43 protein-coding genes, 2 tRNA genes and 1 pseudogene (1 of these 46 running past the window's edge) are annotated in these 57,671 nt (G+C 70.0%); 14 read left to right on the forward strand and 32 right to left on the reverse strand.

Annotated features, from left to right (window positions below):
• Positions 1–56: 56 nt before the first annotated feature.
• From obgE to JGS39_RS15380, 20 genes and pseudogenes are all read right to left on the reverse strand, one after another.
• Positions 57–1,496, reverse strand: coding sequence for a GTPase ObgE (gene obgE / locus JGS39_RS15285; RefSeq protein ID WP_219569596.1), 1,440 nt, complete (start codon positions 1,494–1,496; stop codon positions 57–59).
• A 140-nt stretch (positions 1,497–1,636) separates the two neighbouring features.
• Entirely contained in the window at positions 1,637–1,894 is a 258-nt protein-coding gene (rpmA, locus tag JGS39_RS15290; protein ID WP_018103204.1) for a 50S ribosomal protein L27, read from the reverse strand.
• 14 nt (positions 1,895–1,908) lie between these two features.
• Entirely contained in the window at positions 1,909–2,229 is a 321-nt protein-coding gene (gene rplU / locus JGS39_RS15295; RefSeq protein ID WP_018551604.1) for a 50S ribosomal protein L21, read from the reverse strand.
• Between the two features lie 209 nt (positions 2,230–2,438).
• Positions 2,439–3,500: an iron-containing alcohol dehydrogenase family protein gene (locus tag JGS39_RS15300; protein ID WP_219569599.1), complete on the reverse strand. Its 1,062-nt coding sequence runs from the start codon at positions 3,498–3,500 to the stop codon at positions 2,439–2,441.
• Entirely contained in the window at positions 3,488–4,240 is a 753-nt protein-coding gene (locus JGS39_RS15305; RefSeq protein WP_219569601.1) for a phosphocholine cytidylyltransferase family protein, read from the reverse strand. Before JGS39_RS15305 ends, JGS39_RS15300 begins: the two co-directional genes overlap by 13 nt.
• A 231-nt stretch (positions 4,241–4,471) precedes the next feature.
• Positions 4,472–5,362 (reverse strand): UTP--glucose-1-phosphate uridylyltransferase GalU, encoded by an 891-nt coding sequence (gene galU / locus JGS39_RS15310; RefSeq protein ID WP_219569603.1) that lies wholly within the window; start codon positions 5,360–5,362, stop codon positions 4,472–4,474.
• Positions 5,363–5,501: 139 nt separating this feature from the next.
• Positions 5,502–9,396: pseudogene (locus JGS39_RS15315) on the reverse strand (Rne/Rng family ribonuclease).
• A gap of 232 nt (positions 9,397–9,628) precedes the next feature.
• On the reverse strand, positions 9,629–10,411 hold the full coding sequence (locus JGS39_RS15320) for a TIGR03936 family radical SAM-associated protein (protein ID WP_219569606.1): 783 nt from the start codon (positions 10,409–10,411) through the stop codon (positions 9,629–9,631).
• Between the two features lie 123 nt (positions 10,412–10,534).
• A complete protein-coding gene (locus JGS39_RS15325; RefSeq protein ID WP_219569609.1) occupies positions 10,535–11,725 on the reverse strand; it encodes a hypothetical protein in 1,191 nt (396 codons plus the stop codon).
• A gap of 105 nt (positions 11,726–11,830) precedes the next feature.
• A complete protein-coding gene (locus JGS39_RS15330; RefSeq protein WP_219569612.1) occupies positions 11,831–13,756 on the reverse strand; it encodes a TIGR03960 family B12-binding radical SAM protein in 1,926 nt (641 codons plus the stop codon).
• A gap of 50 nt (positions 13,757–13,806) precedes the next feature.
• Positions 13,807–15,408 (reverse strand): CYTH and CHAD domain-containing protein, encoded by a 1,602-nt coding sequence (locus JGS39_RS15335; RefSeq protein ID WP_219569615.1) that lies wholly within the window; start codon positions 15,406–15,408, stop codon positions 13,807–13,809.
• 51 nt (positions 15,409–15,459) lie between these two features.
• Entirely contained in the window at positions 15,460–16,650 is a 1,191-nt protein-coding gene (rodA, locus tag JGS39_RS15340; RefSeq protein WP_219569617.1) for a rod shape-determining protein RodA, read from the reverse strand.
• Complete coding sequence (mrdA, locus tag JGS39_RS15345) at positions 16,650–18,815, reverse strand: penicillin-binding protein 2 (protein ID WP_219569622.1); 2,166 nt, start codon at positions 18,813–18,815, stop codon at positions 16,650–16,652. Before mrdA ends, rodA begins: the two co-directional genes overlap by 1 nt.
• A 61-nt stretch (positions 18,816–18,876) precedes the next feature.
• On the reverse strand, positions 18,877–19,542 hold the full coding sequence (mreD, locus tag JGS39_RS15350) for a rod shape-determining protein MreD (RefSeq protein ID WP_219569623.1): 666 nt from the start codon (positions 19,540–19,542) through the stop codon (positions 18,877–18,879).
• Between the two features lie 11 nt (positions 19,543–19,553).
• Positions 19,554–20,606, reverse strand: a complete 1,053-nt coding sequence (gene mreC, locus JGS39_RS15355) for a rod shape-determining protein MreC (protein WP_219569626.1) — start codon at positions 20,604–20,606, stop codon at positions 19,554–19,556.
• A gap of 99 nt (positions 20,607–20,705) precedes the next feature.
• Positions 20,706–21,725 carry a rod shape-determining protein gene (locus tag JGS39_RS15360; RefSeq protein ID WP_219569629.1) on the reverse strand — a complete coding sequence of 340 codons (1,020 nt, stop codon included), beginning with the start codon at positions 21,723–21,725 and terminating at the stop codon, positions 20,706–20,708.
• A gap of 289 nt (positions 21,726–22,014) precedes the next feature.
• Positions 22,015–22,428 carry a nucleoside-diphosphate kinase gene (gene ndk, locus JGS39_RS15365; protein ID WP_018103190.1) on the reverse strand — a complete coding sequence of 138 codons (414 nt, stop codon included), beginning with the start codon at positions 22,426–22,428 and terminating at the stop codon, positions 22,015–22,017.
• A 94-nt stretch (positions 22,429–22,522) separates the two neighbouring features.
• Positions 22,523–22,879, reverse strand: coding sequence for a DUF4233 domain-containing protein (locus tag JGS39_RS15370; protein WP_219569632.1), 357 nt, complete (start codon positions 22,877–22,879; stop codon positions 22,523–22,525).
• A gap of 5 nt (positions 22,880–22,884) precedes the next feature.
• Positions 22,885–24,408, reverse strand: coding sequence for a bifunctional tetrahydrofolate synthase/dihydrofolate synthase (folC, locus tag JGS39_RS15375; RefSeq protein ID WP_219569635.1), 1,524 nt, complete (start codon positions 24,406–24,408; stop codon positions 22,885–22,887).
• Between the two features lie 113 nt (positions 24,409–24,521).
• Positions 24,522–27,143, reverse strand: coding sequence for a valine--tRNA ligase (locus tag JGS39_RS15380; protein ID WP_219569640.1), 2,622 nt, complete (start codon positions 27,141–27,143; stop codon positions 24,522–24,524).
• Positions 27,144–27,282: 139 nt separating this feature from the next.
• Between JGS39_RS15380 and JGS39_RS15385 the strand changes: the two genes are divergently transcribed.
• Positions 27,283–28,218: a hypothetical protein gene (locus tag JGS39_RS15385; RefSeq protein WP_219569642.1), complete on the forward strand. Its 936-nt coding sequence runs from the start codon at positions 27,283–27,285 to the stop codon at positions 28,216–28,218.
• Positions 28,219–28,291: 73 nt separating this feature from the next.
• Here the strand turns inward: JGS39_RS15385 and clpX are convergent, their stop codons facing one another.
• From clpX to JGS39_RS15410, 5 genes are all read right to left on the reverse strand, one after another.
• Positions 28,292–29,590, reverse strand: a complete 1,299-nt coding sequence (gene clpX, locus JGS39_RS15390) for an ATP-dependent Clp protease ATP-binding subunit ClpX (protein WP_148018684.1) — start codon at positions 29,588–29,590, stop codon at positions 28,292–28,294.
• 156 nt (positions 29,591–29,746) lie between these two features.
• Positions 29,747–30,430: an ATP-dependent Clp protease proteolytic subunit gene (locus tag JGS39_RS15395; protein WP_306070064.1), complete on the reverse strand. Its 684-nt coding sequence runs from the start codon at positions 30,428–30,430 to the stop codon at positions 29,747–29,749.
• Between the two features lie 80 nt (positions 30,431–30,510).
• A complete protein-coding gene (locus tag JGS39_RS15400; RefSeq protein ID WP_168713553.1) occupies positions 30,511–31,116 on the reverse strand; it encodes an ATP-dependent Clp protease proteolytic subunit in 606 nt (201 codons plus the stop codon).
• A gap of 266 nt (positions 31,117–31,382) precedes the next feature.
• Positions 31,383–32,777, reverse strand: coding sequence for a trigger factor (gene tig, locus JGS39_RS15405; protein WP_219569644.1), 1,395 nt, complete (start codon positions 32,775–32,777; stop codon positions 31,383–31,385).
• 151 nt (positions 32,778–32,928) lie between these two features.
• A tRNA-Pro gene (locus tag JGS39_RS15410) sits at positions 32,929–33,005 on the reverse strand.
• A 165-nt stretch (positions 33,006–33,170) separates the two neighbouring features.
• On the opposite strand from JGS39_RS15410, the gene JGS39_RS15415 reads away from it, so the two are divergent.
• Positions 33,171–33,244, forward strand: a tRNA-Gly gene (locus JGS39_RS15415).
• Positions 33,245–33,355: 111 nt separating this feature from the next.
• Here the strand turns inward: JGS39_RS15415 and JGS39_RS15420 are convergent.
• Entirely contained in the window at positions 33,356–33,550 is a 195-nt protein-coding gene (locus JGS39_RS15420; protein ID WP_219569646.1) for a hypothetical protein, read from the reverse strand.
• A gap of 489 nt (positions 33,551–34,039) precedes the next feature.
• Here JGS39_RS15420 and JGS39_RS15425 point away from each other — a divergent pair, with 489 nt between their 5' ends.
• On the forward strand, positions 34,040–35,188 hold the full coding sequence (locus JGS39_RS15425; protein ID WP_219569648.1) for an acyltransferase family protein: 1,149 nt from the start codon (positions 34,040–34,042) through the stop codon (positions 35,186–35,188).
• Between the two features lie 78 nt (positions 35,189–35,266).
• Here the strand turns inward: JGS39_RS15425 and JGS39_RS15430 are convergent, their stop codons facing one another.
• Positions 35,267–35,752, reverse strand: a complete 486-nt coding sequence (locus JGS39_RS15430) for an HD domain-containing protein (RefSeq protein WP_219569650.1) — start codon at positions 35,750–35,752, stop codon at positions 35,267–35,269.
• Between the two features lie 207 nt (positions 35,753–35,959).
• On the opposite strand from JGS39_RS15430, the gene JGS39_RS15435 reads away from it, so the two are divergent.
• Positions 35,960–37,123, forward strand: a complete 1,164-nt coding sequence (locus JGS39_RS15435; protein WP_219569652.1) for a cation:proton antiporter — start codon at positions 35,960–35,962, stop codon at positions 37,121–37,123.
• A 57-nt stretch (positions 37,124–37,180) separates the two neighbouring features.
• Here JGS39_RS15435 and JGS39_RS15440 read toward each other — a convergent pair whose 3' ends face one another.
• On the reverse strand, positions 37,181–38,326 hold the full coding sequence (locus JGS39_RS15440; RefSeq protein ID WP_219569654.1) for a PP2C family protein-serine/threonine phosphatase: 1,146 nt from the start codon (positions 38,324–38,326) through the stop codon (positions 37,181–37,183).
• A gap of 105 nt (positions 38,327–38,431) precedes the next feature.
• Here JGS39_RS15440 and JGS39_RS15445 point away from each other — a divergent pair, with 105 nt between their 5' ends.
• Complete coding sequence (locus JGS39_RS15445; RefSeq protein WP_219569655.1) at positions 38,432–39,664, forward strand: GNAT family N-acetyltransferase; 1,233 nt, start codon at positions 38,432–38,434, stop codon at positions 39,662–39,664.
• A gap of 95 nt (positions 39,665–39,759) precedes the next feature.
• Here JGS39_RS15445 and JGS39_RS15450 read toward each other — a convergent pair whose 3' ends face one another.
• On the reverse strand, positions 39,760–40,569 hold the full coding sequence (locus JGS39_RS15450; protein ID WP_219569657.1) for an Fpg/Nei family DNA glycosylase: 810 nt from the start codon (positions 40,567–40,569) through the stop codon (positions 39,760–39,762).
• A gap of 85 nt (positions 40,570–40,654) precedes the next feature.
• Positions 40,655–41,143, reverse strand: coding sequence for a ribose-5-phosphate isomerase (locus JGS39_RS15455; RefSeq protein ID WP_219569659.1), 489 nt, complete (start codon positions 41,141–41,143; stop codon positions 40,655–40,657).
• Between the two features lie 231 nt (positions 41,144–41,374).
• Here JGS39_RS15455 and JGS39_RS15460 point away from each other — a divergent pair, with 231 nt between their 5' ends.
• Positions 41,375–42,835, forward strand: coding sequence for an amino acid permease (locus JGS39_RS15460; RefSeq protein WP_219569661.1), 1,461 nt, complete (start codon positions 41,375–41,377; stop codon positions 42,833–42,835).
• Between the two features lie 87 nt (positions 42,836–42,922).
• The gene (locus JGS39_RS15465) at positions 42,923–44,221 is read left to right on the forward strand and encodes an FAD-binding oxidoreductase (RefSeq protein ID WP_219569663.1); all 1,299 of its coding nucleotides are present in this window, start codon (positions 42,923–42,925) and stop codon (positions 44,219–44,221) included.
• On the opposite strand, the gene JGS39_RS15470 is transcribed toward JGS39_RS15465, so the two are convergent.
• A complete protein-coding gene (locus tag JGS39_RS15470; RefSeq protein ID WP_219569665.1) occupies positions 44,202–44,798 on the reverse strand; it encodes a biotin transporter BioY in 597 nt (198 codons plus the stop codon). The two genes, JGS39_RS15465 and JGS39_RS15470, sit on opposite strands and share 20 nt — an antisense overlap.
• Before the next feature lie 390 nt (positions 44,799–45,188).
• On the opposite strand from JGS39_RS15470, the gene JGS39_RS15475 reads away from it, so the two are divergent.
• The 3 genes from JGS39_RS15475 (at position 45,189) to JGS39_RS15485 (ending at position 48,141) form a co-directional block, all read left to right on the forward strand.
• Positions 45,189–46,610 (forward strand): amino acid permease, encoded by a 1,422-nt coding sequence (locus tag JGS39_RS15475; protein WP_219569667.1) that lies wholly within the window; start codon positions 45,189–45,191, stop codon positions 46,608–46,610.
• A gap of 190 nt (positions 46,611–46,800) precedes the next feature.
• A complete protein-coding gene (locus JGS39_RS15480; RefSeq protein ID WP_219569669.1) occupies positions 46,801–47,442 on the forward strand; it encodes a superoxide dismutase in 642 nt (213 codons plus the stop codon).
• 165 nt (positions 47,443–47,607) lie between these two features.
• Positions 47,608–48,141, forward strand: coding sequence for a DUF4240 domain-containing protein (locus JGS39_RS15485; protein ID WP_219569671.1), 534 nt, complete (start codon positions 47,608–47,610; stop codon positions 48,139–48,141).
• A 50-nt stretch (positions 48,142–48,191) separates the two neighbouring features.
• Here the strand turns inward: JGS39_RS15485 and JGS39_RS15490 are convergent, their stop codons facing one another.
• Entirely contained in the window at positions 48,192–48,842 is a 651-nt protein-coding gene (locus tag JGS39_RS15490) for a mycothiol-dependent nitroreductase Rv2466c family protein (RefSeq protein WP_219569673.1), read from the reverse strand.
• 134 nt (positions 48,843–48,976) lie between these two features.
• Here JGS39_RS15490 and pepN point away from each other — a divergent pair, with 134 nt between their 5' ends.
• The 4 genes from pepN to JGS39_RS15510 form a co-directional block, all read left to right on the forward strand.
• The gene (gene pepN, locus JGS39_RS15495) at positions 48,977–51,574 is read left to right on the forward strand and encodes an aminopeptidase N (RefSeq protein WP_219569674.1); all 2,598 of its coding nucleotides are present in this window, start codon (positions 48,977–48,979) and stop codon (positions 51,572–51,574) included.
• A 355-nt stretch (positions 51,575–51,929) separates the two neighbouring features.
• The gene (locus JGS39_RS15500; RefSeq protein WP_219569675.1) at positions 51,930–52,997 is read left to right on the forward strand and encodes a hypothetical protein; all 1,068 of its coding nucleotides are present in this window, start codon (positions 51,930–51,932) and stop codon (positions 52,995–52,997) included.
• Between the two features lie 207 nt (positions 52,998–53,204).
• Positions 53,205–56,516 (forward strand): S8 family serine peptidase, encoded by a 3,312-nt coding sequence (locus JGS39_RS15505; protein WP_219569676.1) that lies wholly within the window; start codon positions 53,205–53,207, stop codon positions 56,514–56,516.
• A gap of 178 nt (positions 56,517–56,694) precedes the next feature.
• Positions 56,695–57,671, forward strand: partial view of an aspartate-semialdehyde dehydrogenase gene (locus JGS39_RS15510; RefSeq protein ID WP_219569677.1) — the 5' portion only. Its footprint extends 52 nt past the window's final position; the window shows 977 of its 1,029 coding nt (coding positions 1–977); its start codon is at positions 56,695–56,697; its stop codon lies off the right edge, out of view.

Raw genomic sequence — 57,671 nt, forward strand, 5'->3', positions numbered from 1 at the left:
GGGCGTGTCCCCGTACCGGTGAACCGGTACGGGGACACGCCCCTCACACATCCGTCCTACGCGAACGGATCGAACTCCTGGTACTCCTTGCTGACGTCGTCGCGCTCCGTCTCACGGTCACGGCGGCGCTGCGCCGCCGGACGCGGCTCCTCCAGACGGTGGTCCTCACCGCGGCGGCCGAGCATCTCCGCTCCGGCCGTCACCGTGGGCTCCCAGTCGAAGACCACGGCGTTGTCCTCGGCACCGATGGCCACACCGTCGCCGGCCCTGGCACCTGCCTTGCGCAGCTGGTCCTCGACGCCCAGCCGGTTCAGCCGGTCCGCGAGGTAGCCGACGGCCTCGTCGTTGTTGAAGTCGGTCTGGCGCACCCAGCGCTCCGGCTTCTCGCCGCGCACCCGGTAGATGCCGTCGTCCTCCAGCTTCACCGTGAAGCCGGCGTCGTCCACGGCCTTGGGCCGGATGACGATACGGGTCGCCTCCTCCACCGGCTTGGCGGCACGCGCCTCGGCGATGACGCCGGCCAGCGCGAAGGAGAGCTCCTTGAGACCGGTGCGCGCGACGGCGGACGCCTCGAAGACGCGGTAGCCGCGCTCCTCCAGCTCGGGACGGATCATGTCCGCGAGGTCCTGGCCGTCCGGGATGTCGATCTTGTTGAGCACGACGATACGGGGCCGGTCCTCCAGACCCCCGTACAGCTTGAGCTCCTCCTCGATCATGTCGAGGTCGGAGACCGGGTCGCGGTCGGACTCCAGCGTCGCCGTGTCCAGTACGTGGACGAGTACCGAGCAGCGCTCGACGTGCCGCAGGAACTCCAGGCCGAGGCCCTTGCCCTGGCTGGCGCCCGGGATCAGGCCCGGTACGTCGGCGATGGTGTAGACGGTGCTGCCCGCGGTGACCACGCCCAGGTTCGGGACGAGGGTCGTGAACGGGTAGTCGGCGATCTTCGGCTTGGCGGCCGACAGGACCGAGATCAGCGAGGACTTGCCCGCGCTCGGGTAGCCGACGAGCGCCACGTCGGCGACGGTCTTCAGCTCCAGGACGACGTCCCGGGCCTCACCGGGCTCGCCGAGCAGCGCGAAGCCGGGGGCCTTGCGGCGGGCGGAGGCCAGCGCGCCGTTGCCGAGGCCGCCGCGGCCGCCCTGGCCGGCGATGAACATCGTGCCCTGGCCGACGAGGTCGGCCAGCACGTTGCCCTCGCTGTCGAGGACGACGGTGCCGTCCGGCACGGGCAGGACCAGGTCCTGGCCCTCCTTGCCGGTGCGGTTGTCGCCCGCGCCGGGCTGGCCGTTGGTGGCCTTGCGGTGGGGGTGGTGGTGGTATTCGAGGAGCGTGGTGACCGCCTGATCGACGATCAGGGTCACGTCGCCGCCACGGCCGCCGTTGCCGCCGTCCGGGCCGCCGAGCGGCTTGAACTTCTCACGGTGAACGGAGGCACAGCCGTGGCCTCCGTTACCCGCGGCGACATGCAGTTCGACGCGGTCCACGAAGGTGGTCATGGGTGGAACCTCCAGTTACATACGTACAGAAATGTCTCGCTCATGCGCCCCTGTAGGAGCAACACGCGAAAGGCGGACCCACTTCCCGTAAAAGGAAGTGAGGTCCGCCTCCACGTCATACCGCTCTACGAGCGCCGAATTCAGCCGGCGATCGGAACGATGTTCACGACCTTGCGGCCACGGTGCGTACCGAACTCGACCGCACCGGCGGCGAGGGCGAACAGCGTGTCGTCGCCGCCACGGCCGACGCCCGTGCCCGGGTGGAAGTGGGTGCCGCGCTGGCGGACCAGGATCTCACCGGCGTTGACGGCCTGACCGCCGAAGCGCTTCACGCCGAGCCGCTGAGCATTGGAATCGCGCCCGTTCCGGGTGGACGATGCGCCCTTCTTGTGTGCCATGTCTCCTCAGTCCCTTACTTCGCAGCCGCGGGGATACCGGTGACCTTGATCGCCGTGTACTGCTGGCGGTGACCCTGGCGACGGCGGTAGCCGGTCTTGTTCTTGTAGCGAAGGATGTCGATCTTCGCGCCCTTGTGGTGGTCCACAATCTCGGCCTGGACCTTGATGCCGTCAAGCACCCACGGGTCGCTGGTCACGGCGTCGCCGTCGACAACGAGCAGGGTAGAGAGCTCTACCGTGTCGCCAACCTTGGCGGTGGGAATCTTGTCAACCTCAACGATGTCGCCGACAGCAACCTTGTGCTGGCGACCACCGCTGCGCACGATGGCGTACACGCGGATCTCACTCTCACTCGAAGACGAAACCCCTGAAGCCAGCCGCTCACACGGGTCCGGGGACCCGTGATGATCCGGATTGGACGAGCGGCCTCTCCCGAACGAGCGGGAGGTCAGTGCTCAGAGGTGTGGCGAAACAAACGCCGACGGTCAAGATTACGGGGACCTGTACAGCCCGGTCAAACCGGGCCCCTTTCCGGGGCCCGGCCTCAGGATCCGATGGCCTCTACGTAGTCGGCGTAGGCGTCCCGGATCCCGTCCGGGGACAGGTCCAGATGCTCCAGGATCGTGTAGCGGCCCGGCCTGGTCCGGGGGGCGAAGCCGACCACCTGGACGAACTCCTCCGCGCTGAACCCCATCTCCTCCGCCGTGACCGGCAGGCCGTGGCGCCGCAGCGAACCGGCCATCCGTACGGACTCCTGGTGCGCGCCCCGCAGGTGCATGGCGAACGCCGCGCCCAGACCGCACTGCTCACCGTGGCTCGCGGCTCGCTCGGGGAAGAGCAGGTCGAAGGCGTGGTTGATCTCGTGGCAGGCACCCGAGGCGGGACGGCTGTCCCCCGCCACCGACATCGAGATGCCGGTCAGCACCAGCCCCTCGGCCAGCACCTGGAGGAAGCCGTCGTCACCCAGGGCCCCTGGATGGCGCAGCACGGCCTCGCCGGCCTGCCGGGCCATCGCGGCGGCCAGTCCGTCGATGTCCTCACCGTTGACCCGGTGGGCGAGCTCCCAGTCCGCGACGGCGGAGATGTTCGAGAGCGCGTCACCGATCCCGGACCGCACGAAGCGGACCGGTGCCTCACGGATGATGTCGAGGTCGATGACGACGGCGATCGGGTTCGGGACACCGTACGAGCCGCGGCCCGCGTCGTTGTCCAGCGTGGCCACCGGTGAGCACAGCCCGTCGTGGGACAGGTTCGTCGCCACGGCGACCAGCGGCAGCCCGACCCGGGCAGCGGCGAACTTCGCACAGTCGATGATCTTGCCGCCGCCGAGCCCGACGACGGCGTCGTACCTGCCGGACTTCATGGCCTCGGCGAGCTTGACGGCGTCGTCCAGCGTGCCGCCGCCCACCTCGAACCAGGAAGCACCCGGCAGGCTGTCCGAGAGCCGCTCCCGCAGCGCCCGTCCGGAACCCCCGCTGATCGCGATCGCCAGTTTGCCCGAGCCGGAGATCCGCTGATCGGCGAGGACACCCGCCAGATCGGACAGAGCGCCGGCCCGGATGTCGACGACGACCGGTGCGGGGATCAGCCGGGTCAGTACTGGCACGCGATGGTCCTGCCCTTGGCCAGGTCCTCGTGGTTGTCGATCTCGACCCACTTGACGTCGCCGATCGGCTCCACGTCGACCTTGAAGCCGCGGTTGACGAGCTCCTGGTAGCCGTCCTCGTAGTAGAGGTCCGGGTCGCGCTCGAACGTGGTCTTCAGCGCGTCGGCCAGCTCCTCGGCCGCGTCACCCTCGATGAGGGTGACACCGATGTACTCACCGGTGGCCTCGGCCGGGTCCATCAGCTTCGTGATCCGCTGCACGCCCTTGGCGGGGTCGACGACGACCTTCATCTCCTCGTCCGCCAGCTGCTTCACCGTGTCGAGGGCGAGGATGATCTTCTTGCCCTCGCCGCGGGCGGCGAGCAGCGTCTTCTCGACGGAGACGGGGTGCACGGTGTCGCCGTTGGCGAGGATCACGCCGTCCTTGAGTGCGTCACGGCCGCACCAGAGGGAGTAGGCGTTGTTCCACTCCTCGGCCTTGTCGTTGTCGATCAGCGTGAGGGTCACGCCGTACTTCGCCTCAAGGGCGGCCTTGCGCTCGTACAGGGCCTCCTTGCGGTAGCCCACGATGATGGCGACGTCGGTCAGGCCGACCTCGGCGAAGTTGCCGAGCGTCAGGTCGACGACGGTCAGGCTCTCCTCGTCACCCTCGGGACCGACCGGCACCAGGGCCTTGGGAAGCGTGTCGGTGTAGGGGCGCAGACGACGGCCTGCGCCGGCCGCCAGAATCATGCCGATCATGAGGGTTCTCCTTGGTCCTTGGTGCGGTGCGGGTGTCTTGGATGAGTGGGTGGGGCAGCCGTGACTCAGAGGCTGCCGGGTGACCTGAGACCGGAAAGTCGGACGCGGTCCGGTGCGTGCGATTCCAAGTCGCCGGGATGTCCTGGCAGCGGGAGCTGCCCGGGCATTTCGGCAACGCGGGAAGCGTGTGCCAGGGCGTGGGCGCCCGATCGCAGGTCACCCGACAGCCTCTCAGAGCTCGGTGGCCGCGAAGTCGCGCAGCCAGGTCCGGAAGTCGGGCCCCAGGTCCTCGCGCTCGCAGGCGAGCCTGACGATGGCCCGCAGATAGTCGCCCCGGTCACCGGTGTCGTACCGGCGGCCCCGGAAGACGACACCGTGGACCGGGCCGCCGAGCTTCTCGTCGGCGGCCAGCTGCTGCAGTGCGTCGGTCAGCTGGATCTCGCCGCCCCGGCCCGGCTCCGTGTCCCGCAGCACGCCGAAGACGGCCGGGTCCAGTACATAGCGTCCGATGACGGCGAGATTGCTGGGGGCGTCGCCCGCTTCAGGCTTCTCGACCAGTCCGGTGACCCGGACCACGTCGGCCTCGGGCGTGACCTCCACCGCGGCGCATCCGTACAGGTGGATCTGCTCGGGAGCGACCTCCATCAGCGCGACGACGCTGCCGCCCTCACGCTCCTGGATCTCGGTCATGCGGGCCAGCAGCGGATCACGCGGGTCGATCAGGTCGTCGCCGAGCAGCACCGCGAAGGGCTCGTCACCCACATGCGGCTCCGCGCACAGGACGGCGTGGCCGAGGCCCTTCGGGTCGCCCTGCCGGACGTAGTGCATGGTCGCCAGTTCGCTTGACTCCTGGACCCGGACCAGCCGTTCGTCGTCGCCCTTGCGGGTCAGCGCCGACTCCAGCTCGTAGTTCCGGTCGAAGTGGTCCTCCAGGGCACGCTTGTTGCGCCCGGTGATCATCAACACGTCGTTCAGCCCCGCGGCGGCGGCCTCCTCCACGACGTACTGGATCGCCGGCTTGTCGACGACCGGAAGCATCTCCTTGGGAGTGGCTTTCGTCGCCGGCAGGAACCGGGTACCGAGCCCGGCGGCAGGTATGACGGCCTTCTGGATCTTGTGCATGTGGGAAGAGCTTCCGTGTGGGGTTACGGGGACCGGCCGGGCGCCGGAACGCAGCCGGCCGGCCCCGTGGAGGGACCGGCCCGACTGCGTCGCGCGCGGTGCCGGGGCCTGTGCCGATCGGACACAGGCCCCGGGTGGGTCAGGCCTCGTCGGCCGAAGCCGTGACGGTGGCCGACGACTGCTCGGCCGCCACCGTCTTCTTCGCCGCCTTCTTGGCCGTCGTCTTCTTGGCGACGGTCTTCTTGGCCGCCGTCTTCTTGACGGCCGCCTTCTTGGCCGTGGCCTTCTTCGCGGTCTTGCGGGCCGCCTTCTTGGCCGGTGCCGGTTCGGCGTCGGCCTCGGGGGCTGACTCCGGCTCGGCGCCCGTCACCACGACGACCGCGGCCTCCTCGGCACCTGCGGGCGAACCCGCGGGTGAGGTGGCCTTACGGGTCGCCCGGCGCCGGGCACGCGGCGGTGCGGCCGGCTCCTCGGCAGGGGCCTCGGCGTGCGGCGCCTCGACGACCGGGTCCTCCGCGGCGACCGGGTCGGCGTCGGACACCGGCTCCTCGGCCACGGGGGCGGGCTCGGCCGCCGGGGCCGGCTCGACGACCGGGGCGGGCTCGGCCGCCGGGGCCGGCGAACCCGCCGGGGCGGTCGCCTTACGGGTCGCCCGACGGCGCGTACGGCCCTGCGGCGCCTCGGCCGGGGCCTCGGCGACCGGGGCTTCGGCGACCGGCTCCGGTGCGACGACCGGCTCCGGCTCCACCACGGGCTCCGGCGTCACGACCGGCTCGGCCACGGGGGCCGGGGCGGACGCGGACCTCGGGGCGCCGGCCGGGGCCGTCGCCTTGCGCGTGGCCCGGCGACGGCCGCGGCCGCGCCCGGCTGCCGCCTCGGCCTCGGCGGGGCTGCTGTACAGCTCCTCGTCCGGGACGAACTCCGGCTCGGGAAGCGCCAGCGGAGCGGCGACCTCCGCAGCCACCTCCGCCTCGGTCTCGACGTCGGTGTCCGTCTCGGAGACGTGCTCGTGGTCGTGCTCGTGGTCCTGGCCCGAGCCGCCGCGGCGCTTCTTGGAACGCTTGCCGTTGCCGCCGCCACCGACCGAGGTGGGCTGCTCCATGTGCACGATCACGCCGCGCCCGTTGCAGTGGACACAGGTCTCGGAGAAGGACTCCAGCAGGCCCTGGCCGACCCGCTTACGGGTCATCTGGACCAGGCCCAGCGAGGTGACCTCGGCGACCTGGTGCTTCGTACGGTCGCGTCCCAGGCACTCCAGCAGGCGCCGCAGCACCAGGTCCCGGTTGGACTCCAGCACCATGTCGATGAAGTCGACGACGACGATGCCGCCGAGGTCGCGCAGCCGCAGCTGGCGCACGATCTCCTCGGCCGCCTCCAGGTTGTTCTTGGTGACGGTCTCTTCCAGGTTGCCGCCCTGACCGGTGAACTTGCCGGTGTTGACGTCGACGACGACCATCGCCTCGGTCTTGTCGATCACCAGCGAGCCGCCGCTCGGCAGGTAGACCTTGCGGTCCAGCGCCTTCATGAGCTGCTCGTCGATCCGGTACGTCGCGAAGATGTCGACCTCGGAGGTCCACCGCGACAGCCGGTCCGTCAGGTCGGGCGCCACGTGCGAGACGTAGCCGTAGATCGTCTCCCACGCGTCGTCACCGCTGACGATGACCTTGGAGAAGTCCTCGTTGAAGATGTCGCGGACGACCCGGACGGTCATGTCCGGCTCGCCGTAGAGAAGCGTCGGCGCGTTGGAGCTGCCGCTGCTCTTCGACTTCTTCTGGATGTCCTCCCACTGCTGCTGCAGCCGCTCCACGTCACGGCGCAGCTCGTCCTCGCTCGCGCCCTCCGCGGCGGTGCGGACGATGACGCCCGCGTCCTCGGGAACGATCTTCTTGAGGATGGTCTTGAGCCGGGCGCGCTCGGTGTCGGGCAGCTTGCGGCTGATCCCCGTCATCGAGCCCTCGGGCACGTAGACCAGGTAGCGGCCGGGCAGCGAGACCTGGCTGGTCAGGCGGGCGCCCTTGTGGCCGATCGGGTCCTTCGTCACCTGGACGAGGACGGACTGGCCGGACTTGAGCGCGGTCTCGATACGGCGCGGCCCGTGGGCCATGCCGAGCGCCTCGAAGTTGACCTCACCGGCGTACAGGACGGCGTTGCGGCCCTTGCCGATGTCGACGAAGGCGGCCTCCATCGACGGCAGGACGTTCTGGACCTTGCCCAGGTAGACGTTGCCGACGTAGCTGGTGGCCTGCTCCTTGTTGACGTAGTGCTCGACGAGCACGTTGTCCTCGAGGACGCCGATCTGGGTGCGCTCGCCGTTCTGGCGGACGACCATGACGCGCTCGACGGCCTCGCGCCGGGCGAGGAACTCCGCCTCGGTGATGATCGGCACCCGGCGGCGGCCCTGCTCGCGGCCCTCGCGGCGGCGCTGCTTCTTCGCCTCCATACGGGTCGAGCCCTTGATGGACTGGACCTCGTCGAAGCCGGTGCCGGGCTCGCGCTCGGCCTCCTTCTTGCGGGGCTCACGGACCTTGACGACCGTGCGCTCCGGGTCGTCCGTGCCGTTCTCGGCGTCGGACGCGGAGTCACCGCTGCGACGGCGACGGCGACGGCGCCGACGGCTGCTGCTCGACCCGGAGGCACCGGAGTCGTTGTCGTCCTGCTCGTCGTCGCCCTCGTCCTCGGACTCCTGAGCGGACTCGTGCTCGTCCTCGGAGTGGTCGGCGGAGTCGTCGGCGTGCTGCTCGGCGGCGTCGTCCTCGGCGGACTCGCCACGGCGGCGGCGACGGCCTCCGCGACGACGGCGGCGCGACGGGCGGTCGCCGTACTCGTCGGTCTCCTCCCCGTCCTGCTCGGCGTCGCTCTCGTTCGAAGGCTCCTGCTCGTCCTCGGCCTGCTCCTGGACCGGAGCGGCGGCCGGGGCGGGCGCGGCGACGGGCTCGGCCTCGGCGGCCTCACCGCGGCGACGGCGACGGCGACGCGAACCGCCCTGCGGCGCGGCCTCGGCGGGGGCGGCCGGCTCGGCGGGGGCGGTGCTCTGCTCCTCCGCCGTCACGGTCTCGTCCTCGAGCTCCTCGTCGTGCGCGACGGGGGGCTGGGCGGCGGCCGCGGCGGCAGCGGTCTCCGGGGTCTGGAACATCGGCTCGGCGAAGACCGGCGCCTGGAACACGGCGACGGCGGGACGCTCCGCCCGGCGGCTCCGGCGCGCGGGCTCCTCGACCTTGCCGGTGAACTCGGGGCGGCCCGCGGCGGCGGTGGCGCGGCGGCGCTGACGGCCGCGCGGGGCGGCCTCCTCGACCTCGGCGGTCTCGGCGGCCAGCTCCTCCACGGCTGCCTCGGGCAGGCTCTCGCCCGTCTGGTCGCGCTCCTCGACGGCTTCCGTGACCTGCGGGGCGCCTGCGGGAGAGGTCGCCTTGCGGGAGGCACGGCGGCGGCCACGCGGGGCCTCGACGGGCTCCGCGGCCTCTTCCTCGACCGGCTCGGGGGCCGCGACAACCGGCTCCGGCTCCACGACGGCTTCGGTCCGGGCGGCCTGCGGCGCACCGGCGGGGGCGGAGGCCCTGCGCCTGGTACGGCCACGCGGCGCCTCGGTCACGGCGGGCTCGGTCACGGGGGGCTCGGTCACGGCGGGCTCGACGGCCTCGGCCGCGACGGCCTCCTCGACGATCTCGGCCACCTCGGCGGCCTGCGGCGCTCCGGCAGGGGCGGTCGCCTTACGGGACGCACGACGACGCGACCTCCACGACCTCCACGGTCTCGGCGGCCTGCGGCGCACCGGCAGGCGCGGTCGCCTTACGGACGGCGCGGCGGCGCGCACGGACGGGCGGCGCGGCATCGGCGGCGCTCTCGGTACTGGTCTCCGACACTCCGGCGTCAACGGCCGGTATGGCCGGAGCCTCGGCTCCGGCCTGGGCGCCCGCCGTCGGCGGGCCCGCCGGGCGGGATGCCGCGCGGCGCCTGCGGCGCGGCGGCAGCTTGTCCCCGGGGGTGTTGCTGTCTTCTGCGTTCCCGGCCGTGCCGGGTTCGGTGGGCTGAGGCATGCGGGCGGTTCTCCCGTCGGGCTCCCGGGCGCCGCGTCTGATTCCGGTCCGGCACGGTCCGCATGAGGTACGCGGTACCGCCGTCCGGGGCGCGGGCGCCGCACGGGGGCTGAATGTCTGGCTCGCCGGTTCCCTACGCGGTGTGCGTACGGCCTGGCGAAAGTCTTATGGGTCAGCGCGCGGCCCGGCCCAGGTGGCTCCCGAGTCCGAGGGCTGCGCTACAACGACCGCCTTACGCGGAACCTGCACCTTCAGGCGCCGTCGCGACGGCGGTCCCGGTGGCCGTGGGTAGAACGGCCGGGGCTGCCTCGCGGTCGGGCGCGAGCGGGTCGGTCACCGTGCCGGACTCCTCGTCGAAGAGCCCCTGCGCCAGCCTGGTCACCGCTGCGGGGACCGGCGGCGCCAGGTCGGCCACAACGCGGAGACCGGACAGGACGTCGTCAGGCCGAACGGCAGGTGTCACGTGCCGAACAACCAGCCGCAGTATCGCACAGGCCTTGTCCCCGGGCCTATCAGGCTGATGATCAAGGGCCTGCAGGTCGACGACGGCGGACCGGGCGTCGAAGCTGCGGATGCCGTTCTTCGTGCGGCGCTCGACCTCGACGGTCTCGGCCGCGTTGAACGCGGCGACGGCCTTCTCGGCGTCCTCCACGGCGACCCCGTTCAGCCGCATCTCCCAGATGGAGGCGGTGAGCCGGTCGGCGAGACCCGAGGTGCGGGCCTCGACGGCGTCGGTGATGTCGAGACCGTCCGGCAGCGAGTCGTTGAGGAGTTCGCGCAGCGTGCCCGGATCACGGGCCTCGGTGAGAGCGATCTCCAGGAACTCGGCCTCGCTGCCCGTGCCGGTGGGTGCGGCGTTGGCGTACGACACCTTGGGGTGCGGGGTGAAGCCCGCCGAGTAGGCCATGGGCACCTCGGAGCGGCGCAGCGCCCGCTCGAAGGCACGCTGGAAGTCTCGATGACTGGTGAACCGGAGGCGGCCGCGCTTGGTGTAGCGCAGTCGGATGCGCTGCACTGCCGGTGCGGGCGGCGGGCCTTCGGGCTGTCGCTTGCCCAGTGGTTCTTCTCCTCGGTGCGGAGCGGACGCGGTGACACGCCGCCCTCGAAGTACGGGTGGCCCGGGGGCGTCCGGTCCGGCTCACCCCTGCTGGACGGATTTCTCTTTCCGCAGGGAGATCTCTGGTTCGGGCGCCGCGCTGGGCACAGTCGTTGTACTACCCAGAGTACGCGCAAGGACGCTTCCAGGTTCCCGGGGCTCGGGTTCACGTGTCCCGCCGACCAGCGCCCGCCAGGCATCGCGCCTGGCCTGCCGGACGGTCTCGCGGGCTGTGCGCAGTGTCAGCCGGGCCGTCCGCCCCACCGCCAGGGCAGCACGCCCCGCCGGTGCGAAGACCGCGTCACGCAGGAAGTGCCCGACCGGGGTGCACACCGTGCGGTAGGCCCAGGCCACCGGCGCCCCGACCAGGTGCCATGCCAGCCACGCCAGCGCCCGGCCGACGGCCCGCGAGACAAACCCGGCGACCCGCCAGGCGACGCCGAACGCGGCAGCGATCTCCCGGCCGACGGGGGCCAGGATCCGCCGGTACACCCAGACCACCGGGATGACGAACAGCACCGTGACCAGCCACCGGACCCCGGCCCACAGCCCCCGGCAGCCGGCCCCGATGCCGCGGACCAGGAGATCGAGGAGCCATGCGATGCCGTGGCCCAGCGGGGTGAGCAGTTCCCCGTACGTCCACACGAGTGGCAGCACGATCAGGTGCTCCACCAGCCAGGCGACGGCCAGCCCCAGCGGCTTGAGGACATACCGCCACAGCAGGACCACCGGCATCACGAGCAGGACGGTGAGCAGCCACTTCACAGCGGTCGCGATCCCTCGTCCGGCCGGGTCCAGAAGCGCCCGCCGGATCCATAGCAGCCCGTGCCCGATCGGGGTGAGCACGTGCGCGTAGACCCATGTGACCGGCACCACGATGCCGTACCGGACCCCGGGCACCACCACGTACCGCCACAGCGCGACCCACGGCCACACGAACACCGCCATGGCCAGCCACCGCAGCCCGTGCCCGAGTGGGGTCAGCACCTGGGCGTACAGCCATCGGGCCGGAATCACGACCAGCACCTCGAAGAGCCACGCCAGCGCGCGCCCCAGCGGGCGCAGCAGGATCCGGTCGGCAGCACGCGCGCCCGCGACGAGGGCGTCCCAGACCATCCGCACCGGCAGGACGAGGACGAGGACGACGATCCTCACCGGAATCCTGACGAGCGTGGTGAGGCAGCCGTCGCCGCTCTCGTACCGCGCGGGTGCCTGGTGCTTTCCGTATTCCATGCACCTCATGACGCGAAGGCCCGGTCGGGGGTTTCCCCGACCGGGCCTTCGTCACCGAGATGTCACCCGTCAGAAGCCGGGCGGTGTCACCTCACTGACGGTTTCTCACTTCACGACCGTCAGCGGCAGGAGCTTCTTGCCGGTGGGGCCGATCTGAATGCTCGTGTCCATCTGAGGGCAGACGCCACAATCGAAGCAAGGCGTCCAGCGGCAGTCCTCGACCTCGGTCTCGTCGAGCGAGTCCTGCCAGTCCTCCCAGAGCCAGTCCTTGTCGAGACCGGAGTCCAGGTGGTCCCAGGGCAGGACCTCTTCGTACGTCCGCTCGCGGGTGGTGTACCAGTCGACGTCCACACCGAACTCGGGCAGTGCCTTCTCGGCGCTCTTCATCCACAGGTCGTAGCTGAAGTACTCGCGCCAGCCGTCGAAGCGGCCGCCGGCCTCGTAGACGGCGCGGATGACGGAGCCGACCCGGCGGTCGCCGCGGGAGAGCAGGCCCTCGACGATGCCGGGCTTGCCGTCGTGGTAGCGGAAGCCGATCGAGCGGCCGTACTTCTTGTCGCCGCGGATCTTGTCGCGGAGCTTGGTCAGCCGGGCGTCGGTCTCCTCGGCGCTGAGCTGCGGCGCCCACTGGAACGGGGTGTGCGGCTTGGGGACGAAGCCGCCGATGGAGACGGTGCAGCGGATGTCGTTCTGCCCGGACACCTCACGGCCCTTGGCGATCACCTTGACCGCCATGTCGCCGATCTGGAGGACGTCCTCGTCGGTCTCGGTGGGCAGGCCGCACATGAAGTACAGCTTCACCTGTCGCCAGCCGTTGCCGTACGCGGTGGAGACCGTACGGATCAGGTCCTCCTCCGAGACCATCTTGTTGATGACCTTGCGCATGCGCTCGGAGCCGCCCTCGGGGGCGAAGGTGAGACCGGAACGGCGGCCGTTGCGGGTCAGCTCGTTGGCCAGGTCCACGTTGAACGCGTCGACGCGGGTGGAGGGCAGCGAGAGGCCGATCTTGTCCTCGGTGTACCGGTCGGCGAGGCCCTTGGCGATCTCGCCGATCTCGGTGTGGTCCGCGGAGGAGAGGGAGAGCAGGCCCACCTCCTCGAAGCCCGTCGCCTTGAGGCCCTTCTCCACCATGTCGCCGATGCCGGTGATGCTTCGCTCCCGCACGGGGCGCGTGATCATGCCGGCCTGGCAGAAACGGCAGCCGCGGGTGCAGCCGCGGAAGATCTCCACGGACATGCGCTCGTGGACGGTCTCGGCGAGCGGGACGAGGGGCTGCTTGGGGTAGGGCCACTCGTCGAGGTCCATGACGGTGTGCTTGGAGACCCGCCACGGCACGCCCGACTTGTTCGGCACGACGCGGCCGATGCGGCCGTCCGGGAGGTACTCGACGTCGTAGAAGCCGGGGACGTAGACGCCACCCGTCTTCGCGAGGCGGAACAGCACCTCCTCGCGGCCGCCGGGGCGGCCCTCGGCCTTCCAGGCGCGGACGATCTCGGTGATCTCCAGGACCGCCTGCTCGCCGTCGCCGATGACCGCGCAGTCGATGAACTCCGCGATCGGTTCGGGGTTGAACGCGGCGTGGCCGCCCGCGAGCACGATCGGGTCGTCGAGGCCGCGGTCCTTGGCGGAGAGCGGGATGCCGGCCAGGTCCAGGGCGGTGAGCATGTTGGTGTAGCCGAGCTCGGTGGAGAAGCTCAGCCCGAAGACGTCGAACGCCTTGACCGGGCGGTGGCCGTCCACGGTGAACTGCGGAACCTTGTGCTCGCGCATCAGCGCTTCGAGGTCCGGCCAGACGCTGTAGGTGCGCTCGGCGAGGACGCCCTCGCGCTCGTTGAGTACCTCGTACAGGATCATGACGCCCTGGTTGGGGAGCCCGACCTCGTAGGCGTCCGGGTACATGAGGGCCCAGCGGACGTCGCATTCGTCCCACGGTTTGACGGTGGAGTTCAGCTCACCGCCGACGTACTGGATGGGCTTCTGCACATGCGGGAGCAGAGCTTCGAGCTGTGGGAAGACCGAATCGACAGACATCGCGAACTTTCGAGAGCTGGCAGGGGTGACCATCCAGCGTACCGCGCCGCTCAGCCTCCGGACGCCGACCGGATCCCCGCCTTGCACGCCTTGGCCCAGACCCCGGGCAGTTCCCGCTCCCGTGCCGCGGCCGCCGCCTCCTCCTGTCCGTGCAGCAGGCCCCAGGTGAACGAGGACTCCCCCGCCGCGTGGGCCTGGACGGCGAGGGTGCGCAGGGCGTCTCGGGCGACGACGCTGTCCTGGTGGTCGCCGAGGACGCTCTGGACGGCCTTCAGCCGCTTGGCGGACTTCCGGGCCGGTTTCCCGAGCGCGGGGCGGGCCGCCTCCGCCGCGTACCGTGCGCGTTTCGCCGCTTTGCGGGCGCCGTGCAGGGCGAGGTCGCGGTCAGGGCCCGGCGGGTGTTCCAGGGCTCGCGCGATGCGGGCGGCGAGGCGTTCGTGGTTCTTGTGCGCGGCGCGGGTGAGCGCCTTGCCGGGCGGGCCGGCGGCCGCGGGCAACAGGGGCGGGTCGGCGAGGAGTGCGTGCAGGGTCTCCAGCAGTGCGAGGTGGCGGGCGCCGTCCAGCACTGCGACGGTACGGCGGCGGGAGCCGCTGCGACGGGCCGTGGACCAGATCCGCAGCCGGGCCCGGACCGGGCCGAGGACCAGGGTGCGGGGCAGAGCGTCGAGCCGGGTGCGCAGCCGGGCGTCGATGACCTCCTGGTCGCGGTCGGCGCCGAGCTCCGCCGCGAGCCACTTCAGCTCGGCTCCGACGGGGTCGGTGACCGTGCGGTCGAGGACCTTGCGGTAGGTGCGGAAGGTGCTGCGGAGCCTGCGGGTGGCGACCCGCATCCGGTGCACGGAGTCGGGCAGGCCCCGGCGCACGGCGGGGTCGAGGGCCACGATCTCGGTGATCTGTTCGCGTACGTAGGCGAGGACGTGGTCGCCCGCGGTGCGCGGGGGCGGGCCGGGCTCCCGTTGGCGCTTCTCCGGGGACGCCTCCTTCTTCGCTGACGGCTTCTCCGGGGACGCCTCCTTCTTCGCTGACGGCTTCTCCGGGAGCGTCTTCTTCTTCGGGGACGTCTCGGCCAGGGCCCGGGCGAGTTTGGAGTGGGACGCGGAGGGCCGTATCCCTGCCTTGCGCAGCCGGCGCTCGACGGCGTCGAGGAACGCGGGGTCGCCGTCGTCGGCGAGTTCGACCTCGATCTCGGTCCAGGCGGTGGCGCGGTTGCCGCTGTGCAGCCGCTGGGCCCGGACCGCGTCGACGCCGAGTTCGGCGAGCGGTTCACCGTCCGGGCCGTTCAGCACGTGGACGTCGCGGGTGGACCGGAGCCGGACCACGGGGACGAGGGCGGTGTCGCGGACCCGGGAGCGGACGAGGCCGGCCAGGTCCGCGGGCAGGGTGTCGGAGAGCGGGGCCCCGATCTCGTCGCGGATGCCGAAGGCGACCGGGAACTTGAGGTGCCAGCCGGCGTCCGCTCCGCCGGTGCGGCGACGCAGGGTGATGCTGTCGGCGGCGAGGCGGAGGTCCTCGGTGTCGTAGTAGACGGCGTCGAGCTCGATGGCGCCCCGGTGGTCCACGGCGGCGACTCCGGCCACCCGCGTCAGGTCGGGCAGCCGGGCGTCACCAGTGGCTTCGTACTTCCGCTCGATCTCGCGCTTCACGTCCGCCATGCATCGAATCTAGACGTGATGTACGCGGATGGGCAGTGGTCCCGCAACGGCTCAGGCCGTTATCGGCCGTTGGACCCTGATCGACTGGAGCAGTCCGATGGCCACCCAGACGGCGAACATCGAGGAGCCTCCGTAGGAGACGAACGGCAGGGGCAGTCCGGCGACCGGCATGATGCCGAGCGTCATGCCGATGTTCTCGAAGGCCTGGAAGGCGAACCAGGCGATGATGCCCGCGGCGACGATCGTGCCGTAGAGCTCGGTGGTCTCGCGGGCGATGCGGCAGGCGCGCCACAGGACGACGCCGAGCAGGACCAGGATCAGTCCGGCGCCGAGGAAGCCGAGTTCCTCACCGGCGACGGTGAAGACGAAGTCGGTCTGCTGCTCGGGGACGAACTGGCCGGTGGTCTGGGTGCCCTGGAAGAGGCCGGTGCCGGAGAGGCCGCCGGAGCCGATCGCGATCCGGGCCTGGTTGGTGTTGTAGCCGACGCCCGCGGGGTCGAGGGCCGGGTTGGCGAAAGCGGCGAACCGGGCGATCTGGTAGTCGTCGAGAAGCCCGAGCTGCCAGATGGCTACGGCGCCCGCGGTGCCCGCGCCGAGGAGTCCGAAGACCCAGCGGTTGGAGGCGCCGGAGGCCAGGAGGACGCCGAGCACGATGACGGCCATGACCATCACGGAGCCGAGGTCCGGCATGCCCATGACGACGGCCATCGGGAGCGCGGCCAGGCCGAGGGCCTTGGCGACGGTCCGGTGGTCGGGGTGCAGCTGGTCGCCCGCGTCGACGCGGGCGGCGAGCAGCATCGCCATGCCGAGGATGATGGTGATCTTGGTGAATTCCGAGGGCTGGAGGGAGAAGCCGCCGGGCAGGAGGATCCAGGCGTGGGCGCCGTTGACCGTGGCGCCGAGCGGGGTGAGGACCGCCATCACGAGGACCACGGACAGCCCGTAAAGGATCGGCACCGCGCCGCGCAGGGTCCGGTGGCCGAGCCAGATCGTGCCGATCATCAGGGCGAAGCCGATGCCGGTGTTGAGGGCGTGGCGGAAGAGGAAGTAGTACGGGTCGCCGTGGGTGAGCGAGTCACGTCCGCGGGTCGCCGACCAGACGAGCAGCGAGCCGATGAACGAGAGGGCGATCGCCGAACCGAGCAGCGGCCAGTCGAGTCGGCGCACCACGGAGTCGCGGGCGGTGAGCTTGCCCCAGGCGCCGCGGTCGGGGGCGTACCGCTGGACGGAGAAGCCTGCCATCAGTCACGCCTCCCCAGCACTGCGGCGAGCGTCTGCTCGTTGGCCGGCTTCTGCGACGCCGGGTCGTAGGGCTTGATCTTCGGGGCGTCGATGGTGCCGTCCGTCTGGATCTTCGGCAGCGACTTCTGCGGGGTCGGCAGCAGGGCCTTCTTGAGGTCCTGCTTGCCCGAGGCGTCGAGTCCGTAGAGGGCGTTGTAGATGTTGCGGACGGCGGGCCCGGATGCTCCGGAACCCGTACCGCCCTGGGAGATCGTCATGACGATCGAGTAGTCCTTGGTGTACGTGGCGAACCAGGAGGTCGTCTGCTTGCCGTAGACCTCGGCCGTACCCGTCTTGGCGTGCATCGGGATCTTGTCCTGCGGCCAGCCGCCGAATCGCCAGGCGGCGGAGCCGCGGGTCGCGACACCCGCGAGGGCTTCGTCTATTTCGTTGCGCGTCTTCTTGGTGAAGGGGAGCTTGCCGTGCGACTTCGGCTCGATCTCCTGGACGGTCTGTCCGTCGCCGCTGACGATCGCCTTGCCGACGGTGGGGTCGTAGAGGGTGCCGCCGTTGGAGATGGCCGCGTAGATGGTGGCCATCTGGATCGGAGTGACGAGGGTGTCGCCCTGGCCGATCGAGTAGTTGACGGAGTCACCGGCGCGCATCCTGTCGCCTTCGAGGCAGTTCTCGTACGCGATCTGCTCGACGTACGTACCGCCCTTCTTGCCCTGCTTGCACCACGCGTCGTGGTTGGCCTTGGCGAAGTTCTTCTTCCACTCGCGGTCCGGGACGCGGCCGCTGACCTCGTTGGGGAGGTCGATGCCGGTCTCCTTGCCGAGACCGAACTGGTGGGCGGTCTTGTAGAACCAGTCGTTGGGGTTCTTCTTGGGGCTGTTCCCGCCGTCCTTCTGCCACTCCTTGTGCGCGAGGCCGTAGTACACGGTGTCGCAGGAGACTTCGAGGGCGCGGCCGATGGTGATGCTGCCGTAGCCCTGGGACTCGAAGTTCTTGAAGGTCTGGCCGCCGATGGAGTACGAGCTGGGGCAGGGGTAGTTGCCGTCGAAGGGGTATCCGGCGTTGACCGCGGCGGTGGAGGAGATGACCTTGAAGATGGAGCCGGGGGCGGCCTGGCCCTGGATGGCCCGGTTCAGCAGCGGGAAGTTGGAGTTCTTGCCGGTGAGCTTGGCGTAGTCCTTGGCGGAGATGCCGCCGACCCAGGCGTTGGGGTCGTAGTTGGGCAGGGAGGCCATGGAGACGACCCGGCCGGTCTTGGCCTCCATGACGACGACGGCGCCGGAGTCGGCCTTGTAGTTCTCGCCGGTGTTGGTGTCGAACTCGGTACGGGCCACCTTCATGGCCTGGTTGAGCTCGTACTCGGCGACGGACTGGACGCGGGCGTCGATGGAGGTGACGACGCTGGCGCCGGCCTCCGCCTCGTCGTTCTTGGCCTGGCCGATGACGCGGCCGAGGTTGTCGACCTCGTAGCGGGTGACGCCGGCCTTGCCGCGCAGCTCCTTGTCGTACGTGCGCTCCAGGCCGGAGCGGCCGACCTGGTCGGAGCGGAGGTAGGGCGAGTCGCTGTCCTGGGCCTTGGTGATCTCGTCGTCGGTGACGGGTGAGAGGTAGCCGAGGACCTGGGCGGTGTTGGCCTTGCCGGGTGCGGCGTAGCGGCGGACGGCGGTGGGTTCGGCGGTGATGCCGGGGAAGGCCTCCGCGCGTTCGCGGATCGTCAGGGCCTGCTGGGTGGTGGCCTCGTCGGTGACGGGGATCGGCTGGTAGGGCGAGCCGTTCCAGCAGGGCTGGGGGGTCTTCGCGTCGCAGAGCCGGACCTTGTCGATGACGTCCTTGGGCTTCATGTCGAGGACGCCGGCGAGCCGGGTCAGGACGCTTGCGCCGTCGTCGTCCATCTTGAGCAGTTCGGTGCGGCTGGCGGAGACGACGAGGCGGGTCTCGTTGTCGGCCAGTGGTACGCCGCGGGCGTCGAGGATGGAGCCGCGGGCGGCGGGCTGGACGACCTGCTGGACGTGGTTGTTCTTCGCCTCGTCGGAGTACTCCTGGCCGTTGCGGATCTGGAGGTACCAGAGGCGGCCGCCGAGGGTGAGCAGCAGGGAGAAGACGAGGACCTGGATGACGATGAGGCGGATCTGGACCCGCTGGGTCCGTCCCGTCTCGGGGATGTTGGTCACGGGGCGCCCCCGGTGGTGGTCGGGCCGGTGGTACGGGGGTTGCCCCCGGAGGAGTGCGTCCTCACAGTCGCTTGACTCCCTTGATGCGTCCGGCGCGTGCGGCCCGGTTGCGGGCGGCCTTGACGCGCAGTCCGCCGCGCTGGCTGCCGATCCGCAGTCCGGTGCCCGCGGCGAGCCAGCCGGCCGCGACGTCGCCGCGGCCGGAGGAGGACTCGGTCAGCGGGTCGTTCACCGTACGTCTGGCGAGGGCCATGATCAGCGGGACGGTGAACGGCGCGAGGAGCAGGTCGTAGACGGCCGCGGTGAACAGCAGGCTGCCCAGGCCCACGTGGCGGGCCGCCGTATCGCCGACGAGGGCTCCGACGCCCGCGTAGAGCAGCGTCGATCCGATGGCCGCCGCGACGACCACGGCCATCGGGAGGAAGGCGGACTTGAGCTGGCCGTTCTCGGGCCTGGCCAGTCCGGCGAGGTAGCCGATGACGCAGAGCACCAGGGCGTAGCGTCCGGCGGCGTGGTCGGCGGGGGGTGCCAGATCGGCGAGGAGGCCCGCGCCGAAGCCGATGAGGGCCCCGCTGACGTGCCCGTACACGAAGGCCAGTCCGAGGACGACCATGAGCAGCAGATCGGGTACGGCGCCGGGCAGCTGGAGCCGGGCGAGTACGGATACCTGGACGACCAGGGCGATCACGACCAGAACGATGGAGAGCAGAGTCCGGTTCACGCGCATGGGGATCAGCTCTACCTCTGTTCGTTTACCGCGTTGTCGGCGTTCGGTGTGGCGTTCCCACTGGGGTTCGGATCCGGGCTGCCGCTGGGCCCCGTGCTCTGGTGGATGTTCCCGACCACGTTGCCGCTGGTGTCGACGATGTCGCCGTTGGGCGAGATGGTGACGGTGACGGTCGGGGTGGGCTTCGGCTTGGCGGGCTTGGCGGCCTTCTTCGGCAGGACCGCGTCGCGCGGGTCCTCGCGCGGTGCCTGGACGACGATGCCGACGATGTCGAGCTTGGTGAAGCCGACGAACGGGCGGACGTAGACGGTACGGGTCAGGTCGCCGCCGGACGGGTCGACGCGGACGACCTCGCCGACCGGGACGCCGGGCACGAACGGCTTGTCCTTGCTGGAGCCGAAGGTGACGAGGCGGTCGCCCTTCTTGACCTTGGCCTTGCCGTTCAGGAACTGGACGGACAGCGGGCGCGAGCCCTGGCCGGTGGCGAAACCGAGTTCGTCGGTGGACTCCATCCGGGTGCCGACGGTGAAGTCGGGGTCGTTGGCCAGGAGCACCGTGGCGGTGTCCGGGCCGACGGTGGTGACGCGGCCGACGAGTCCGTCGCCGTTGAGGACGGTCATGTCGCGCTTGAGACCGTCCCTGGATCCGGCGTCGATGGTGACCGTCCAGGAGAAGCCCTGGGCCGCTCCTATGGCGATGACCTCGGCGGCCTTGATGCCGTACTGGCCGGCGTCCGACTTCTTGAGCATCTTGTCGAGCTCGCGGACCCGGCTGCGGTTACGGTCGTCGCTGCCCAGCCTCACCTTGAGCGCGGCGTTCTCCTGCTCCAGCGCGGTGATCTTGTCGTGGCGGGTGCCGGAGGCGCGTACGGCCCCTATGGCGTTGCCCACCGGATCGACCGCTGCCGCCACGCCGTTCTCCACCGGTCCGAAGACGGTGGCGGCGGCCTGCCGGGCGCCGTCCACCGGTGACTCCTCGCCGCCGCGGATGTCCACCGTGATCAGTGCGAATGCGATGGCGATCAGCAGCACCAGGAGCAGCCGGCTCTCTCGTGTGTCCCTCACGTGCGGCGGCCGTGCCTTCCTCGTAGGAATGTTCGTGCCTGTATATCAACGATCCTCCGCGCGGAGCGGCAGCGTCCGCGCGGAGGGTCACTTGAGTTTCTACCGTCGGGGCTGGGCGTCCAGCACCTGCTGGAGCGCCTCGAACTCCTCGACGCACTTGCCGGAGCCGAGCGCCACGGAGTCCAGCGGGTTCTCGGCGATGTGGATCGGCATGCCCGTCTCGTGGCGCAGCCGCTCGTCCAGACCGCGCAGCAGCGCACCGCCGCCGGTGAGGACGATGCCGCGGTCCATGACGTCGCCGGAGAGCTCCGGCGGGCACTTGTCCAGCGTCGTCTTGACCGCGTCGACGATCGCGTTGACCGGCTCCTCGATCGCCTTGCGGACCTCGGCGGCGGAGATGACCACGGTCTTGGGCAGGCCCGAGACGAGGTCACGGCCGCGGATCTCGGTGTGCTCGTCCTTCTCCAGGTCGAACGCCGAACCGATGGTGATCTTGATCTGTTCGGCGGTGCGCTCACCGAGCAGGAGCGAGTACTCCTTCTTGATGTGCTGGATGATCGCGTTGTCCAGTTCGTCACCGGCGGTCCGGATCGACTGGGCAGTGACGATTCCGCCGAGCGAGATGACCGCGACCTCGGTGGTGCCGCCACCGATGTCGACGACCATATTGCCGGTGGCCTCGTGGACCGGCAGGCCGGAACCGATGGCCGCCGCCATGGGCTCCTCGATGATGTGCACCTGGCGCGCGCCGGCCTGCGTCGACGCCTCGATCACGGCGCGTCGCTCGACCCCGGTGATGCCGGAGGGCACGCAGACGACGACCCGCGGGCGGGCCAGGTAGCGGCGCTTATGGATCTTCAGGATGAAGTAGCGGAGCATCCGCTCCGTGATCTCGAAGTCGGCGATCACGCCGTCCTTCAGGGGCCGTACGGCAACGATGTTGCCCGGCGTACGGCCGATCATCTTCTTGGCCTCGGACCCGACCGCGAGAATGCCGCCGGTGTTGGTGTTGATGGCCACGACGGACGGCTCGTTCAGAACGATGCCGCGCCCCCTGACGTACACCAGCGTGTTGGCAGTCCCGAGGTCGATAGCCATGTCACGGCCGATGAACGACATTGAGTTCCCCTTGTTCCCCATGAGGATGCGTCGGGCCTTCCCAGTCGAAAGCGATGGCTTGTTCTGGTAGGCGAGGTGAGCGCTGCGGGCGTGGAAGCTTCCATCGTAGTGCCGGACAGGCCGACACAGCGCGAGGGTCCTTCGCCATGCTGAGCAGAACGGGTGGCCGTTCCACTCATGGTGACGTTACGTCGGAGGGATGCGTTCCCGCGATCGGGGACCGTATGCCGAAGGGCGACCGAATTACTTCGGTCGCCCCAGGTCATCAGCGCTGTTCGGCTGATCGGAGTCAGGAAAGTCCCGGGAAGAACAGCTTCATTTCTCGCTCTGCGGACTCCTCGGAGTCCGAGGCGTGGATGAGGTTCTCCCGGGTGATGGTGCCGAAGTCGCCACGGATCGAGCCGGGCGCGGCGGCGATCGGGTCGGTGGGGCCGGCCAGGGCGCGAACACCCTCGATGACCCGCTCGCCTTCGGCCACCAGGGCGACGATCGGTCCGGACTGCATGAACTCGACGAGCGGCTCGTAGAACGGGCGGCCGACGTGCTCGGCGTAGTGCTGTTCCAGCGTGGCGCGGTCGAGGGTGCGGAGCTCCAGCGCCGTGATCTTCCAGCCGGCCTTGCGCTCGATGCGGCCGACGATCTCGCCGACCAGACCGCGACGGACGGCGTCGGGCTTGAGAAGAACGAGGGTGCGCTGGGTCATGTGCGGCTCCTTGCAGGCATACGGGTGCGGTGAGGCGAGGTTACAGGGGTGCGGTGACGGGCCGACGGCCGGGTTTGGCAGGCCGACGGGCTCCTCAGCTTCCGGCGGGCGCCTGTGCCGCCTCCTGTGCGGCCCACTGGGCCTTCACCTCGTCGATCCTGCGGCCGTAGTGCACGGAGGCCCACCACAGGCCGCCGAAGGCCAGACCGAGGATGAACATCATCGGGACGACGAAGCCACTGGCGAGCAGCGCGATCTGGAGCGCCCATCCGAGCTGTATGCCGCCGGGACGGGTGATCATCCCGCAGAGCAGCACGGAGAGCAGCATGCCGATGCCGCAGACCGTCCAGACCGTGGCGGACGTCAGGTCGTCGGACTTCATCGCGACGAGTCCAGCGAACCCGATCACGAAGAACTCACCGATCAGCGTCGATGCACAGAGCGTACGCACGTCGGTCAGCGCCTTCCCAGAAGCAGCCGGGCCTCGCCGACCGTGATCACGGATCCGGTCACCAGTACCCCGGCGCCCGCGTACTCGTCCTCTTCCTCGGCGAGGGTGATCGCCGCCTCCAGCGCGTCGTCCAGCCGGGGTTCGACCTGGACGCGGTCGTTGCCGAAGACCTCGACGGCGACCGCCGCGAGTTCGTCGGCGTCCATCGCGCGTGCGCTGGAGTTCTGGGTGACGACGACCTCGGCGAAGATCGGCTCGAAGGCTTCCAGGAGCCCGCGCACGTCCTTGTCGCCGCTGGCCCCGACCACACCGATCAGCCGGGAGAAGCCGAATGCCTCGGAGAGCCCCTCGGCGGTGGCCTGGGCGCCTGCCGGGTTGTGCGCGGCGTCCAGGACGACGGTCGGGCTGGAGCGGACCACTTCGAGGCGGCCCGGCGAGATCACCGAGGCGAAGGCCTTGCGGATGATGTCGGCGTCGAGCGATCCGGTCTGCTCGGCGCCGATGCCGAAGAACGCCTCGACCGCGCAGAGCGCCACCACCGCGTTGCGTGCCTGGTGGGCGCCGTACAGCGGAAGGAAGATGTTGTCGTACTCGCCGCCGAGTCCGCGCAGCGTCAGGAGCTGGCCGCCGACCGCGATCTCGCGGGAGACGACGCCGAACTCCATGCCCTCGCGGGCCACGGTGGCGTCGACCTCGACGGCCTTCTTCAGCATCACCTGGGCGGCGTCGACGGGCTGCTGGGCGAGGATGACCGTCGCGTCCTGCTTGATGATCCCGGACTTCTCCACCGCGATCTCGCCCGGTGTGGAGCCCAGCCGGTCGGTGTGGTCCAGCGAGATGGGGGTGACGACGGCGACCGTGGAGTCGATCACGTTGGTCGCGTCCCAGCTGCCGCCCATGCCGACCTCGACGACGGCGACATCGACCGGCGCGTCGGCGAAGGCCGCGTACGCCATGCCGGTGAGGACCTCGAAGAAGGAGAGCCGGTAGGGCTGCTGCGCGTCGACCATCTCGACGTACGGCTTGATGTCCTCGTACGTGGAGATGAACCGCTCGGGGTCCATCGGGGAGCCGTCCAGGCTGATCCGCTCGGTGATCGACTGGACGTGCGGCGAGGTGTAGCGGCCGGTGCGCAGGTCGAAGGCGCCGAGCAGTGCCTCGATCATGCGGGCGGTGCTCGTCTTGCCGTTGGTCCCCGTGATGTGGATGGAGGGGTAGGCGCGCTGCGGGTCACCGAGCACGTCCATCAGCGCGGCGATGCGCGTCACGGACGGCTCGAGCTTGGTCTCGCCCCAGCGCCCGGCGAGCTCCTGCTCCACCGCGCGCAGCGCCTTGTCCACCTCCGGATCGGCGGGGCGGGAGGGGACCTCGTCGCCCTGGGGCGGTCCGGAGGCGGCGCGCAGGGTGCGGCTCCCGGCCTCGATCACCGCCAGGTCGGGGTCGCGCTGGGTCGCTTCGTCGACGATCTCCGCGAAGGTCTCGTCGGAGTCGGACGCGTCGTGCCGGTCGGAAGGGCGGGGCTCACTCACGGGGCCAGTCTACGGATCGGCACGGACATCGCGCGCAGCGCCCGGCGGCGGGGGAACGGGGAAGCCCCCGTCCCCCTCGCGGGAGGGGTACGGGGGCTCGCCGGGTTCCGGTCTCAGGCCTGCGGCAGGGCCGCCAGCTGGCCGGTGATCCGCTCAATGTCGGACTCGGCCTTGGTGAGCCGGCCGCGGATCTTGTCGACCACGTTGTCCGGGGCCTTGGCCAGGAACGCCTCGTTGCCGAGCTTGCCGGTGGCCTGCGCCTTCTCCTTCTGCGCGGCCTCCAGGTCCTTCGTGAGGCGCTTGCGCTCGGCGCCGACGTCGATCGTGCCGGAGAGGTCGAGCGCGACGGTGGCTCCGGCGACCGGCAGCGACGCGGTGGCGTGGAAGCCGTCACCGGCCGGCTGGAGCCGCGCGAGCTGGCGGATGGCCGCCTCGTGCGGGGCGAGCGCGGTCCCGGTCAGGGTGAGCTCGGCCGGGACCTTCTGGCCGGGCTGGAGACCCTGGTCGTTGCGGAAGCGTCGGACCTCGGTGACGACCTGCTGGACGAGCTCGATCTCCTGCTCGGCGGCGTCGTCACGGAAGCCGCTGTCCGCCGGCCAGTCGGCGATGACGACGGACTCGCGGCCGGTGAGCGCGGTCCACAGGCTCTCCGTGACGAACGGCACGACGGGGTGCAGCACGCGCAGCATCACGTCGAGGACCTCGCCCAGGACCCGGCCGGAGACCTCGGCCGGACGGCCGCCGCCGAAGAACGTGGTCTTGGACAGCTCGAGGTACCAGTCGAAGACCTCGTCCCAGGCGAAGTGCCGGAGCGACTCGCTGAGCTTGGAGAACTGGTAGTCGTCGTAGTACGCGTCGACTTCGGCGACGGTCTTGTTGAGGCGGGACAGGATCCAGCGGTCGGTCACCGACATCTCGTCGGCGGACGGCAGCTCGCCCTCGATCGTCGCGCCGTTCATCAGGGCGAAGCGGGTGGCGTTCCAGATCTTGTTGGAGAACTTGGCGGAACCCTGGACCCACTCCTCGCCGATCGGGACGTCGGTGCCGGGGTTGGCGCCGCGCGCGAGCGTGAAGCGCAGCGCGTCGGAGCCGTACTTGTCCATCCAGTCCAGCGGGTTGACCACGTTGCCGAAGGACTTCGACATCTTCTTGCCGTGCTCGTCGCGGACCATGCCGTGCAGGACGATCGTCCCGAACGGCGGGACGCCGTCGTTGACGTACAGGCCGAACATCATCATCCGGGCGACCCAGAAGAAGAGGATGTCGTAGCCGGTGACCATGACGGAGTTCGGGTAGAACTTCGCGAGGCTGTCGGTCTGTTCGGGCCAGCCGAGCGTGGAGAACGGCCACAGGCCGGAGGAGAACCAGGTGTCCAGGACGTCGCTGTCCTGGGTCCAGCCCTCGCCGGTGGGCGCCTCGTCGTCCGGTCCGACGCAGACGACCTCGCCGCCCGGGCCGTACCAGACGGGGATGCGGTGGCCCCACCAGAGCTGGCGCGAGATGCACCAGTCGTGGAGGTTGTCGACCCAGTCGAAGTAGCGCTTCTCCATCTCCTGCGGGTGGATCTTGACCTTGCCGTCACGGACGGCGTCACCGGCCGCCTCGGCGAGCGGCGCGACCTTGACCCACCACTGGAGGGAGAGGCGCGGCTCGATGGTGGTCTTGCAGCGCGAGCAGTGGCCGACGGAGTGGACGTACGGCCGCTTCTCGGCGACGATCCGGCCCTCGGCGCGCAGGGCGGCGACGATGGCGGAACGGGCCTCCAGGCGGTCCAGGCCCTGGAAGGGGCCGGGGGCCGTGATGACGGCGCGCTCGTCGAGGACCGTGAGGAACGGCAGGTCGTGGCGCTTGCCGATCTCGAAGTCGTTCGGGTCGTGCGCAGGGGTCACCTTGACGGCGCCGGTGCCGAACTCGGGGTCGACGTGGTGGTCGGCGACGACCGGGATGGTGCGGTCGGTCAGCGGCAGCTTGATCTGCTTGCCGACCAGGTGCTTGTAGCGCTCGTCGTCGGGGTGGACGGCGACGGCGGTGTCACCGAGCATCGTCTCGGCGCGGGTGGTGGCGACGACGATGGTCTCGTCGCCCTCGCCGTACTGCATGGAGACGAGCTCGCCGTCGTCCTCCTGGTACTCGACCTCGATGTCCGAGATCGCGGTGAGACAGCGCGGGCACCAGTTGATGATGCGCTCGGCACGGTAGATCAGCTCGTCGTCGTACATCTGCTTGAAGACGGTCTGGACGGCCTTGGACAGGCCCTCGTCCATGGTGAAGCGCTCACGGGACCAGTCGACGCCCTCGCCGAGACGGCGCATCTGGCCGGAGATCTGGCCGCCGGACTCGTTCTTCCACTGCCAGACGCGCTCGACGAAGGCCTCACGGCCCAGGTCGTGGCGGGACTTGCCCTCCTTGGCGAGCTCGCGCTCGACGACGTTCTGGGTGGCGATGCCGGCATGGTCCATGCCCGGCTGGTAGAGCGCCTCGAACCCCTGCATCCGCTTGCGGCGGACCAGGGCGTCGATCAGTGTGTGCTCGAAGGCGTGTCCCAGGTGCAGGGATCCGGTGACGTTGGGCGGCGGGATGACGATGGAGTACGGCGGCTTGTCGCTGTTCTCGTCCGCCTTGAAGTAACCGCGTTCTACCCAGCGCTCGTACAGCTTCCCCTCTACCTCGGCCGGCGTGTACTGGGTCGGCAGTTCGGGGTTGCTGGCTGGCTGCTGCGCTGCGTTCTCGGTCACGCCCACAGTTTAGGGCCGTCACAGTCATGCACTGAAACCGGTTTGTTCAGTAACGGTCTCCCTCCCGGTGCCCCACGCCCCCGGGCCGTCCGTCAGGATGTTCGGAACGCATAAGCATCACGAACAGGGGACACCGCAGATGAGCTACAACCAGCCGGGCCCGTACGGTGGCCAGCCGCCGCAGGGCCAGCCCGGACCGTACGGCCAGCAGCCGGGCCCCTACGGCGGCCAGCCGCCGCAGGGCCAGCCGCAGGGCCAGCCCGGCTACGGCTACCCGCAGGCCCAGCAGCCCGGCCCCTACGGCCAGCAGCCCCCCACTCCCCCGTACGGCGGCCAGCCGGCCTACGGCCAGCAGCCGGGCTTCCCGCCGGCCGCCCCGCCGAAGAAGAAGACCGGCCTGATCGTGGGCGGCGTGATCGTGGCGCTGGCGGTCATCGCGGGCGCGGCGTACTTCCTTACGTCGGACGGTGCCAGCAACAGCGACGTCGCTGACTCCACCAAGGGGTACAAGCTGACGCCGGCGGCGGCGCTGGACGGCTACAAGAAGCAGGCCGGTTCCGGGGAGTCGGGAGCGCCGACAGGGGAAGAGAAGACCAGGCTCGACGGTCTCGGCATCAAGAACCCTCAGAAGGCGGGCGCCAATTACCAGTCGGGCACCGAGGAGAACCCGCTCGCGGGCAAGTCGATCACACTCTCGGGCTACTGGGGTGACGTCACCGACCCGGCGAAGGTCATCGACAACGCGTTCAACAATGCGGAGTCGGAGTTCACGAAGGGCGAGGACGGGATGGAGGTCGAGCGTGTCGGCAGCCCCAAGTCCGTCACGCCGGACGGCTTCAAGGGTGCCCTCATGAAGTGCCAGGACCTCAAGGTGCTGAACAAGGACGGCGACGGCACTGCCGCCAAGGGGCCGAAGGAATTCACCATCCCCATCTGCGTCTGGGCCGACTACAGCACCGTGGGCACCGTGCTGGGCGTGGACGTGGCCCTCTCCATGACCGGCAAGGGGATGGATCAGGGCGAGGTGGCGGGCATCACCGCCAAGCTCTACAACACCTCCCGCACCAAGATCTGACCCACGCAACGCGAAGGGGCGCCCCACCGGCTGAACCGGTGGGGCGCCCCTTCGCGTTACACGCGATCCGCGGCTACGCCGACTTCTCGTGCCGCCCCTCGTCACCCTTGCCGATCGTCCGCGGCTCGCGCGGGACCAGCGTCGGGTTGACGTTGTTGCGGACCACGTCCGCCGTGATGACGACCCGGGCGACGTCCTTGCGGGACGGCACCTCGTACATCACCGACTGGAGGACCTCCTCCATGATGGCGCGCAGGCCGCGCGCGCCGGTCTGGCGCAGGATCGCCTGGTCGGCGATGGCCTCCAGCGCCTCGCGCTCGAACTCCAGCTCCACACCGTCGAGTTCGAACAGCCGCTGGTACTGCTTCACCAGGGCGTTGCGCGGCTCGATGAGGATCTGGAGCAGCGCCTCGCGGTCCAGGTTGTGGACCGAGGTCAGGACCGGGAGGCGGCCGATGAACTCGGGGATCATCCCGAACTTCACCAGGTCCTCCGGCATGACCTCCTGGAACTGGTCGCTCGCCTGGATCTCGCGCTTGGAGCGGATCGTGGCGCCGAAGCCGATGCCCTTGGCGCCGGCCCGGGACTCGATGATCTTCTCGAGGCCGGAGAAGGCGCCGCCCACGATGAACAGCACGTTCGTCGTGTCGATCTGGATGAACTCCTGGTGCGGGTGCTTCCGGCCGCCCTGCGGCGGGACGGAGGCGGTGGTGCCCTCCAGGATCTTCAGCAGGGCCTGCTGGACGCCCTCGCCGGAGACATCGCGGGTGATCGACGGGTTCTCGCTCTTGCGGGCGACCTTGTCGATCTCGTCGATGTAGATGATCCCGGTCTCGGCCTTCTTGACGTCGTAGTCCGCGGCCTGGATCAGCTTCAGCAGGATGTTCTCGACGTCCTCGCCGACGTAGCCGGCCTCCGTCAGCGCCGTCGCGTCCGCGATGGCGAACGGGACGTTGAGCATGCGGGCCAGTGTCTGCGCGAGGAGGGTCTTGCCCGAGCCCGTGGGGCCGAGCAGCAGGATGTTGGACTTGGCGAGTTCGATCGCGTCGTCGCGGTTCGCGCCGCCGCCGTTCTCGCCTGCCTGGACCCGCTTGTAGTGGTTGTACACCGCGACCGAGAGGGCCTTCTTCGCGGGCTCCTGCCCGACGACGTACCCCTCGAGGAACTCGTAGATCTCGCGGGGCTTGGGAAGTTCCTCCCAGCGGACCTCGCTCGTCTCCGCGAGCTCCTCCTCGATGATCTCGTTGCAGAGATCGATGCACTCGTCGCAGATGTACACACCGGGTCCCGCGATGAGCTTCTTCACCTGCTTCTGGCTCTTTCCGCAGAACGAGCACTTGAGCAGGTCGCCGCCATCACCGATGCGTGCCACGAGGTGCTTCCCCTTCGCCTGGGAGACGCCTGGTTCAGCGGCTCCTGGTGCCTCTATCCGACGGTACCTTGCCTGGGCCCCCGTTCGGGCCCCCCTTGGCACGGTTCACACGGCCGGGGCCGGTGACCCTGCCGCGCCAAGGGGTAAAGGCCGACGTCAGGCGGCCGCTCCGGCCGCGCTCTTACGGGTCGCGACGATCTGGTCGACCAGACCGTAGGCCAGGGCGTCATCGGCGGTCAGGATCTTGTCCCGCTCGATGTCGTCACGGATCTTCTCGATCGGCGTGGTGGAGTGCTTGGCCAGCAGTTCCTCCAGCTGGGCCCGCATCCGCAGGATCTCGTTGGCCGCGATCTCCAGGTCGGAGAGCTGCTCACGGCCGGTCTGCGAGGACGGCTGGTGGATCAGTACGCGGGCGTTCGGCAGCGCCAGGCGCTTGCCCGGCGTGCCCGCGGCGAGCAGCACGGCGGCGGCGGAGGCCGCCTGGCCCATGCAGACCGTCTGGATGTCCGGCTTCACGAACTGCATCGTGTCGTAGATCGCGGTGAGCGCGGTGAACGAGCCGCCGGGGCTGTTGATGTAGATCGAGATGTCGCGGTCCGGGTCCATCGACTCCAGGCACAGCAGCTGCGCCATGACGTCGTTGGCGGACGCGTCGTCGATCTGCACGCCGAGGAAGATCACGCGCTCCTCGAAGAGCTTCGCGTACGGGTCGTACTCGCGCACGCCCTGCGAGGTGCGCTCCACGAAGCGCGGGACGATGTAGCGGTTGTCCACCTGCGGGCCGGTGTAGAGGCCGTTCGCGGACGCGCCGGGGAAGTTGTTCATGTGGGTGTTCACCATCCTGGTGGCGTTCTGTGGCTGGGTGTCTCGGTGTACGAGAGAAAAGCGGTGCGGTGCGGCGCGATCCGGCGCTGGCCGGGTCAGGCGCCGGTGCCGCCGCCGCCCGGAACGCCCGATGCGACCGTGATGATCTCGTCGATGAGGCCGTACTCCTTGGCCTCCTCCGCGGTGTACCAGCGGTCACGGTCGCCGTCGCGGATGATCGTCTCCACGGTCTGGCCGGAGTGGCGGGCGGTGATCTCCGCCATCCGCTGCTTGGTGCGCAGCAGGTACTGGGCCTGGATCTTGATGTCCGAGGCCGTACCGCCGATACCGGCCGAACCCTGGTGCATGAGGATGTCGGTGTTCGGGAGCGCGAAGCGCTTGCCGGCGGCGCCGCCGGTGAGCAGGAACTGGCCCATCGAGGCCGCCATGCCCATACCGATGGTGACGACGTCGTTCGGGATGTACTGCATGGTGTCGTAGACCGCCATGCCGGCCGTCACCGAACCACCGGGGCTGTTGATGTAGAGGTAGATGTCCTTGTCCGGCTCGGCGGCAAGGAGGAGCAGCTGCGCGGTGATCTTGTTGGCGATGTCATCGTCGACCTGCTGACCGAGGAAGATGATGCGTTCGCCGAGCAGTCGGCTGTAGACCTGGTCACCGAGGCCTCCACCGAGGGACGGCTCTCCGGCGGCGTAGGGCATCAGATTCGTCACGTATCCACCTGCTCGTCTCTGACGGCTCCGGCCGTCTCAGCGTCTTCGTACCGGGTGGGCCGGGACTCCCCGACCCTTCCTCTTCATGGACCCTAACGCGCAGGTGGGACAACGCCATCCCGCTTCCGCAACTGTTCGCTGGGAGCGCAAGCTCCGCAGTCCGCACAAGGGTTGTGGGCGGCGTCCGCCGATACGACGACGGGCTCCGGACGCGGTGGCGTCCGGAGCCCGTCGTGCGGGTATCAGCGCGAGGCTCAGGCCTCGGTCTTCTCCTCGGCGGCGTCGGCGGTGCCCTCGGCGGCCTCGACCACCTCGGTTGCCTCCTCCGCTGCCTCTTCGTCGTCCTCCAGCTCGACGACCTCACCGTTGGTGTCGATGACCTTGGCAGCCTCGACGACCACGGCCAGCGCCTTGCCGCGGGCGACCTCGCCGACGAGCATCGGGACCTGGCCGCCCTCGACGACGGCCTGGGCGAACTGGTCGGGGCTCATGCCGGAGGACTGCGCGCGCCGCAGGAGGTGCTCGGTGAGCTCCTCCTGGTTGACGTTCAGCTTCTCCTTGTTGACGAGCTCGTCCAGGATGAACTGGGTCTTGATGCCCTTGACGGCCTGCTCGGACGTCTCGGCCTCGAACTCCTCGAGGGTCTTGCCCTGGATCTCCAGGTACTTCTCGAGGTCGAGACCCATCTGGCCGAGCTGGTGGTGCTCGAGGTTGTGCTTGCGGGTCTGGACCTCGTCCGCGAGCAGCTTCTCGGGGATCGGGACCTCGGCGAGCTTCAGCAGCTCCTCGAGGACGCGCTCCTGGGCCTGGGTGGCCTGCTCGTACTGCTTGGTGTCCTCGAGGCGCTTGCGGCTGTCCGCCTTCAGCTCGTCCAGCGTGTCGAACTCGCTGGCCATCTGGGCGAACTCGTCGTCCAGCTCGGGGAGCTCACGGGCGGCGACGGCGGTGACCTTGACGGTGACCTCCGCGTCCTTGCCCTCGGCGGAGCCGCCCTTCAGCGCGGAGGTGAAGGTGGCCTCGCCACCGGCCTCCAGGCCGGTCACGGCGTCGTCGATGCCTTCGAGGAGCTCGCCGGAACCGATGGTGTACGAGACACCCTCGGCCACGCCGTCCTCGAGGACCTCGCCCTCGACCTTGGCCTGCAGGTCGATGGTGACGACGTCACCCTCGACGGCGGCGCGCTCGACCGGGTTGGTCGAGGCGAAGCGCTCACGGAGCTGCTCCACGGCCTTCTCGACGTCCTCGTCGCTGACCTCGAGGGCGTCGACGGTGACCTCGATGCCGGAGTAGTCCGGGATCTCGATCTCGGGGCGTACGTCAACCTCGGCGGTGAAGGAGAGCAGTTCGCCGTCCTTCAGCTCCGTGATGTCGACCTCCGGCTGGCCGAGGACGTTGAGCTCACCCTCGTTGACGGCCTCGGTGTAGAACTTCGGGAGCGCGTCGTTGACGGCCTCCTCCAGCACTGCGCCACGGCCGAACCGCTGGTCGATGACCCGGTTGGGGATCTTGCCCTTGCGGAACCCCTTCACCGTGACCTGCTGGTTGATCTTCTTGTACGCCGCGTCGAGGCTGTCCTTGAGCTCCTCGAAGGGCACCTCAATGCTGAGCCGAACCCGGGTCGGGTTCAGGGTCTCCACGGCGCTCTTCACGGTTCGGTCTCCTTGGTGGCTGACTTCTTGGGGTTCTGCTCCACCGCACAGGAGGCGGCTTCGCGGACCGAGCCCGGTACATCAGACACACGGGCACGCATTTTGCATAGTAACGGCAAGGGGGAGAACTCCCACAATGCGATCTTGCCGGTGGTCGGGGTGGCCGGATTCGAACCGACGACCTTCCGCTCCCAAAGCGGACGCGCTACCAAGCTGCGCCACACCCCGTCGGTGCGACACGTAGGGTACATGCAGACAGGCGGTGCATCGGACGTTTTACGCGGGCGTCGCCGGACTCCGCGCCGCGCGTCGCCATCGGGTGTGCGGACCGGGTCCGCGACCCGCTACGATGCTTCTCGTGCCGCGGTCCCCGTGACCTGCGGTGCACTGCATGCGGGCGTAGCTCAATGGTAGAGCCCTAGTCTTCCAAACTAGCTACGCGGGTTCGATTCCCGTCGCCCGCTCCATGCTTCGGGCCCGGCCCGGCGGATCCCCTCGGGAATGTCCGCCGGACCGGGCCCTTCGCGTGTCCCGGGGTGCGTCCGCCGGGGCGGTCGCACCGCCCCGGGCCGGAGTCCTCAGAAGCTGATCTGGTTGATGCTCTGCGCTATCGAGTCCATGAACCTCTGGATCGACGGCGCCATGCCGGTCGATGCCAGGAAGAAGCCGAACAGCGCCGCGACGATCGCGGGTCCGGCCTTGATGGATCCGCCTCGAATCATGACCACCAGGATGATCGCGAAAAGAAGCACCACAGACAGCGAAATGGCCACGACTGCTCACACCCTCGGTCGGTCCGCCTTGCCGGCCCGGAGGTGTGCGGCCGCGCACTCCTCCGTTGCCGTCCATCGTGCCACCAACTCCCCTGTGGTCGCTGCCAGGTGACGAATCGACCTGGCGATATCGCGCCAACTTGCGCCCCTTGCGCCCCCTGTGCGCCGGTCACTTGACGGGTCCGGGCCCGGGCCCGGCCGGGCAGCCGCACGGACGACACAGGGGCGCTCAGCAGCGGAAATCCCGGACGTCGCCGCAATTGCAACGGCGGTCGTTTCTGTACCCACACAGTTTATTCACAGGCATTACCCGTGTCCGGGAGAGACGTAATTCACTCACCTCAACTCCCGGCCGATATGCACGATTTAAGCGGGATTAACACGTCCATACCGGACAGATTTCGATGGTTTGACATTTGACCCGACGGGAACACGCAATATCCGACGGTGGTTTTACGAATGGCAATCGAGGCGTCTAGGGTGCCTGAGATGTTCCAAGCTCCGAACGTATTTCAGAGGGCCACGCTCCCACCGGCGACCCGGGAGTCGGAGCCCAGACGCCAAGCACCGTCGGCGACGGACGACGCTCCCGCACCGGCCCCCGCCCGGCCTGCGCAGGCGGTCGGCGCGAAGAGGCGTGACGCCTACTTCGACAATGCCAAGTACCTGGCCATCGTGCTGGTCGCGGTGGCCCACTCGTGGGTGCCGGTCATGGACGGGAGCAGGGCCGCGCGTGCGCTGTACATGGTGACGTACACGTTCCACATGCCGGCTTTCATCATCATCTCCGGTTATTTCTCACGTTCGTTCGACATGAGCCCGGCCAAGGTGAAGCGTCTGGTCACCGGGGTCGCCGTGCCGTACGTGGTGTTCGAGACGGCGTACTCGCTGTTCCGGCGGTACGCGGACGATCCCGGAGCCCCGATCACCCTGACCGAGCCCTGGTACCTGACCTGGTTCCTGGCCGCCCTGTTCATCTGGCGGCTCACCACACCTCTGTGGCGCAGCCTGCGCCACCCGTTGGCGGTCTCGCTCGTCATCGCGTCCCTTGCCTCGCTCGCCCCCGGCATCGGTGACGATCTCGACCTGCCGCGCGTCCTGCAGTTCCTGCCGTACTTCGTGCTCGGGCTCCAACTCAAGCCCGAGCATTTCCAGTTGGTCCGCCGCCGCGAGGTGCGGCTGCTCGCCCTGCCGCTGTTCGCGGTCGCGCTGGTCTTCGCCTACTGGGCGGCGCCCCGGATGGAGCTGGGCTGGTTCCTGCACAACTCGTCCGCCCAGGACATGGGCAACCCGTGGTGGACCGGCGTGGTGATGACGTTCGCGCTGTTCGGCTGCGCGACGCTGCTCACCGCCGCCTTCCTGTCCCTGGTCCCGCGGCGCCACATGTGGTTCACGGTCCTCGGGGCCGGCACGATCTGCGGCTACCTGCTGCACGGGTTCATGGTGAAGGGCGCCACGTACGCCGGTGTCTTCGACCGGAACGAGTGGCTGATCTCCCCGACCGGTCTGGTGCTGGTCAGCGTCGTCGCCGCGGCCGGGGTGACGCTGCTGTGCACGCCGCCGGTGCGACGCGCCCTGCGCTGCGTGACCGAGCCGGACATGAACTGGGCCTTCCGGCGGGAGTCCGCGAAGCTCTGAGAGCCGGACATCGCACCCCCGGACGACTGAACACGTCGGAGCCCGGCCCGCTCATGGGCCGGGCTCCGACGTGTTGGCTCAATCCTGCTGGTCGGCGGGCGGTTGCGGGGCGGTGAGCCCGAGCAGACCCCGTACCAGCGCATACTTCTCGCTCAGCCGGGTACGGGTCGCCGGTTCCAGCGCCGCGAGGCGGGCCGGGTCGGCGTTGTGTGCGAGGTCGGCCTCCTTGATCAGCAGGGCGCCGGGCGTGGCCAGGATGCGCCGGGTGTACGCCGCCGTCTCCTCGCCGTCCCGCTTGGTGACGGCCAGCACCATGTCCTTGACCTGCTGCGGAAGCGCGGCATCGGCCAGCCACCGCTCCGTCAGGGCGTCGTCCTCGACCGCGTCGTGCAGCCACGCCGCGGCGATCTGGTCGTCGCTGCCGCCCCGCGCCCGCACCCCCTCGGCGACGGCCGCGAGGTGCTCGCCGTACGGCCTGCCCGCCTTGTCCCGCTGTGCGGCGTGGGCCTCGCGGGCGATCGCCTCTACTTCGGCCAGGGTCAGCTGTGCTCGTGATGCGGTCATCGTCCGAGCCTAGGAGAGGCCGCGCCACCGACGCCCGCCCCTTCCCGCCGCGGGGCCTCCGGGGCCGTCATAGTTGCAACGTCAATCATTCGGTAAACTAATTACTGACGATTCCTTGACGCTCTCTTGACCCGAAGACCGACCACCCGACGACCGACGACCCCGCGAAGGAACAAGCTCATCGGACACGCAGACACGCTCATCGCCATGGGCGGCGCCTTCCTCGCCGCCGCAGTCCTCGCCCGCGTCGGCAGCCGCATCGGACTGCCGACCATCCCCCTGTTCATCCTGGCCGGGATCCTCCTCGGCCCGCACACCCCCGGCATCGTTCTCGTCGCCGACCCGCACGACCTGGAGATGCTCTCCGCACTCGGTCTGGTCCTGCTGCTCTTCTACCTCGGCCTGGAGTTCCACCTCGACGACCTCAAAGCGGGCGGCCGCAAGATGGCGGTCGCGGGCGGCGCCTATCTCGCCCTGAACGTCGGTGCCGGACTCGGCTTCGGCTTCGCGCTGGGCTGGGGCACGTCGGAGGCGCTGGTCCTCGCCGGGGTGCTCGGCATCTCCTCGTCGGCCATCGTCACCAAGGTCCTGGTGGACCTCGGCCGCATCGGCAACCCGGAGACCAAGCCGATCCTCGGCATCATCGTCGTCGAGGACGTGTTCCTCGCCCTGTACCTGGCGGCCCTCCAGCCCATCCTCTCGGGCGCCGACAGCCTCGCGTCGGCCGCGGTCGACGGCGGCAAGGCCTTCGGATTCCTGCTCATCCTCGCGCTGGCCGCCCGGTTCGGCACCAAGGTCATCGGCAAGCTCATCAACACCCGGGACGACGAACTCCTCGTCATCTCCTTCCTCGGCGCCGCCGTCCTCGTGGCCGGGATCTCGGAGTGGTTCGGCGTGGCGGACGCCATCGGCGCCTTCATGGTGGGCCTGATGCTCGGCAGCACCACCTCCGGGGAACGCATCCTCAAGCTGGTCCACCCGCTGCGCGACGCCTTCGGAGCGATCTTCTTCTTCGCGTTCGGCCTCTCCATCAACCCCGGCGACCTGCCGACCGTGCTGTGGCCGGTGCTGGCCGCCGTGGCGGTGACCCTCGCCATGAACGTCGTCGCGGGACTCGCCGCCGCCAAGGTGTACGCGTTCGGCCCGCAGGCCACGGCGAACATCTCCACGACCCTGGTGGCGCGTGGCGAGTTCGCCCTGATCCTCGCCACGATGGCGGCGGGCGCGGGGCTGGACGAACGGCTCTCCCCGTTCATCGCGGGCTATGTCCTGGTCCTCGCGGTCCTGGCTCCCCTGGCCGCAGGGCGCTCGCACTGGCTTGCCCGGCTGCTGCCCGGCGGGCGCGAAGGGGTTCCACTCCCGATCCGGTGATGGGCCTGTCCTCGTTGACGAACGTCCGTTTCGAACCGGTTCTGTACGGTTCCGGATTCAGGACCGGCGCGACAGCAGCAGCAGCGCCCGGTCGTCGTTGACGTCCTTGGCGCAGGCCTCGATGAGATGCCAGGCCGCGCCCTCGAAGCCCGTGGTGACATAGCGGTCGGCCTCGCCCGTCAGCCGGTCGATGCCTTCCGCGATGTCCCGGTCGGATGTCTCCACCAGACCGTCGGTGAACAGCATCAGGACGTCGCCGGGCGCCAGGTGGCCCTTCACGGCGTCGAACTCCGCCCCGTCGTAGACCCCGAGCAGCGGGCCCTCCGCCGCCATCTCCTCCCACTGGCCGCTGCCGGCGTGGAGCTGGAGGGCCGGCGGGTGGCCTGCCGAGAGGAGTTCGTAGTCGCCCGACTCCAGGTCCAGCACCAGATGGATGGAGGTGGCGAAGCCCTCGTCCCAGTCCTGGCGCAGCAGATAGCCGTTGGCCGCGGGCAGGAAACCGTGCGGCGGCAACGATCCGAGCAGTCCGCCGAAGGCACCGGAGAGCAGCAGCGCCCGGGAGCCGGCGTCCATGCCCTTGCCGGAGACATCGGTGAGCACTGCCTCCAGGGTGCGGCCGCCGTTGGTGCGGGCCGCCACGACGAAGTCCCCGGAGAAGGACTGGCCGCCGGCCGGGCGCAGCGACATCTCGCGGTGCCATCCCTGCGGGAGGCGGGGCAGCGCGCTCTGGATCCGGATGCGTTCGCGCAGGTCGAAGAGCATGGTGCCGCCGCGTCGCCACGGCACGCCGACCCTGGCCCGGAACTGGGCGAGGATCAGGCCGAGGAACCCGCAGGCGGCGACCGTCAGCACGGTGCCCGGGGTGACCCTGGCCGGGCCGTCCTCGTACGGGCCGAGCCAGAGGGACTCCACGATCAGGGCCGCGGCGGCGGTCGCGTACAGGCCGAGCAGGCTGGCGGGCCGCAGCAGCAGGCCGCCGGCGACGATCGGCAGCACGAGCGCGGTCGGCGAGCACCACACGGGGTTCAGCAGGGTCGCGCAGGTGATCGCGGGAATGGTCAGCAGCAGCGCGACCAAGGCGATCCAGTCCGAGCCGTCCCCGCGGAAGTAGTCGACCCCGGACCGGCGCAGCGTGGTGCGTACCCGGTGCGCCGATTTCCTCAATCGGGCCGGATAAGTCTCTGCTCCTGCGCGTCGGGCCATTGCGGGGACCTTATCCACCCGGCGGGCTCCGGTGCAGGGGGACCCCTGTGACAATGTGTTCGAAAACGACTCGCCTCGCTGAGAAAGCCCTGGTAGGGATGGCATATGACAACAGAGCTCCGTGTTTTGCAGCCTTCCGAATGGAACCAGTGGTTCTCGTCCCTGGAGCTCGCGTTCGGCGGGTCCCAGGAGCCCGCTGAGCAGCGCGAGCAGTACCGGTCCGTTACCGAGTACGAGCGGTCGATCGGGATCTGGGACGGCGACGACGTGGTCGCGACGACGGGCGCGTTCACCTTCCGGCTGGCCGTGCCCGGCGGAGCGCTGGTCCCCGCGGCCGGGGTCACGATGGTGAGCGTCGCGTCCACGCACCGCAGGCGCGGCCTGCTGACCTCGATGATGCGCCGCCAGCTCGACGACGTACGGGCCCTGGGTGAGCCGATCGCGGTGCTGACTGCGTCGGAGCCGGAGATCTACGGCCGCTTCGGGTACGGGGCGGCGACCCGCCAGATGTCCCTGGCGATCGACACGGACCGGGTGCGGCTGAGCGTGCCCGAGGGCACGGACGAGGTCCGGCTGCGGTACGCCCGCAAGGACGAGGCGGTCGACGCGTGCGAGAGCGTGTACGCGCGGCTGGTACCGGGCCGTCCGGGCACCCCTGCCCACGGCCCCGGCTGGGAGCGCAAGTCACTGATCGACCCGGAGAGTTCACGCGCCGGCGGCTCGGCCCTGCAGTGTCTGCTGGCGGAACGTGACGGCGAACTCGTCGGCTACACGAACTACCACATCAAGCCGGACTGGGACAATGCGGGCCCCAAGGGACGCATCGTGGTGAGCGATCTGGCGGCGCTCGACCCGGCGGCCTATGCGGCGCTGTGGAGGTTCCTCTTCGCGATCGACCTGACCTCGACGATCGAGGCACGGAACCGGCCGACGGACGACGCGGTGCTGCATCTGGTGTCGGACGTGCGGCGGTGCGACATCCGGCAGCGGGACTCGCTCCATCTGCGGCTGGTGGACGTGGGCGCCGCGCTGGAGGCGCGGACCTACCGGGGACCGCTGGACCTGGTGTTCGAGGTCGAGGACGCGTTCTGCCCCTGGAACGCCGGACGTTGGCGGCTGACCGCCGACGCGAAGGGCGGCGCGTCGTGCAAGCGCACCGAGGACGCGGCTGATCTGGCGCTGTCCGTACGGGAGTTGGGCACCGCGTACCTGGGCGGCGAGTCCCTGGGCTCACTGGCCCTGGCCGGGCGGGTCCGGGAGCTGCGGGCCGGGGCGGTGGCGGAGGCGTCGTCGGCGTTCGTGTCCGACGTGGCGCCGTGGTTGCCCCGGGGGTTCTAGACGGGTGCGGGTCCGTCCGGCGACGGGCCATGTCCTCAATCGCCGGACGGGCTTGACGTGCCGGACGGGCTTGACGTGCCGGGGGTGCGTCGGTGCTACGCGGGCTGGCATCCCGGGCACCAGAAAAGGTTCCGGGCCGCCAGGTCCGCCGTGCGGATCTCCGTGCCGCAGATGTGGCACGCCTGCCGGGCGCGCCGGTAGACGTACACCTCACCGCCGTGGTCGTCCACGCGCGGCGGGCGGCCCATCGCCTCGGGCAGGTGCTCGGGGCGCACGGTGTCGATGCGGTTGTTCCGTACGCCCTCGCGCATCAGCGCGCCCAGGTCCGACCAGACCGCGTCCCACTCGCGGCGGGTGAGGTCCTTGCCGGCCCGGTACGGGTCGATGCCGTGCCGGAACAGCACCTCGGCCCGGTAGACGTTGCCCACGCCCGCGACGACCTTCTGGTCCATGAGGAGAGCGGCCACGGTGATCCGGCTGCGGGAGATCCGCTGCCAGGCCCGCTCGCCGTCATCGCCCTCGCGCAGCGGGTCGGGGCCCAGCCGGTCGTGTATCGCGTGCTTCTCGGCGTCGGTGATCAGCGCGCAGGTGGTGGGGCCGCGCAGGTCCGCGTGGTGCGCGTCGTTCAGGAGGCGGAGGCGGACCGTGTCGGTGGGCGGCGGGGCCGGGACCGTACCGAATCCGAGCTTGCCGAACAGGCCGAGGTGGATGTGGACCCAGCCGGTGTCCTCGAAGCCGAGGAAGAGGTGCTTGCCGTGGGCTTCCGCGGCGTCCAGGGTCCGGCCGTCGAGGAGGGCGGCGCTGTCGGAGAACTTTCCCTGCGGGCTGCTCACCCGCGCGGGCCGTCCGGCGAACCTGTCCCGGTGGTCGTCCGCGAGGCGGTGGATGGTGTGTCCCTCGGGCACGGCTGCGGGTCTCCTCGGTGAGGCGCGGGCGGACATGGCTGTGCCGCCGGGGGGTACCGGCGGCACAGTTCAGGATATGGGGTGGTCAGCCCTGCTGCGGGTGGTGGGCCGGGATCGGGGGGAGCTCGCCGGTGTTCTCGTACGCGGTGAGCATCTCGATGCGGCGGGTGTGCCGCTCCTCGCCCGAGTACGGGGTGGAGAGGAAGATCTCCACGAACTTGGTGGACTCCTCGGCGGTGTGCATCCGGCCGCCGATGGAGATCACGTTGGCGTTGTTGTGCTCGCGGCCCAGCGCGGCGGTCTGCTCGCTCCAGGCGAGTGCGGCGCGGACGCCCTTCACCTTGTTCGCGGCCATCTGCTCGCCGTTGCCGGAGCCGCCGATCACGATGCCGAGGCTGTCCGGGTCCGCGGCCGTCTTCTCGGCGGCACGGAGGCAGAACGGCGGGTAGTCGTCCTGGGCGTCATAGATGTGGGGACCGCAGTCGACGACTTCGTGGCCCTGTGCATCGAGCCACTCGACGAGGTGGTTCTTGAGTTCGTAACCGGCATGGTCGGATCCGAGGTACACGCGCATGGGAGGAGTGTGGCACGAGCGACGCCGGGTAACCGACGACGGGGTGCGGTGTGGCCCCGATGTGCGGGCCCTGTGTGCGCAAAGCCACTGAGGCAACGATCCGGTCAACGAATCGGAATGAGGGGTTCCGCTTTCGGGGTTCGCCGGGCTTCAATGCATCGCTTGCCGTTCCGCCACCGCGGTGCGGCCGGCAACGCAACCGAGTGATCCGGAAACGTAAGGATTCGATCCATGACGTCGCAGACGACTCTGGCAGGGCCGGGCCACCAGCCCGACGGGCCGGACCGTTCGGACCGGACGGAGTCCCAGGGCGGGCTCCAGGCCGGTCTCAAGAACCGTCACCTCTCGATGATCGCGATCGGCGGTGTGATCGGCGCGGGCCTGTTCGTGGGCTCCGGGGCCGGCATCGCCGCCGCCGGACCGGCGATCCTGCTGTCGTACGCACTGGTCGGCCTGATGGTCGTCTTCGTGATGCGGATGCTCGGCGAGATGGCGGCCGCCCGCCCCGCCTCGGGCTCCTTCTCCACCTACGCCGACCAGGCGCTGGGCCGCTGGGCCGGGTTCTCGATCGGCTGGCTGTACTGGTTCTTCTGGGTCGTGGTGCTCGCCGTCGAGGCCACGGCGGGTGCCAAGATCCTGGAGAGCTGGGTGCCGGGCGTCCCGCAGTGGGGCTGGGCCCTGATCGTGATGCTGGTGCTGACCGCGACGAACCTGGTCTCGGTCGGTTCGTACGGTGAGTTCGAGTTCTGGTTCGCCGGGATCAAGGTGGTCGCGATCGGCGCGTTCGTGATCGTCGGTCTGCTCGCCGTCTTCGGCGTGCTGCCCGGATCGGACCACGCCGGATCGGGCCTCTCCCACCTCACCGACACCGGCGGCTTCTTCCCCGAGGGTCCGGGCGCGATCCTCACCGGGGTGCTGATGGTCGTCTTCTCCTTCATGGGCAGCGAGATCGTCACGCTGGCGGCCGGAGAGTCGGAGAACCCGCAGCGCGCCGTCCAGAAGGCCACCAACAGCGTGATCTGGCGGATCGCCGTCTTCTACCTGGGCTCGATCTTCATCGTGCTGACGCTGCTGCCGTGGAACGACCCGTCAATCGTCGAGAAGGGCAGCTACGTCGCCGCGCTCGACGTCATCGGCATTCCGCACGCCGGCCAGGTGATGGACGTCATCGTGCTGACGGCCGTGCTGTCCTGCCTCAACTCCGGCCTCTACACGGCCTCCCGGATGGCCTTCTCGCTCGGCGGCCGCGGTGACGCCCCCAAGGCGTTCGCCCGGACCAACAAGCGGGGCGTGCCGCAGGCGGCGATCCTCTCCTCCGTCGTCTTCGGGTTCGTGGCCGTCTTCTTCAACTACCAGTGGCCCGACACCGTCTTCGCGTTCCTGCTGAACTCGTCCGGCGCGGTCGCCCTGTTCGTCTGGCTGGTCATCTGCTTCACCCAGCTGCGGATGCGCGGCATCATCCTGCGCGAGTCGCCCGAGAAGCTCGTCGTACGGATGTGGCTCTTCCCGTATCTGACCTGGGCGACCATCGCGATGATCTCGTTCGTGCTGGTCTACATGCTGACCGACGACGCGGGACGCGAGCAGGTGCTGCTCTCGCTGCTGGTCGCGGTGCTGGTGGTGGCCGTGTCGCTGGTCCGCGAGGCGCGCAGGCGCCGGAGCGGTGAGCCGGCCGTGACCGGCGAGAGGTGATCATCCATACCTGACGGACGTTGTCAGGTATAGCGGGGAGGCTCTCCGTCGTCAGCGCATCGAGCGAGCGACTGGAGAGCCTCCGCCATGACTGCCGCCCCCACCGGATACCAGACCGGTTTCGCGATCCGCCCCGACCTCGTCGTCGAGGCCGCCGGCGCCGAGGACGTACGCACCGCCGTGACCCGGGCCGCCCGCGACGGGCTCCGAGTGGGCGTCCACGCCACCGGCCACGGGCTGGCCGGACCTGTCGAGGGCGGCGTCCTGATCGTCACCCGCGCCATGGACTCGGTCCTCGTCGATCCGGTGCGCCGCACCGCCCGAATCGGCGCGGGTGCCACCTGGGGCCAGGTGATCGAGGCCGCGGCCCCGCACGGGCTCGCGCCGCTGAACGGCTCCTCCCCCGGGGTCGGCGCCGTCTCGTACACGCTCGGCGGCGGGCTGCGCGTGCTGGCCCGGGAGTTCGGCTACGCCGCCGACCTGGTCCGCTCGTTCGACGTGGTGACGGGGGACGGGGTGCCGCGTCATGTCACCGCCGAGGACGAGCCCGAGCTGTTCTGGGGGCTGCGCGGCGGAGGGCACCGGCTGGGCGTGGTGACCGGGATGGAGACCGGGCTGGTGCCGGTGGCCCGGCTGTACGGCGGCTCGCTCGCCTTCGACGGCGACGGGGAGGCCGGTGCACAGGTGCTCCGGCGCTACCTGGAGTGGACCCGGACCGTTCCCGTCACGCTGACCTCCTCCGTCGGCGCGCTCGTGTACCCGGACATCCCGCAGGTGCCGCGGGAGTTGCGCGGCCGGTACGTGATCTCGGTGCGGGTGGCGTACACCGGCTCCGCGGCCGAGGGCGAACGCCTCGTAGCCCCGCTGCGGGGGACCGGCCCCGCGCCGTCCGACTCGCTGCGGGAGATGCCGTACACCGACAGCCACACCATCCACAGCGATCCGCCGTTCCCGCACGCCTACTACGGGGACGGGCTGATGCTGAGCGGGATCGATCCCGACCGTGCGGCGCGGGTGCTGGAGCTGACCGGGCGGAAGGCGCCGATGATGACCGTGGTGCAGCTCAACCATCTGGGCGGCGCCCTGGCCGCCGCCCCGGACCCCGGCAACGCGGTCCCGTACCGGGACGCCGGCTACCTCCTGCGGCTGCTGTCACCGCTCGACGGTACGGATTTGGCATCGGTCCGGGCCCTGTACGAGGAGGTGGCCGCGGTCCTGGGGCCGCTGGTCGTCGGCCGTTCGCTGAACTTCTCCTTCGGCGGCGGGGACCGTACGCAGGGGTTCCACGGCCTCCGGACACGCGAGAGGCTCGCCGGTCTGGTGACGCGTCACGACCCGGCGAGCCTCTTCGGAGGGAGTTACGGGATCAGCCGCGACGGCCGATGAGCTTCCAGGACGCCGGCAGCGCGCCCATCGCGAGCGCCGCCTTCAGCGCGTCGCCGAGCAGGAACGGCGTCAGGCCGGCCGCGATCGCGGCGCTCGCCGACATACCGGTGGACAGCGCCAGGTAGGGCACGCCGACGGCGTAGATGATCGCCGAGCCGAGGACCATCGTGCCCGCGGTGCGCAGCACGGAGCGGTCGCCGCCGCGGCGGGCCAGGCCGCCGACGACGGTGGCGGCGAGCAGCATGCCGAGCACGTAGCCGAACGAGGCACCGCCCGGCCCGGAGCTGCCGGCGGAGAACCACGGCATGCCGGCCATGCCGACGAGCGCGTACACGGCGAGCGCGAGGAAGCCGCGGCGGGCGCCGAGCGCGGTGCCGACCAGGAGCGCGGCGAAGGTCTGGCCGGTGACCGGGACCGGGGAGCCGGGGACCGGGACGGCGATCTGGGCCGCTATGCCGGTCAGGGCGGCGCCGCCGAGCACCAGGGCGGTGTCCACGGCGTAGCGGTGCCGGGCGGCGGGCAGCAGATCGGCGAGGACCGCTCCGGTACGGACGGGGGCGGCGGCAGCAGTGCTCATCGGGACTCCGCGGGGTGAGGGCAGGTGGGGACAGACTGGGGCTGACGTTAGCCGACGGAGCATGGCTGGATCACCATCAGCGGCCCACAAAGGGACGGTTGAGGGATTGGTGGGGTTCGCACAAAGATCGGCATGCAATCACGTCGGGGCGTGATGCTCGTCACGGAGGTGGGAACGGATGCGGCATCCGCCGCGCGGGCAGGCCTTGGGCGTGCCGACTGTGAATTCCCTCTAAAACGACGGTTCATGGCCGGGGGCGGCTCCACACGGCCGGGTGTGCGCGGCGTGTGAGCCTGGTGACCGTATAGCGGACGGCTGTTCCTCGTGAACGGGGCGCGTGTTCAGACTGTGTACACGTCCCCCGTCTCGCCGACCGAACAGAGCTCGTCCATGCCTCGGACCTCCGCGCCTCCCCCCACAGGCTCCCCGGCCGTCGCCTCCGGTACCGGAAGCGACTCGGCCCTCACCCACGGACTCAAGCAGCGCCATCTGTCGATGATCGCCCTCGGCGGTGTCATCGGCGCCGGACTCTTCGTCGGCTCCGGCGCGGGCATCGCCGCCGCCGGGCCCTCGATCGTCATCGCCTACGCGGTCTCCGGGCTGCTGGTCATGCTCGTGATGCGCATGCTCGGCGAGATGTCGGCGGCCAACCCGGCCTCCGGTTCGTTCTCCGTCCACGCCGAGCGGGCGATCGGGCCGTGGGCGGGATTCACGGTCGGCTGGGCGTTCTGGGTGCTGCTCTGTGTCGCCGTCGGCCTGGAGGGCATCGGCGCCGCGCAGATCATCGGCGGCTGGCTGCCCGGGACCCCGGAGTGGGCCTGGGTGGCGCTGTTCATGGTGGTGTTCCTGGGGGCGAACCTGGCCTCGGTGACGAAGTTCGGCGAGTTCGAGTTCTGGTTCGCGGCGCTCAAGGTCGCCGCGATCACGCTGTTCCTGGTGCTGGGCGTACTGGCGATCCTCGGTGTGCTCCCGGGCACGGACGCCCCGGGCACGGCCAACCTCAGCGGTGAGGGCGGCTTCATGCCGAACGGTTCCGAGGGCCTGGTCATCGGGCTGCTGGCCTCCGTCTTCGCGTACGGCGGCCTGGAGACGGTCACCATCGCCGCGGCGGAGTCCGAGAACCCGGTGCAGGGTGTCGCGAGGGCCGTGCGCACGGCGATGTGGCGGATCGCGCTGTTCTACGTCGGCTCGATGGCGGTCATCGTCACGCTGGTCCCGTGGGACGACGCGAAGGTCGTGGAGGTGGGCCCGTTCTACGCGGCCCTGGACCACCTCGGCATCAGCGGCGCGGCGGAGATCATGAACGTGGTCATCCTGGTGGCGCTGCTCTCGGCGATGAACGCGAACATCTACGGCGCCTCCCGCATGGCCTGCTCGCTGGTCGCCCGCGGCCAGGGCCCGAAGCGGCTCGGCCGGGTCACCTCCGGCGTCCCACGCACGGCGGTCCTGGTCTCGTCCGTGTTCGGCTTCCTGTGCGTGCTGCTCAGCTACTGGCGCCCGGACGACGTGTTCCCGTGGCTGCTCAACATGATCGGCGCGGTGATCCTGGTCGTGTGGATCTTCATCGCGGCCTCCCAGCTGATCCTGCGCGCACGGCTGGAGCGCGAGGCGCCGGAGAAGCTGGTGGTGCGGATGTGGCTCTTCCCGGGCCTGACGGTGGTGGCGCTCCTCGCCATGGCCGGCATCTTCGTCCTGATGCTCCGCCAGCCCGACACCCGTGACCAGCTGCTGGCCACGGGTGCGCTGACGGCGGTCCTGATCGCGATCGGGGTCGTACGGCAGCGGCGTTCCGCGGCGGCCGCGGACAAGTAGCCCCGGTACGCGAAGACGCCGGGCGGGCCCGATCACTCGGGCCCGCCCGGCGTTTTTCGTGCCCCGGAAGTGTCTGCGGGGGCCGTGGCCCTACGCCGAAAGGCTGATGACCCCTCACCCACTCCTGCTGTTAGCCTGCTCCTGCATATAGGTTGCAATAACAAAAGTTCAGCAGCTGGAGGGTTCGATCATGGCCACGTACACGCTCCCGGAACTCCCGTACGACTACGCGGCGCTCGAACCGGTCATCAATCCGCAGATCATCGAGCTCCATCACGACAAGCACCACGCCGCCTACGTGAAGGGCGCCAACGACACCCTGGAGCAGCTGGCGGAGGCACGGGACAAGGAGGCCTGGGGCGCGGTCAACGGGCTCCAGAAGAACCTCGCGTTCCACCTCTCCGGCCACATCCTCCACTCGATCTACTGGCACAACATGACCGGCGACGGCGGCGGCGAGCCCCTGGCCGCGGACGGGGTCGGCGACCTCGCGGACGCGATCACCGACTCGTTCGGCTCCTTCGCGGGCTTCAAGTCGCAGCTGACGAAGGCCGCGGCCACCACGCAGGGCTCCGGCTGGGGCGTCCTCGCGTACGAGCCGCTCAGCGGCAAGCTGATCGTCGAGCAGGTCTACGACCACCAGGGCAACGTGGGCCAGGGCTCGGTCCCGGTCCTGGTCTTCGACGCCTGGGAGCACGCCTTCTACCTCCAGTACAAGAACCAGAAGGTCGACTTCATCGAGGCGATGTGGCGCGTCGTCAACTGGCAGGACGTCGCCAAGCGCTACGCGGCCGCCAAGGAGCGCGCGGACGTCCTGCTGCTCGCTCCCTGAACTCCGGCGCACCGAGAACGTCCTGCCTCGTGATCGTCTTCTCAACCTTCACCGGGCAGGCGGATGAAGGAAGGCCCCCGCGAGGACGTGACTCGCGGGGGCCTTCCGTGTGCGGGCAGCGGTACGGGCCGGTCGATGTCAGACCCCTGCCGCATGCTTCGTCCCATGGACACCAAGGACTTCTGGAAGCTGATCGACGACGCGCGCACCCTGGTCGTCGACCCCGCCGACGCCGAGGCCGTTGCCGAGCGGGTGGCGGCGCTGCTCGCCGAGCGGCCGGCCGACGAGATCCTCACCGCGCAGCAGTTGCTGTGGGACCTGATGGCGACTTCCTACCGGGCCCCGCTCTGGGCCGCGGCGTACACGATCAACGGCGGCTGCTCGGACGACGGTTTCGACTACTTCCGGGGCTGGCTGATAGCGCAGGGCCGGGAGGTGTTCGAGCGGGTGGTGGCCGACCCGGACGCGCTGGCCGGTCTGCCGGTGGTCAGGGCCGCGGCGGCCGAGGGCGCCGATCTGGAGTGCGAGGACGTGCTCGGGGTGGCGTGGGACGCGTACCGGGAGGCGACGGGCGAGGAGCTGCCGCAGGACGCGTTCACCATCGACTACCCCGACCTCGACCCGGAGTGGGACTTCGACTTCGACGACGCGGAGCGGGTGGCGCTGCGGCTGCCGGGGCTGGACGCGCTGTACGGCTGAGGGGCGCGGGCTGCGGGGCCGGGCGGTGCCCGGCCCCGCAGCGCACACGGTCAGTCGAAGACGGGGCCCTGCGTGCGGGTCCGCTTGATCTCGTAGAAGCCGGGGATCGACGCGACGAGCAGCGTGCCGTCCCACAGCTTCGCCGCGTCCTCGCCCTTCGGGGCGGGGGTGACGACCGGGCCGAAGAAGGCGATCTGCTCGCCGTCCGCGCCCGGCACCGCGATGACCGGGGTGCCGACGTCCTGGCCGACCTTGTCGATGCCCTCCTGGTGGGAGGCGCGCAGTTCGGTGTCGTACGCGTCGGAGTCGGCGTACTCCGCGAGCTCGGCCGGCAGGCCGACATCCTTCAGCGCGCCCTCGACCGCCTCACGGGTGGGGCCCTCGCCCTGGTTGTGGAAACGGGTGCCGAGCGCGGTGTACAGCGGGCCGACGATGTCGTCGCCGTGCTTCTGCTGGGCGGCGATCACCACGCGGACCGGGCCCCAGGCCTTGTTCTCCAGCATGTCGCGGTACTCGTCGGGCAGCTCGTCCAGCCGGTTCTCGTTGAGCACGGCCAGGCTCATCACGTGCCAGCGGACCTCGACGTCGCGGACCTTCTCCACCTCCAGCATCCAGCGGGAGGTCATCCAGGCCCAGGGGCAGAGCGGGTCGAACCAGAAATCGGCGGGGGTCTTGCCGGTCACCGTGCTGTTGTCAGACATCTCTCTCCTCATGAGGACCGTTCGCATCCTGTGCCCGAGAACACCGCCGGGCGGTTCCGCCATTCCCGCACGCCGGGCCGGATGACGGCATGGGAGGATCAAAGTATTCGAACGTGACACAAAGGAGTGTGCTCGTGCCCGGTGAGAACCTGTCCCGCGACGAGGCCCGTGAGCGGGCCGAGCTGCTGACCGTCGACGGATACGACGTCGTGCTCGACGTCCGTTCCGCGGTCGGTGGGCCCGACGGGGAGGGCGAGCAGACCTCCGGTCCGCGGACCTTCCGTTCGGTGACGACGATCCGGTTCCGCTCGGCGCGTGCCGGTGCGACGACGTTCGCCGATCTGATCGCCCCGTCCGTGAACGCGGTGACCCTGGACGGCACGGCGCTCGACCCGGCCACCGTCTTCGACGGGGTCCGCGTGACCCTGGCGGACCTGTCGGAGGGCGAACACGTCCTGGTGGTCGACGCGCAGTGCGCGTACAGCAGGACCGGCGAGGGCATGCACCGCTTCGTCGACCCGGAGGACGGCGAGGTCTACCTCTACACGCAGTACGAGCCGGCGGACGCGCGGCGCGTCTTCGCCAACTTCGAGCAGCCCGACCTCAAGGCTCCCTTCCGCTTCCGGGTGACGGCCCCCGAGGAGTGGACGGTCTGGAGCAACGGGGCCGAGGAGTCCCGCGACGGCGGGGTGTGGCGGTTCGCCGAGACGAAGCCGATCTCGACTTACATCACGGCGGTCGTCGCCGGTCCGTACCACTACGTGACCGACTCCTACAGCCGCACGCTCAGTGACGGCACGACGCTGGACATCCCGCTCGGCGCGATGTGCCGCAAGGGGCTCGCCCGGCACTTCGACGCGGACGACGTCTTCCTGATCACCAAGCAGGGTCTGGACTTCTTCCACGACAACTTCGACTACCCGTACCCGTTCGGCAAGTACGACCAGGCCTTCGTGCCCGAGTACAACCTCGGCGCGATGGAGAACCCGGGCTGTGTCACGTTCCGCGAGGAGTACATCTTCCGCGGGAAGGTGACGCGGGCGGCGTACGAGAGCCGGGCCAACGTCATCCTGCACGAGATGGCGCACATGTGGTTCGGCGACCTCGTCACCATGCAGTGGTGGGACGACCTGTGGCTGAAGGAGTCCTTCGCCGACTTCATGGGCGTCTTCGCGATGGTGGAGTCCACCCGCTTCGAGGACGGCTGGATCACCTTCGCCAACAACCGCAAGTCCTGGGCCTACCGCGCCGACCAGCTGCCGTCCACCCACCCGATCACGGCCGACATCCGTGACCTGGAGGACGCCAAGCTGAACTTCGACGGCATCACGTACGCCAAGGGCGCCTCGGTGCTCAAGCAGCTGGTGGCGTATGTGGGGCGGGACGCGTTCCTGGAGGGCGCGCGGCGCTACTTCAAGAAGCACGCGTACGGCAACACGCAGCTGGGTGACCTGCTGTCGGTGCTGGCCGAGACCTCCGGCCGGGACATGACCTCCTGGTCGCGCTCCTGGCTTCAGACCGCCGGTGTCAACTCGCTGACTCCGGTGGCGACCTACGACGCCGCGGGCCGGATCACCGAGCTGGCCGTCCTCCAGGAGGCGGCCGAGTCCCACCCGGAACTGCGTCCGCACCGGGTCGCGGTCGGCCTGTACCGGCGTACGCCCGAAGGTGAACTGGTGCGTTACGCCCGGGCCGAGGCGGATGTGGCGGGTCCGCGCACCGTGATCGCGGAGCTGGCCGGGGCCGAGCGGCCCGAGCTGATCCTCGTCAACGACGACGACCTGACGTACTGCAAGGTCCGCTTCGACGAGGTGTCGCTGGCCACGCTCCGGGAACACCTGGGCGACATCACGGACCCGCTCGCGCGGGCCCTGTGCTGGTCCGCGCTGTGGAGCCTCACCCGGGACGGGCTGATGCCGGCCCGCGACTTCGTCTCGCTCGTCCTGGCCTTCTCCGGCCGGGAGACCGACATCGGCGTGCTCCAGATGCTGCACACCTGGACCCGGACGGCGCTGACGCACTACGCCGCCCCGTCGTGGCGCGAGGAGGGCGGCCGGGCACTGGCCGAAGGCGCGCTGCGCGAGCTGCGGCGCGCGGCGCCGGGCAGCGAGCCCCAGCTGGCCTGGGCCCGCTTCTTCGCCGCGGTCGCCTCATCGGACACGGACTTCCAGCTGCTGTCCGGGCTGCTCGACGGCACGGCCCGGATCGACGGGCTCGACGTCGACCAGGAGCTCCGGTGGGCGTTCCTGTCCCCGCTGGTCTCGCACGGGGTCGCCGACGAGGCGGCCATCGACGCCGAACTGGCCCGCGACGACACGGCGTCCGGCAAGCGGCACCACGTGCGCTGCCTGGCCTCGCGCCCGTCGGCCGCGGTGAAGGCTCAGGCGTGGGCGGGCGTCGTGGAGTCCGACGTCCTGTCCAACGCGCTGGTGGAGGCCACGATCCTGGGCTTCTCGCAGTCCTCGCAGCGGGAGCTGCTGGCGCCGTACGCGGCCCGGTACTTCGAGGTGATCGAACGGGTGTGGGCCGAGCGGTCCATCCAGATCGGGATGGCCGTGGTCAAGGGCCTGTTCCCGGACCTTCAGGACGACCCCGCCACCCTGGCGGCGACGGACGCGTGGCTGGCGGAGCACGCGGATGCGGCGCCGGCGCTGCGGCGGCTGGTGCTGGAGGCCCGGGACGACCTGGGCCGGGCGCTGCGGGCCCAGGCGTGTGACGGCGGAGCCGTCTGAGAGCGGAGCCGTCTGAAGGCGGAGCCGTCTGAAGGCGGAGCCGTCTGAAGGCGGAGCCGTCTGAGGGCGGTTCGGGTCGTCCGTTGTGACGCCCTCGCCGGGGTGCCGTTCACCTCGGCGAGGGATCCGTCCTCAAACGCCGGACGGGCCGGACGGGCCGGACCGGAGCGGCTGAGGGCGTGCGCGTGCGGCGCTCGGGGGCCGGGGTGCGCCCCCGGTGACCGGCTCATAATCCCCGGCGGGTCCGCCCTTTTCGGGTGTCGAACGTCCGTACTTTAGGACGGCGTTGTCCTGGAATGTCGACGGGCCTGTAACAGGGGTTAAGGCCCGGGCCCCGAGCGGGATACACCGGAGCATGAACCCGAACACCCCGCTCTCCCCCTGCCACTTCCGCGTCACCTCCGCCGCCCGTCAACGCGTGCTGTCCGCCTCCCAGTTGAAGGCCCACGGGGTCTCCCCCGCACAGGCCGCCGAACAGTGCCGCACCGGCGGGCCGTGGCAGGAGCCCCTGCCCGGTGTCTTCGTCCTGCACCCGGGGCGGCTCAGCGGCCACGAGCGGCTGCGGTCGGCCCTGCTGTACGCGGGACGACCCCCGGCCTCCGGGCGGCGGACCGTCCCGGAGCAGGCCGAAGGCGCGGATCCAGGATACGGCGAGGCGATGATCACCGGCCTTGCCGCGCTCTCGCTGTACGGCTTCGCCGCCGCGCCGCCCGCCCTCGCCACGGACCGCGTCGACGTCCTGGTGCCCCGCATCCGGCGGCTGCGCTCGGCCCGGTACGTCCGCCTGGTGCGCAGTTCCGATCTGCCGCGGCCGGAACAGGTGGACGGCCTGCCGGTGGCGCCGGTGGCCCGCGCCCTCGCGGACGCCGTCGCCGGGCTCGGGGACGCCCATGCCGTACGCCGGCTGCTCACCGAGGCGGTCCGCGGCGGCCACTGCGAACCTGCCGTCGTGGTCGGCGAGTTGAACCGCGCCAAGGTGCTCGACCGCCCACAGGTGGTGAACGCCGTGGACTCGCTGCTCGCCGAGGGCCGGGCGCTGGCGGAGGAGCGGCTGTACGACATGGTGCGGGCCCACGGGCTTCCGGAGCCCCTGTGGAACGTGGACCTGCGGCTGCCCGGCGGCCCGCATCTGGGCGCGGTCGACGCCTTCTGGCCCGAGGAGGCGGTGGCCGTGGAGCTGGACACCAGGGCCCCGCGCCACAGCCGGCTCGACGACGACCACCGCCGGCGGGAGCACGAGGCCGAGTGGTCCGCGTACGCCGCGCGGCGCGAGCACCTGGAGCGGCTGGGCGTCACCGTCGTCCACCTCAGCCCGGGCAAGCTGCGGGACGCACGGGAGCAGCAGGCGACCGTGGTGCGGACGGCGTTGATGGCGGCGGCCGACCGTGAGCCCGCCGCGTACGTGATGATCCTGCCCCGGTGAAGGCCGTTCCGTCCGCCGGGGCCCGGCGAGACCCCTCCATCCGCCACGTATGAGCTGTTTCGTCCCGCATGACGCTTCGGCCCCACTGGCGGAAGTCCGCCATGTCCGCAACTCGCCCCTCACAACTCTCCACAAACCCCTGTCATTTACGAAAGGGTGAGCGGTCATCCGGTACCGATTTCCGGACTCTCTCTTTCACATACAGGGATGCTGATGACCTCCGAATCCCCCAGCTCCATACCCGGGGCGAGACGCGTGGCCCGCGTCGCGGCCGCCGCCGGACTGGTGGCCGCCCTGGCCGCCACCGGCGCCGCCCCCGTCTTCGCGGCCGACGCGCCGGCCCCCGCGCCCGTCAAGACCGCCGCCGGCGGCAGTACGGCGGACAAGCTCGGCACGGCCGACGCCGACGTTCTCACCAAGGCGAAGGCCAAGGGCGAGAAGAACATCACGATGATGGTCGCCACCGCTCCCGGTGCGACCGAGCAGGTCACCGAGCAGCTGGACGCCGTCAAGGGCTCCGTGCTCGGGCAGGCCTACGACAAGCTCGGCTATGTGCGGGCCACCGTGCCCACCGCGGCCGCCGAGGCCACCATCAAGGCGGCCTCGAAGCTGTCCTCCGTCCACGGCATCGATCTCAAGCAGGAGATCGTGCTGGACGACCCGACGCCGTCGGCCGACCGGGCGACCGGCAGCCGGGCCTCGGTGAAGTCGACGGGGACCTACCCGGCGCCCGGGAAGAACACCCCGGCGAAGAACCCGTACAACCCGTCCTTCGAGACGGGTGCGGTCGACTTCGTCAAGCAGCACCCGAAGGCCGACGGCCGCGGCGTGACCATCGGCATCCTCGACTCGGGTGTCGACCTCGGCCACCCGGCGCTGCAGAAGACCAGCACCGGTGAGCGCAAGATCACCGACTGGGTGACGGCCACCGACCCGGTCAGTGACGGCGACGGCACCTGGCTGCGGATGACGGACGCCGTTTCCGGCCCGACGTTCACCTACGACGGCCGTACCTACTCGGCCCCGGCGGGTTCGTACCGGATCAAGGTGTTCAAGGAGGCCGCCACCAAGGGTGGCGACATGGCGGGCGACCTCAACCGCGACGGTGACACCACCGACACGTGGGGCGTCCTCTACGACCCGGTCACCGGCACCACCCGAGTGGACCTGAACGGCAACGCGGACTTCTCCGACGACGCCGTCCTCAAGCCGTACAAGGAGAAGCACCAGGTCTCCTACTTCGGTACGGACGACCCGCGGACCGACGTCGTCGAGCGCATCCCGTTCGTCGTCGAGACCCGCAGTGACGTCGTGTACAACGCGGCGGGCGACACGTCCGACTTCGTCAACATCGGTGTCATCGAGTCCGAGCACGGCACGCACGTCGCGGGCATCACCGCCGCGAACGGCCTGTTCGGCGGCAAGATGAACGGTGCCGCGCCCGGCGCGAAGATCGTCTCCTCGCGCGCCTGCACCTGGTCCGGCGGCTGCACCAACATCGCGCTCACCGAGGGCATGATCGACCTCGTCGTGAACCGCGGCGTCGACGTCGTCAACATGTCGATCGGCGGACTGCCGCCGCTCAACGACGGCAACAACGCCCGCGCGGAGCTGTACAAGCGCCTCATCGACATCTACGGCGTCCAGCTGGTCATCTCGGCCGGCAACGAAGGCCCCGGCATCAACACCATCGGTGACCCCGGCCTCGCCGACCACGTCATCTCGGTCGGCGCGTCCATCTCCAAGGACACCTGGGCCGCGAACTACGGCTCCGGCGTCACCAAGAAGTACGACATGATGCCGTTCTCCTCGCGCGGTCCGCGTGAGGACGGCGGCTTCACGCCGACCCTGACGGCTCCCGGCGCGGCGATCAACTCGACGCAGACCTGGCTGCCCGGCGGTCCGGTCAAGGAGGCGGGCTACTCCCTCCCGGCCGGCTACTCCATGCTCCAGGGCACGTCGATGGCCTCCCCGCAGGCCGCCGGCGCGACCGCGCTGCTGCTGTCCGCCGCGAAGCAGAAGCACATCGAGCTGCCGCCGGCCGATCTGCGCACCGCGCTGACCAGCACCGCCACCCAGATCAAGGGAGTGCCCGCGCACGCCCAGGGTGCCGGTCTGATCAACATCGTCGGCGCCTGGAAGCAGATCGAGAAGCAGGGCACCCCGGCGCACGAGTACACCGTCAAGGCCCCGGTCGACACCGCGATCGACTTCGCGCTGAAGACCCCCGGCTTCGGCACCGGTCTGTACGACCGCGAGGGCGGCCTCAAGGCCGGCCAGAAGAAGTCGTACGACGTCACGGTCACCCGCACCACGGGCCCGGACAAGAACGTCAGCCACAAGCTGTCCTGGAAGTACAACGACGGCACGTTCACGCTGACCGGTTCGAAGACCGTCTCGCTGCCGCTCGGCAAGCCGGTCACGGTCAAGGTCCAGGCGAAGCCGGGCAGCGCGGGCGTGCACAGCGCGATCCTGCAGGTCGACGACGCGAAGACCTCCGGCGTGGACCAGCAGATCCTCGCCACGGTCGTCGTCTCCAAGGAGCTCGTGAAGCCGGCCTACGCGTACACGGCGTCCGGCTCGGTGCAGCGCAACGGCACCACGTCGTACTTCGTGACCGTGCCGGAGGGCGCCAAGACCCTCGAGGTCGCCATGAGCGCCCTGCGCTCGGGCAGCCAGACCCGCTTCATCTCCATCCACCCGTACGGGGTCGCGGTGGAGGACAGCGGAACGCCGTTCTGCTACCCGAACTACGAGAACCCGGCCAACACCTGCCGCCCCGACGTGCGCTCGTACGCCGACCCGCAGGCCGGTGTCTGGGAGATCGAGGTCGAGGCCCGGCGTACGTCGCCGCTGCTGGACAACCCGTACAAGCTGGATGTCTCGCTGCTCGGCGCGACCTTCGACCCGGCGGTGCAGACCATCGCCGAGGCCAAGATCGGCACCCCGGCCGCGGTGGACTGGACGGTCACCAACAACGCCGGTGACCTGACGGGCAAGCTCAAGGGCGGCTCGCTGGGCTCGGCCGACGTCGAGCGTCCGTCGATGTCCACGGGCGACGAGTACGTGAAGGAGGTCACCATCGGTGAGGGCGTCGAGAAGCTGGACGTCGCCATCGGCGGCACCTCGGACGCCAACGCGGACCTCGACCTGTACGTCTACAAGGGCGCGACCGAGGTGGGTGCCTCCACCACGGCCGGTTCCGAGGAGTCCGTCAGTCTGGTGAAGCCCGCCGCGGGCACGTACACGGTCGTCATCCAGGGCTACGACGTCCCGGCCGGCACGACCGAGTACGACTACCGCGACGTGTACTACGCGCCGTCGCTCGGCACGATCAACGTCGACGAGTCGAAGGCCGTCGACCTGGCCTCCGGCGAGTCGGCCCAGGTCGGTGCCGAGGTCGCGGTCGCCGGGGCGGCCCCCGAGGGCCGGCAGTTCTTCGGTGAGGTCCAGCTGGTGAATGCCCGCGGCACCGCCGCGGGCACCGGCAGCGTCGTGATCGAGAAGGTCACGCCGTAACCGCATCGCGGTGACCATGTGATCCGTACGACAGTGGGGCGGGCGCTCAACGGGCGCCCGCCCCACTGTGCTGCGCGCCACCTGTCCGCAGGCCGGACAATGGATTGGACAAGGAAGCCGTGGACAGACGCATCATGAAGCGGCAACCGTGCCCGTTCGTACGTTTGAAGGAGTCCCCGTGAAGGTCGGAATCGTCGGCGCCACCGGTCAGGTCGGCACAGTCATGCGCAGCATCCTGGCCGAGCGGAAGTTCCCGGTCGCCGAACTGCGGCTCTTCGCCTCCGCACGCTCCGCGGGCTCCACGATCACCTACGAGGGCACCGACATCACCGTCGAGGACGCCTCCACGGCCGACTACACGGGCCTGGACATCGTGCTGTTCTCGGCCGGTGGCGCGACGTCGAAGGCGCTCGCCGAGAAGGTGGCCTCGCAGGGCGCCGTCGTGATCGACAACTCCTCCGCCTGGCGCAAGGACCCCGAGGTTCCGCTGGTCGTCTCCGAGGTCAACGCACACGCGATCGCGAACCGGCCCAAGGGCATCATCGCCAACCCGAACTGCACCACGATGGCCGCCATGCCCGTGCTGCGCCCGCTGCACGACGAGGCCGGTCTCCGGACGCTGACCGTCGCCACGTACCAGGCGGTGTCCGGCTCCGGCGTGGCCGGCGTGGCCGAGCTGCACGGCCAGGCTTCCAAGGTCGTCGCCGACGCCGACAAGCTGACCCACGACGGCGGCGCCGTCGACTTCCCCGAGCCGGGCGTCTACAAGCGCCCCATCGCCTTCAACGTGCTGCCGCTGGCCGGCGCGATCGTCGACGACGGGTCCTTCGAGACGGACGAGGAGCAGAAGCTCCGCAACGAGTCCCGCAAGATCCTGGAGATCCCGGAGCTGAAGGTGTCCGGCACCTGTGTCCGCGTCCCGGTCTTCTCCGGTCACTCGCTCCAGGTCAACGCCCGCTTCGCCCGCCCGATCAGCGTGGAGCGCGCGTACGAGCTGCTGAAGGACGCGCCGGGCGTCGAGCTCTCGGAGATCCCCACCCCGCTCCAGGCCGCCGGCCAGGACGCGTCCTTCGTCGGGCGGATCCGGGTCGACGAGACCGTGGAGCACGGTCTGGCGCTGTTCGTCTCCAACGACAACCTGCGCAAGGGTGCCGC

The sequence above is a fragment of the Streptomyces poriferorum genome (genome assembly GCF_019399235.1).
GTDB lineage: Bacteria > Actinomycetota > Actinomycetes > Streptomycetales > Streptomycetaceae > Streptomyces > Streptomyces poriferorum.

Bases quoted from the DNA above. Each gene is read 5' to 3' on its own strand.
- JGS39_RS15465 (WP_219569663.1), top strand. From the start codon at position 42,923: ATGACTGCCGCCCCCACCGGATACCAGACCGGTTTCGCGATCCGCCCC.
- JGS39_RS15335 (WP_219569615.1), bottom strand. From the start codon at position 15,408: ATGGCGGACGTGAAGCGCGAGATCGAGCGGAAGTACGAAGCCACTGGT.
- galU (WP_219569603.1), bottom strand. From the start codon at position 5,362: ATGCACAAGATCCAGAAGGCCGTCATACCTGCCGCCGGGCTCGGTACC.
- JGS39_RS15330 (WP_219569612.1), bottom strand. From the start codon at position 13,756: ATGTCTGTCGATTCGGTCTTCCCACAGCTCGAAGCTCTGCTCCCGCAT.
- JGS39_RS15305 (WP_219569601.1), bottom strand. From the start codon at position 4,240: ATGATCGGCATGATTCTGGCGGCCGGCGCAGGCCGTCGTCTGCGCCCC.
- rodA (WP_219569617.1), bottom strand. From the start codon at position 16,650: ATGGCAGGCTTCTCCGTCCAGCGGTACGCCCCCGACCGCGGCGCCTGG.
- JGS39_RS15505 (WP_219569676.1), top strand. From the start codon at position 53,205: ATGCTGATGACCTCCGAATCCCCCAGCTCCATACCCGGGGCGAGACGC.
- JGS39_RS15435 (WP_219569652.1), top strand. From the start codon at position 35,960: ATGGGCGGCGCCTTCCTCGCCGCCGCAGTCCTCGCCCGCGTCGGCAGC.
- JGS39_RS15395 (WP_306070064.1), bottom strand. From the start codon at position 30,430: ATGGTGAACACCCACATGAACAACTTCCCCGGCGCGTCCGCGAACGGC.
- rpmA (WP_018103204.1), bottom strand. From the start codon at position 1,894: ATGGCACACAAGAAGGGCGCATCGTCCACCCGGAACGGGCGCGATTCC.
- mreD (WP_219569623.1), bottom strand. From the start codon at position 19,542: ATGCGCGTGAACCGGACTCTGCTCTCCATCGTTCTGGTCGTGATCGCC.
- JGS39_RS15445 (WP_219569655.1), top strand. From the start codon at position 38,432: ATGACAACAGAGCTCCGTGTTTTGCAGCCTTCCGAATGGAACCAGTGG.
- JGS39_RS15400 (WP_168713553.1), bottom strand. From the start codon at position 31,116: ATGCCCTACGCCGCCGGAGAGCCGTCCCTCGGTGGAGGCCTCGGTGAC.
- JGS39_RS15325 (WP_219569609.1), bottom strand. From the start codon at position 11,725: ATGGAATACGGAAAGCACCAGGCACCCGCGCGGTACGAGAGCGGCGAC.
- JGS39_RS15500 (WP_219569675.1), top strand. From the start codon at position 51,930: ATGAACCCGAACACCCCGCTCTCCCCCTGCCACTTCCGCGTCACCTCC.
- JGS39_RS15425 (WP_219569648.1), top strand. From the start codon at position 34,040: ATGTTCCAAGCTCCGAACGTATTTCAGAGGGCCACGCTCCCACCGGCG.
- JGS39_RS15460 (WP_219569661.1), top strand. From the start codon at position 41,375: ATGACGTCGCAGACGACTCTGGCAGGGCCGGGCCACCAGCCCGACGGG.
- JGS39_RS15490 (WP_219569673.1), bottom strand. From the start codon at position 48,842: ATGTCTGACAACAGCACGGTGACCGGCAAGACCCCCGCCGATTTCTGG.
- JGS39_RS15485 (WP_219569671.1), top strand. From the start codon at position 47,608: ATGGACACCAAGGACTTCTGGAAGCTGATCGACGACGCGCGCACCCTG.
- JGS39_RS15480 (WP_219569669.1), top strand. From the start codon at position 46,801: ATGGCCACGTACACGCTCCCGGAACTCCCGTACGACTACGCGGCGCTC.
- obgE (WP_219569596.1), bottom strand. From the start codon at position 1,496: ATGACCACCTTCGTGGACCGCGTCGAACTGCATGTCGCCGCGGGTAAC.
- JGS39_RS15360 (WP_219569629.1), bottom strand. From the start codon at position 21,725: ATGTCGTTCATCGGCCGTGACATGGCTATCGACCTCGGGACTGCCAAC.
- JGS39_RS15470 (WP_219569665.1), bottom strand. From the start codon at position 44,798: ATGAGCACTGCTGCCGCCGCCCCCGTCCGTACCGGAGCGGTCCTCGCC.
- JGS39_RS15440 (WP_219569654.1), bottom strand. From the start codon at position 38,326: ATGGCCCGACGCGCAGGAGCAGAGACTTATCCGGCCCGATTGAGGAAA.
- JGS39_RS15430 (WP_219569650.1), bottom strand. From the start codon at position 35,752: ATGACCGCATCACGAGCACAGCTGACCCTGGCCGAAGTAGAGGCGATC.
- ndk (WP_018103190.1), bottom strand. From the start codon at position 22,428: ATGACCCAGCGCACCCTCGTTCTTCTCAAGCCCGACGCCGTCCGTCGC.
- JGS39_RS15475 (WP_219569667.1), top strand. From the start codon at position 45,189: ATGCCTCGGACCTCCGCGCCTCCCCCCACAGGCTCCCCGGCCGTCGCC.
- JGS39_RS15455 (WP_219569659.1), bottom strand. From the start codon at position 41,143: ATGCGCGTGTACCTCGGATCCGACCATGCCGGTTACGAACTCAAGAAC.
- JGS39_RS15385 (WP_219569642.1), top strand. From the start codon at position 27,283: ATGAGCTACAACCAGCCGGGCCCGTACGGTGGCCAGCCGCCGCAGGGC.